Origin of the sequence: Corynebacterium fournieri, assembly GCF_030408775.1 — a bacterium.
Classification (GTDB): domain Bacteria; phylum Actinomycetota; class Actinomycetes; order Mycobacteriales; family Mycobacteriaceae; genus Corynebacterium; species Corynebacterium fournieri.
In genome coordinates this window covers 1,581,933-1,638,755 of sequence record NZ_CP047210.1, presented here as the reverse complement: position 1 = coordinate 1,638,755, position 56,823 = coordinate 1,581,933, and the positions used below count along the sequence as shown (strand labels likewise).

The window sequence follows — 56,823 nt, the reverse complement described above, 5'->3', positions numbered from 1 at the left end:
ATCGAGCCGCGCCACCCGGTGATGGACTACAACTCGGAGATCTCCCTGCTTACCGGCATGGTGGCGGGGCAGATGATGGTGGACGCCGGCGTGGGGTTCCTGCGCACCCTCGGCCCGGCGGACGCAGACGGGGAGGCGGAGTTTCGCCGGGAGGCGCGCAACTTGGGCTACGAGGTCGCTGGCGATATCGGCGAGTTTTTGGCCGGAGTGGACGCCGACACCCCGCGCGGCATGGCTGTTATGCGCGAGGCGCAGAAGCTGCTGCGCGGGTCCGGGTACGTGGACTTGTCGGACAAGCCGGCCGAGGTGCACGCCGGCATTGGCGGGTACTACTCCCACGTCACCGCGCCGCTGCGCCGGTTGATCGACCGCTACGCCACCGAAGTCTGTCTGGCTATCTGTGCTGGTACGGAAGTACCGGAGTGGGTGGAGCGCGACGCGCCGCGGGTGATCAAGACGATGGGGCGGTCGTCCCAGCTGGCCAACACCGTGGAAAAGGCGTGCCTGCACCTGACCGAGGCGACGGTGCTCGCGCCGTGGGTGGGCCACAACTTCGACGGGGTGACCCTGAACACCAGCGAGGATGCAGCGCGCGTGTTCATCGTGGACCCGCCGGTGCTCGCGCCGTCCGCGGGTGCGCCGGAGGAAGGCGCGGAAACGAAGTTCTCGCTCGTGCGGGCGGATCCGGCGGCGCGCGAGGTCGGCTTCGCCTGGCCCGCAGACTAGCGGGGCAGGCCAGTTACCCCTCGACGCGGGCGGGCTCGCCGGCGGTGACCTCCACGACCTCAAGCTCGCGCGCCATCGCGGCCGCGAACTCGTCGGCGTCTTGCACCGGCACGAACGCGATCACGGCGTTGGAGGTGCCGGTGGCCGCGGGGCGCGCGGAGACGGCACCGCGCTCGCGCGCCAGGGCCACCAGCGCGTCGGGGGTGGCGAGGTCGTGCGGCTCCGCAGGCGAGTTCAGCAGCGTGAACAGCTCGTTGGCGCGGCGCGAGCGCAGCGCCTTCGCGGCGGCCAGCGAGCGCAGCGTCTCCGACTCGCAGAACTGCACCCAACGCCGTGCAACCTCCGGCTCGGGCGCCATTTCGTCGCCGGCGCTGCGGCGTGCCTCGATCCACTGGACGACGCGGGCCGAGGCCTCCGGAAGCTGGCGCAGCGAGGCGACGCCGAAGTTGGTGCAGGCGGCGTCGATGAACGCGCGGCGCTCGGCGATCTCCTTGCGCGACTGCACGAACGGCTCGCCTAAGCCCTCTGCCAGGGAAAACACGCGCACGCCGTGGTGAGACGGGGGTGGCGCCTGGGTGAGCGAGCCGTCGGCGTAATCCACTACGGACACCCCGTCGGCGCCGCGCAGGGCAACGGAGTGGCGCGCACGTAGCACGATGAGCGACGAGTAGGACGTCACCGCATGCGAGCAGATCTCTGCAAGACGCGCCCGAAACGGCGCGGTGTCCACGTCGTCGTGGCCCGCAGCCAACGCGAGCGCGATGGCGGCGTCGGCGGCGTAGAGCGCACCAAGGCCCGCGCCCACCGGCACGTCGGACTCAACGGTGATGTCCAGCCCGGCCGTGTCGCGGGAGAGCACCTGGCGCTGCACGAGCGTGTGCACCAACCCCCACCAGCGGCGGGCGAGGCCGTCGGCGGGGGTGTCGTCGTAAGGCATCTGCACTGCGAATTCTTGCCCCAGCGGACCGCGCGCGGAGATGGAAATGAGGTTGTCTTCCCGCGGGCTCACGGCGGCGGCCGCGCGCAGTGCGACGGTGCCGGCCAGCGTCACGCCGCCGAAGTGGTCCACGTTTTCGCCCAGCAGCACCCACGTGCCGGGCGCCGAGGCCACCTGCACGTCGCCGCCGGAACTGGGGTGCGCCGCGCGAACGCGCTGCACAGGGGACTGCGAGGGGGTTTCAAACGGGGTTTTACACACTGCCATGTCACGCTCCTTCAACCGCACCCACACTACCAACCGTGCCGGTACAGTCGGACGGGTAACAACCCCCGATGAAAAGGAACGAATCAATGGCAGACGAGCAGTTTTACTTCAACCCCACCACCGGCGAGGTCTCCCAGGGTAAGGAGGCCGCGTGGGACAACCGCATGGGCCCCTACGCCACCCGCGAGGAGGCCGAGTCCGCCCTGCAGATCGCCGCGCAGCGCAACAAGAGCGCGGACAACCAGGACGAGGCCGATGACAACTGGGGCGAGGCCCCGTCCTGGGAGAAGTAGCCGCTTACGGCTTGATCTTCTTAAACGCCTTGCGCACCTCGCGCACGGCGTCGTCGTAGCCGGCGAGCGCCTGCTCCCCGCGGTCGAGTTCGCGTTGGTAGAGCATGCCGTAGGCGAAGGTGTCCTCGCCGCGCTCACGGGCCTCGTCCGCGAGCCGCTGGATGCGGTCGCGTGAGGTCACAGCGTCCTGGAAGTCGCCCAGCTTGGACTGCAGCGCCTTGCACGCCTTGGCCAGCCGCCCGGCCTTCAGCCCGGCATCCGTCGCGGCGTTAGCGGAGTAGCGCAGCTTCTTCGCGGCCTTGCGCACGTCGTGGACGTAATCTTCGCGCTCGTGCAGCGGCAGGTCGGTGTCGTGGTAGTGCTCGTCGACCTTGTCGTGGCGCTTCTTCAGCTTTTTGTAGCCGCGGGCGATGTGGTCGTAGAGCACCTCCTTCGACTCCTTCGACTCAGTCTTTTTCTTCTTAGCCTCGCCTTCTTCTTGCTTTGCGACGGGCGGTTCCGCCAACAACGCATCAATCGCGTCCAACAACTCGAGGAAGCGGTCCGAGTCGAGCATCTCCACGATCGCGGCGTGGGCCTCGTTGTAGTCTTTGCGCATGTCCCCGGCGATGTGCGCGTGGGCGGCCTCGTCGACGAGGCCGGACTCGTCGGAATCCAACAGCTCCAAGAAGCGCTCTTCCACCACCTCGGCGTCGCGGGCGACACCTAGGACGCCGGCGGCGTACTTCAGCTCGTCTTCAAGCGAGGCGAGCTGCTCGCCTTCGAGGATGCCCTCGAAGGTCTCCAGCAGCGAGCGCATCTCGCGGGTGGACACGCGCAGCTGGTGCACCGAGTCGAATTCGTCGGCGCGCACGCGCGGCTCCCACGCCACGATTGCGTCGCGCTGTTTGCGCAGGGATTCCACGACGGCAGCCGCCGGGGAGTCCTCCTCGAGCGCGGACTGCATGTGCGGGGGCAGGGGAGCGGTTGTGACCGAATCGCCCAGGGCGGTAGCGAGCTTGGACGGGGAGGAAGACTTCCGCGCGCCCGCGGAGATGAGATAGGACGTGCCCTGGTTGATCAGGGTGGTGCCTTCCTCGGTGCCGGCGAGGGTATCGGCGAGCTCGAGCTCCCATTCGCGCCAGCTGGTGCGCTCGCCGCCGGGCAGAAGGGACCAGGCGGTGACGTGGTCGTCGCAAAACTCCGCGACAGCGCCCGCTTCACCCGCCAGGGTGATCTCCACGCGACGGTTGTCCACCTGGGCGATCGGGGAGAGCTCCTCGTTGCGCACGATGGAGCGCACGCGGGCTTTCAGGGCGTCGGGCACGGCCGAAGGGTCGTCGAGAGGCATGCGCACCTCGTTGCGCCCGCCCTCCTTCGGCAACTTGAGGTGCCAGCCGTCGTCCGCCCCGCCGGTGCGGCGGCGCAGCGTGATCTTGGAGCGCGTCAGGCGTAAATCCTTGGTGTCGTAATAGACGGCGGAGAGGTTGTGCTCGCGCATCTGGGCGATCTCTTCGACGCCGGGCAGCTGGGTTAAATCCGGCAGGCCGGTGCCCTCATCCACGGCGAGTTTGATTTCCACCTCGAGGAACTGCTCGGGTGCGGGTGCAGCCATGATCGTTGTCCTCCTTCAATAGTTTGATACCCCCAAGCTTAGCTGTTCAGACACAAGGAATGGACCGCTACAGTAAACAGGCATGAGCGCACAAACGGACAACGTGCTGCGAATGGTGGAGCAGCAAGACATCGCCTTTATCCGCCTCTGGTTCACCGACATCTTCGGGTCCCTGAAAACGGTGATGATGTCGCCGGCGGAGCTGGAAAGCGCCTTCGAGGAGGGCGTGGGCTTCGACGGCTCGTCCATCGAAGGGTTCTCCCGCGTCTCCGAGTCGGACACCCTGCTGCGGCCCGACCCGTCCACCTACCAGCCGCTGCCCTTCGACGAAGACGCGGGCCTGCAGACCGCCCGCATGTTCTGCGACATCACCATGCCCGACGGCGACCCGCTCTACGCCGACCCGCGCCACGTGCTGCGCCGCCAGATCAACAACGCGCGCGACATGGGCTTCGAGTGCTTGGCCAGCCCGGAAATCGAGTTCTACGTGGTCAAACCCGGCCAAGGTGACCAGCCGCCCACACCTGCGGACAAGGGCGGCTACTTCGACCAGGCCAAACGCAACGAGGCGCCGAAGCTGCGCCGCCAGGCCGTGTCCGCCCTGGAGTACATGGGCATCGTCACCGAGTTCTCCCACCACGAGGGCTCTCCCGGCCAGCAGGAGATCGACCTGCGCCACACCGACGCGTTGACCATGGCGGACAACATTGTCACCTTCCGCTACATCGTCAAAACGGTCGCGGAGATGAACGGGGTGCACGCCACCTTCATGCCCAAGCCCTTCGGCGTGCTCGAGGGCTCGGCCATGCACACACACTTCTCCCTGTTCGAGGGCGACACCAACGCGTTCCACGACCCTGACGACGAGATCAGCCTGTCCGCCACCGGTCGCCAATTCATCGCCGGCATCATCGAGCACGCAGGCGAGATCTCTGCGGTGACCAACCAGTGGGTTAACTCCTACAAGCGCCTCCAGTTCGGCTCCGAGGCCCCCACCGCCGCCACCTGGGGCATTTCCAACCGGTCCGCCATGGTGCGCGTGCCCACCTACCGCCTGCACAAGGCGGAGTCGCGCCGGGCGGAGGTGCGCTCGCTGGATTCGGCGTGCAACCCCTACCTCGCGTTCGCGGCTGTGCTCGCCGCGGGGCTGAAAGGCATTGAGGAGGGCTACGAGCTAGACGAGCCCGCCCGCGACGACGTGTTCGCCCTAACCCGCCGCGAGCGCCGCGCCATGGGCTACCGGGACCTGCCCAACTCGCTGGACCAGGCGCTGCGCCAGATGGAGCGCTCCGAGTTCATGGCGGAGGTCCTCGGCGAGCAGGTCTTCGAGTTCTTCTTGCGCGCGAAGTGGGACGAGTGGCACGACTACACGGCCCAGATCACGCCGTGGGAGATCGACACCGGGATCGACCTGTGATTTCCCCAGCGAAGCTCGGCCTGACCAGTCCGCGCGCCGCCGAGGACATCGAGGAGCTCTCGCTTGACGACGATGCTTCGCTCTACACCCTCGCCGGCTCATCCGACCCTGATCTGGCGCTCAACAACGCCCACCGGCTGCACGAGGCCCTCGGCGACGGCTGGCCCGACCTTTTGGCCGCGCTGAAGGACGCCCCCGTCTTCCGCACGCGTCTGTTCGCCCTGCTGGGCGGCTCCACAGCGCTGTCCGACCACCTCATCGCCCACCCGCAGCAGTGGCGCCTGCTGCTTGCCGACCTGCCCGACGAGGCCGAGCTGTACCGCGAGATGCTCGCCGCGGTGGGCGTCGACGCGGACGGGCCGGGGCTGTACAAGGCGGACGCGGAACGGATGGACGCGGCCAAGGAGCAGCTGCGCACCGCGCACCGCAACTTGGTCATGCGCATCGCCGCCGCCGATCTTGCGGGCACGTTCGCCGCGGTCAAGGGCTACGGCGAGGGCGAATCCATGAGCTACAGCTACACCACCGAGCGGCTGACCTGGCTCGCAGACGCCGCACTGACCGCGGCGCTGGCGACGGCGGTGCGCTCGGTCTACGGTGACGACGAGGTCGACGCGGAGCTGGCGGTGATCGCGATGGGCAAATGCGGCGCCGGCGAGCTGAACTACATCTCGGACGTGGACGTCGTCTTCGTTGCCGAGCCAGCCAGCCCGAAAATCACGCGCGTGGCCGCGGAGATGATGCGCATCGGCTCGGCCTGCTTCTTCGACGTCGACGCGAACCTGCGGCCCGAAGGCACCTCCGGCGCGCTTGTGCGCACGCTTGACTCCCACCGGGCCTACTACCGCAAATGGGCCGAGACCTGGGAGTTCCAGGCGCTGCTCAAGGCCCGGCCCATGACCGGGACGATGGAGCTGGGACGCGCCTACTCCGAGGCGATCTCCCCGCTGGTGTGGGAGGCATCCCAACGCGACAGCTTCGTCGAGGACGTCCAGGCCATGCGCCGCCGGGTGCTGGAAAACGTGCCAGCGGAGGTGCGCCGCCGCGAGCTGAAACTCGGCCCCGGCGGACTGCGCGACGTCGAATTCGCCGTGCAGCTTCTGCAACTCGTGCACGGACGCATCGACGACACGCTGCGCGCCCGCAACACCCTCGACGCGCTCGACGCACTCGCCGCCGCCGGCTACGTCGGCCGCGAAGACGCCAAAGCGCTCACCGAGGCCTACGAGTACCTGCGCCTGTTGGAGCACCGCCTGCAGCTGCAACGCTTCAAGCGCACCCACCAGTTGCCGGAGGAAGACGACGAGCGGCGCAACCGCTGGCTCGCCCGCGCCGCCGGTTTTTCTGCCGACAACCGCGGCAGCGCACTCGACGCGATGTACCGCGAGCTCAAACGCGTCCGCCGCACTGTCTCCGACCTGCACGAGCGGCTGTTCTACCGCCCGCTGCTCGGCGCGGTGGCGGACATGTCCGTCGGCGAAGCCACCCTGTCCGCCGACGCCGTGAAGGCCCAGCTGGCGGCGTTAGGGTACCGCCACCCGGCGCGCGCGTTCGACCACCTATCCGCGCTGGTCAAGGGAACCTCCCGCAAGGCGAAACTGCAGGCGATCCTGCTGCCGTCGCTGATGCACTGGCTCTCCGACACCGCCGATCCCGGCCAGGGGCTGTTGAACTACCGCAAGCTTTCCGAAGCCGCGGTGGACCGCAGCTGGTTTTTGCGCATGCTGCGCGACGAAGGCGTGGCCTCGCAGCGCCTCATGCACATCCTGGGCACCTCGCCGTACGCGTCGGACCTGATCATCTCCGCGCCCGACGTGGTCAAGCTGCTCGGCGACGGCTCCAGCGGTCCGCGCCTGCTCGAAGCCGCACCAGACCAGGTGCACAAGGCGATCATCGCCTCCGCCAAGCGCCACCAAACCGATCCAGACAAAGCCGTCGCCGTGGCGCGTTCGCTGCGCCGCGCGGAGCTGGCCCGCATCGCCTCCGCTGACCTGCTCGGGCTGATGGAGCCGCGCCAGGTCTGCCAGGAGCTGACCTACGTGTGGGAGGCGGTGCTCGAGGCCGCGCTGCGCGCCGAGGTGCACGCGGATCTCGCTTCGTCGCCTCTCGACGAACCTCCGGCCCGCATCGCCGTCATCGGCATGGGCCGCCTCGGCGGCGCCGAACTCGGCTACGGCTCCGACGCCGACGTGATGGTGGTGGCGGAGCCCTCCGCCACCACCTCCTCCGCCGCCTCCTTCGTCGGCGGCGGAGAAAGAGACGGTGGTGGCGGAGAAGGAGATGTCGGCGGCGGAGAAGGGGATGACAGAAGCGGCGCCGAAGCGATGGCCTGGGCCGCGAAGATCGTGGACCAGATGCGCACCCGCCTGTCCAAACCCTCCGGCGACCCGCCGCTCGAAGTGGACCTCGGGCTGCGCCCGGAGGGCCGTTCCGGGGCGGTCGTGCGCACCATCGCCAGCTACGAGCGCTACTACCGCGAATGGGGCGAGGTGTGGGAGCGCCAAGCGCTGCTGCGCGCCACCGTCGTCGCCGGAGACAGGGGAGTCGGCGACGCCTTCCTCGACGCCATCGACTCCTTCCGCTACCCCGAAGGCGGCGCCAAACCTGCAGACATCCGCGAAATCCGCCGCATCAAAGCCCGCGTGGACAACGAGCGCTTGCCGCGCGGCGCCGACCGCGCCACCCACACCAAACTCGGCCGCGGCGCGCTCGCCGACGTGGAATGGACCGTGCAGCTTCTGACCATGCAGCACGCCGACACCCACGAGGAACTGCGCACCCCCTCCACCCTGGATGCGCTGGACTTCTTGGCGGAGCTCGACGACGCGTCCGTGATCCGCGGCGCCGACGCCCGGGTGCTTCGCACCGCGTGGCTCACCGCCACCCGCGCGCGCAACGCCATCGTGCTCGTCACCGGCAAGCGCACCGACCAGCTGCCCGCGCCGGGCCCGCAGCTGGCCCAGGTGGCCGGGTCCGCCGGCTACGACCCCGACGACCAGCAGGAGTTCTTGGAGGACTACTTGCGCATCACCCGCCACGCCCACCGGGTGGTGGAGCGGGCGTTCTGGGGCGAGGAGATCTCGCACGAGTTCGACTAACCCCAGCTGAATTTCGGGGCAGGTGGGCGGGACGACGTCGTTAAGCAATATGCTCGGACACATGGCAGTGAACATGACGATCGACCTGAACAACGCCACCTTCGCCGACCTGGTCGCGCTGGTGGACGCCGCGCGCGTGGCCGGCGTGGACCCGAAAACCGCGCTGCAGCTCGACGGCGACAACCTCCACCTCACCGTCGAGCCCGGCGCGCGCACCCCTGCCCGCGAGACTGCGCGCGACGCTGCGCCGGACAAGGAACGCCCGATGGCCCCGCTCGGCGACGCCGCGATTCGTTCCGTGGTGGACATTTTGACCGGCCGACAGGAACCGCCCCGCCGGTAGGTGCCCATGCCGTAGACTTCGCGGGGTGGATTACATCTCGACTCGCGACGGGGCGGCGAAGGCACGCTCCTTCACAGACATCCTGCTCACGGGCCTAAGCCCCGACGGTGGCCTGTTCATGCCGGCGGTGTACCCGTCGATCACGCCGGAGCTTCTCGACGGCTGGCGCACCCTCCTTGCCACCGACGGCTACGCCGCGCTAGCCGCCGAGGTGCTCAAGCTCTTCGTCGACGACATCCCGGAGCGCGACCTCGAGGCGATCGCGGCGCGGGCGTACCGCACCCCCGTCTTCGCTGACGAGGAGATCGTGCCGGTGACCCGATTGAGCGACAACCTGCACATCGCGCACCTGTCCGAGGGGCCCACCGCCGCGTTCAAGGACATGGCGATGCAGCTGTTGGGCGAGCTGTTCGAGTACGAGCTAGCCCGCCGCGGCGAGGAGATCAACATCTTGGGCGCAACCTCGGGCGATACCGGCTCCTCGGCGGAGTACGCCATGCGCGGGCGCGACGGCATCCGCGTGTTCATGCTCACCCCGGCAGGGCGCATGACCCCGTTCCAGCAGGCGCAGATGTTCGGCTTGGACGACCCGAACATCTTCAACATCGCCCTCGACGGCGTCTTCGATGACTGCCAGGACGTGGTCAAGGCCGTCAGCGCCGACGCCGCGTTCAAGTCGAAGTACTCCATCGGCGCGGTCAACTCCATCAACTTCGCGCGCCTGCTCGCCCAGGTGGTCTACTACATTGCCACGTACCTGAAGGTGACCTCGTCGAACGACGAGCGCATTACTTTCTGCGTGCCCACCGGCAACTTCGGCAACGTGTGCGCGGGGCACATCGCCAAGCAGATGGGCCTGCCCATCGACCGCCTGATCGTGGCCACGAACGAAAACGACGTGCTCCACGAGTTCTTCACCACCGGCGAGTACCGCCCGCGCTCCGCCGCGGAAACGCACGCGACGTCCTCGCCGTCGATGGACATCTCCAAGGCGTCCAACTTCGAGCGGATGCTTTTCGACGCCACGTCCCGCAACTGCGCCCTCACCGGCGACCTGTTCGGCGCGAAGGTGAAGTCCGGCGGATTCAGCGCCAGCGACCTCGGCGGGGAAGAGGTGATGGAGCGCATCCGCGGCGAGTTCGGTTTCACCTCCGGCACCTCGACCCACGCCGACCGGGTGGCCGCCATCAAGCGCGTCAACGACGAGTACGGTGTGCTGGTGGATCCGCACACGGCGGACGGCGTGCACGTGGCACAGCAGCTGGCGCAGCAGGTGGACACCCCGATCGTGGTGTTGGAGACCGCGCTGCCGGTGAAGTTCGCCGACACGATCACCGAGGCCATCGGCCGAGCACCCGAGGTACCGGAGCGTTTCGCGGACATCATGGACGCCGAGCGCCACGTCACCGACCTGCCCAACGACGCCGAGGCGGTCAAGGCGTTTATCGCCGACGCCATCGAGCGCACTAACGTCTAGGGCGACAGGAAGGAGCGCACCATGGCGCAGGAGCAATTCGCCGGCCCGGAGCACTACACGGACTTCGACCCGGAGAAGTTCATCCGGGACCTCAAGATCATGGCCGAGGAAAACGGGGACTCGGCGGTTGACCAACCCGAATAGCCAGCCCGAGCGGCCGAACCTGGCCGCGCGCTACCAGCCGGAGCAGGGCGAAAAGTGGCAGTTCCCGGAGATGCCGCCCCAGCCGCAGCGGTACCCGCAGCAGCCGCTGAAGTTCCCGGACATGCCGCCGCAGGCCGGATCGACCGTGCGCGCACGCCGCCGCGGCGTCAGCACGGCTGGTTGGATCACCATGATCCTCGCCGCCCTCATGCTGGTGGCCGCGGTGGTGTGGCTGGGGCTGAACGTGTCGCGGATTCCCACCGGGACCGTGGAGGAGCGCGAGGCGCTGTCGGAGGTGCAAACCCCGGACGACGCGCAACCCGTGCCAGCCGAGGACAACAACGTGCTCGTGCCCGCCTTCGCCCCGTGGGCTCCGGGCACGAAGATCCAGACCACGGACCACCACCCCGCGCCCGGCGAGCATTTCACGGCGCAGTCGTGCACGTCCGCGTTCTCCTTCACCGGCAAAGACGGCCGCGCCTACGCGGTGACGGCCGGCCACTGCGGCCGGGAGGGCGACCTGGTGTGGCCCACCGGCGCGGCCACCACGTTCGACTACGCCTCCGAGGTCGGCCACGTCATCTTCTCCGGGCTGTACAGCCAGCACACCCCGGAAACGCAGGGTGCGGACGTGGGCATCATCGAGATCACGGACCCGGAGCGCTACATGGATCTGGTGGGCAAGCCGATCCCGACCGGTATCGGCGCACACGTCGGCCCCGTGGACCGGGTGTGCAAGACCGGCGCGACCACCGGCTACACCTGCGGCGAGTTCGAGGACACCGAGCGCGTGCAGATCGTCAACCTCGACCCCGGCGTGGAAGACGAGACGTTCGGCGACATCGCCGCCGTGTGCGCCGCCTCGGGTGATTCTGGCGGGCCCGTGTTCGCGGACGTGGGCGGCCGGGCCACCGTCATCGGCGTGGTCTCCGGCACGGAAGCCGGCCGCGCGGACGAGGAGTGCTACGAGGGCATGGACAACCCTCACCTGATGAGCTACTCCAACATCGACCAGGTCATGGCCGTGATCCGCCACGTGGTGCCGGACGCGGACCTCATTCCTCGGCGCTGGTAGTAGGGCTGGTGAGCAGCGGCCAGCGCTTGAGCTGCTCGCCGGTTTCCTTGTCGTTGTCGACCACCACGACCTCGTCGTCGGTGTAGGCGTTGAAGGTCACGCGGTCGATCTCGTCGGGGCGCTCCACCTCAAGCCACCGCTTGGACAGCGCGTCGGCGTCGTCGACGTCGAGCCAGTTCAGCGTGATCACGTGGAAGTGGTCGTGGGAGGCGTAGTCGACAAACGACACCGAATCGGCGCCCTCTTCGACGGCGACATCGAGGAATTGGGAGATGGTCTCCGGAGGAAGCGTCGCAAAGCAAAAGCCCCAGAAGTTAAAGCGCACTCCGCTTTTCGACGTCAACGTCACCGTATCCAAGCAATTCTGCTCCAGCAGCCGCGACAGGTGGCCCGCGATGTCGGCGGTGTCGTCCAACGAGCCGTCCACAATGTCGCCGCGCATCATCGCGCCAGAGTTCGTCTCGCCCACGCGCACGTTGGTGATCAGATCCGGCCGGATGCTCGCCGCGACGTTCCCCGGATCCGCTGGCGCCGGGTTAAACGGCCGCTCCGGCTGGGGCAGCACCGCGTCCACGCGCGTGGTGTCCGCCGTGTGGCCCGCCGCCATCGCCGCCCCGAAAATCACCAGGATGACCAGCGCGCCGTACACCGCGACGAACAGGGGAGCGGGGACACGTTTGAGCAGGGGCTGCTTCTGCTCGGAATCACTGACGGCGGTGCTCATAATGCTGGGGATTGTACACTTGCGCCCATGCCTATCCCGGAGTTCATCGTGGAGACCCGCAAGAAAATCGGCACCGACCTGATGTGGGTGCCCGCCGTGTGCGCGGTGGTGCTGCGCGATTCCACCGTGGACTCGCCCTGGGCGGTGCCGGACGTGCTGCTGGTGCGCCGCGCCGACAACGGGCAGTGGACCCCGGTGACCGGCATCGCGGATCCGGGGGAGGACCCGCACGTCGCCGCGGTGCGCGAGGTGCTGGAAGAAACTGGGGTGCGCGTCACCGCCGCCGCGCTGCTGGGCGTGGGCGCGCACGGTCCAGTCACCCACGCCAACGGGGACCAGGCCAGCTATATGACGGTGCAGATCCGCTGCGAGGCGATCGATCCCAGTGCGGACCCTGCCGTCGGCGACGACGAAAACACCGAGGTGGGCTGGTTTCCCATCTCGCATATGCCGGTAACCGACCCGAAGTGGCGCCTAGCCATAGCCGACGCCGCCGCGCAGCGCCGCCACCCCGGCAGTTTCGCCCCGCGCATGGGGTTGGCTAAGCGGTGAAACTCGGCGTCGACGTCTCCGAGCACCAAGCAGGACTAGACGTCTCCGGCTTTGACTTCGTCATCGCGCGCACCACGGACGGCACCTACCACGACCCGTGCTTCGCCTCCTTCGCACCAAACGCCACGGCCGCCTACCACTTTTTGCGGGCGCCGTCCGAGGGGACGTCGATAGCCGAGCAGGTCTCCGCCTCCCTCGAGGTCCTCGGCGGCCACCGCCTGCCCATGTGGCTCGACGTGGAGTCTCCCGCGGGGCTTTCGCTTGACGACGTCTCCACCTGCGCCGCACTCTTTGCATCCGCCGGGGTGGAAGTGGCAGGTGTGTACACCAACGCCCGGTACTGGCGGCGGCACATGATGCTCGCGGACCCAGCACAGTTCGGTGCGGTGTGGCTGGCGCAGTGGGGGACAAACCCCGTCGTGGAGGCCGGCGGCGCGCTGCCGGAGTTGGGCGCCTGGCCGCGCCCGCTCGGCTTCCCGGAGCCAGCCGTGTGGCAGTTCACCTCCCGTGGGCGGGTCGGCGGCGGCGACGTGGATCTGAATCTGGCCCTGTGACCAGCGCATTGTGAAATTCTCAGGTTGAGTTATCCACATTTTGCCCGGGGGCTAGTTTTGGGGCTTGCGCGGCTTTAGGTTCTAAAGCCATGAACTTTATGTCTGTCATGAGTCGCGTCATGCTTGACGCATGAGTCGCGACATGCTGGACGGACCGGCATCCCAGTTGTTTTTGTTCTGGGGTGCCGGTTTTGTTCATTTGGGGTGCAGTGGTGGGTCGCCGTGTTTCCAGTAGGCCTTTTGGTAGTCGCAGGCGGTGTCGATGTAGTGCTCTGTGATGACTTCTCCGGTTTCGACCAGTGATGTGATGATGTGGTTGTCGGTGATGACCATGAGGATTTTCTTGTGTTTGTAGGCGCGTCCGATGCCGAGGTGGAAGAGTTTGCCGGCGTAGCGCACGGAGACTTTGCCGTTTTTGTCGACTGTGTCGTTTCGGGTGCGCCATTCTTCTTTGGGGTTGTCGTTGGGTGTGGCTTTGACTCCGGTGGTGTATGCCTGCTGCGGGGTGCGTCTGCCTAGGGCGCGGTGGGGTCGGGTGCAGTTGTAGTATTGGCGAAACTCGTTGAGGAGTTGTTGCAGCTCATCGATGGTTTGTGCTGGGGGTCGGGCGGTGATCCATTTTTTGATGGTTTGGTGGAATCGCTCAATTTTTCCTTGGGTTTGGGGGTGGCCTGGCCGGCCGTTTTTCTGTTGGATTTTGTGTGCGACGAGCACTTTTTCGAATGCGTTTCGCCCGCCTTTGCGCCCGGCTAGGCGGGCGGTGAACACCAGTCCGTTGTCCGTCAGCGTGGATGCTGGCGGGCCGTATGCGCCGATCAGGCGGGTGAGTTCGGCGGCGACGGCGGGGCCTGTAAATGCGGCGGCCGCGGTGATTGACAACAGGTATCGCGAGTGGTCGTCGAGGAAGTCGAGGACTTCTACCCGCGTGTTATCAGCGAGGAAGAGGTGGGTGATGTCGGCTTGCCAGCATTCGTTGGGCATCGCGGCTTCGAAGCGGATGTAGGAGCTTTTCGGCTTCTTTTGCGGCTGCGGGGTGATCAAGCCCTCGTTGGTGAGGATGCGGCGGATCGTTGAGGTTGAGGGGGCGCGTTTGCCGGCCTGTTCGAGGTGGTAGGCAATGGTTTCGGGCCCGGCGTCGAGTCCGTGTCGGGTGAGTTGTTTGCGGATGCTGATGATGTCGTTGCGTAGTGCTTCCGGGACGGCGTGCGGGTGGGTGTGCGGGGCGCGTGATTTCGGTGCGATTGCCTCGGCGCCGCCGGCGTCGTAGGCGTTGAGGATTTGGTGGACGCGTTGGCGCGAGATGCCGAATCGTTTGGCGACGTTGGTGGGTGTGCCGCCTTGGCCTCTGACGGCTCTGACGATGGCGATGTTGCGGTTAGGACTGTTCATAGTGTCAAACATGTCCCGACTCACCAGTCAAACGTCACCGACACGACTGAGGTAACCCTAAGTGTCAACTATGACGCGACTGACCTGTCAAGGATCACAACGCCTTCCGCAGGCACACCCCGTCAAATATGTCGTGACTTCAGACACCATGAACTTTATGTCCTTTGTTTCCGCAAGTGTGGCGGTGCTTGCCGACTTCGACCGCGACGTCGCAATGGCCGCCGGGCTCTCGCCGGGTCGGGTGCGCGACTTAGCCCGGGTGCACGAAGCGTTTTACGGCCCGACGCGCTACACCCGCAAACAAGCCGAAGCCCTCACGCTCGCTGAGGGCATGCCGATTGACCAGCTCATCCTGATTGAGAAGAAGCTGCGCGCCGTCGACGATATGGCAGAGCGCTGGCGCATCCGCCTTGATTTGGTGCGCCACCGCGGGGCCTTTCGCACCTTGAGCAAACGCATCGCACGGTTGATCAAACCACCGGTCAAGCCCCCAGCCGCCGCGTGCCGGTTCACCCGCTCACGGGCCGGGATGCGCACCATGATTTTCACCTACAACGAACGCGACCTCGCTGATGTCGAACACACGCTTCGCGTCATGATCGACAACACCGCCCCCGCCGCCGCCCAACTCGCCGACGCGCTGATGCAGCTTTTGCGCGACGGCGACACCATCCCGCAGACAACCTTCCGCCCGATCGTGTTGGTGCCGATCGCCAACTGGGCACGCATCCACGCCGGCACCGGCGACGAGGTCACACTCACCTGCACCGACGGCACCACCATGACCGGGGCGCAATACCTGCAGCACGAATTCGGCGACGTCCTCGAAGTCGCCGCGTTTCACCCCCAGCATGGCCCGGTCAACCTGTATAAAGCACAGCGCTTCGCCAACGCGAAACAGAAAACAATGTCGAAGCTGTGCTGCCCGGCGTGCGCGTTTCCCGACTGCAAACACTCCGCCGAGACCACCCAGACCCACCACATCAGAGCATGGCGCTACGGCGGGATGACCAACATGGACAACCTCGCCGAACTGTGCCCCTTCCACAACGGCGTCAACGCCGACAACCAAGCTGGCGCCTTCGGCTACATCAACAACCCGAACGGGCGCATCCGATGGATCGCCCCCAACGGCGCACACGTGCCCATGACCACCCCCGGCGCCATGGAACTGCTTTTCGACCCCACCTAACCCACCCAACACACAACACCCGCCCCCACACAGGGCGGGAAAAACAGCATGCCGTTTTACCGGGAAGGCACCACAGGCGTGTTGCGGGCGGCTTCGCGGCGGCCCTCCAGCACCCAGCTGATAAAGCGGCCGGAGCACAGCGACCAGTGCACGATCAAAAGGATCGGGATGGTCAGCGCCACCACGTCGAGCCAGTGCGAGCCGTTGACAAGCGCTACCTGGTGCCCGCCCATGCTCACCGTGCCGGGCGGGAAGGTACAGGCCCACCAAGCGGGGGAGTAGTCCACCCAGCGCGCCACGTTGGGGTAGAAGTTGACCATGGCCCAAATGCCCAGGGGGATGGCCAGCACAAGTGCGACATACCCGTAGTAGATGGAGAACTTCCCCGGGTAGAGAATCTGCATGGCGGTGGTGGACTGACCAATCACGCCGAGCGGCACCCACGCCGTCGCAGACAGTGGGCCGGACAGGTCCACCTTGCCGTGCCAGGCAGCCCAGTACACGCGGGCGAAAGTCGGCACTGCGGTTAACAGGGACATCAGGAAGAAGACGGTGCCCACCACGTGGTAGAACTGCCCGTAGTCGCGGGCGAGCCAGCCGGCCACGGACGCGGAAATCATCGGGCCGACCAGCGGCAAGCCCCAGGTGAACTTCGGTGCGCCCTCGAAGCGCGACAGCTGGATGGCCCAGGTGACGGCGGTGACTGGGGCGCCGATCCAGAAGCCGATGAGACGGTAGACGCCAGCCCCGGTCAAGCCGGACAGCGCCGCGCCGAGCGCGAGGATGCCGATGAAGAACATCGACCATTCCGCCATCGTGGTCCGCTGGAAGCTGGGGTGGCGGTAGCGGGCGAAGCCGTACACGAGCACGACGAGGATCACGCTCGCGATCGCGGCGAAGATGCCGGAGGCGAACTCGTGGTCCATCTCGACGAGCAATCGCGAGACGATGGAGGTGCCCATGAGGCTGCCGCCCCACGCGGGGCCGGGCGGTGGCAGTTGGCGGAACTTGTCAGTCACTCCGCGCATGGTAATCCCTTTTTGGGCACATCGCCCGCCCGGCCCAGCGCTGCGCGGGGGCAACGCGGTGCCCAGTACTCCGCCTGTGAGATGCGACCTGCGAGTTTGCTGCGAAAATACCGAGTTCTCGTTGGGCAGGTCACTGTGCGCGCGAGGTGTGTTTCTAACCCACCTGCGCGCCGAAGAGCGAGCCGATGGCAAACGTCGCCGCCAGCGCGAGGGAGCCGCCCACCACGATCCTTGTCACGGAGCGCGCCACCGGGGCCTCGCCGAGCTTCGCGGACAGCGCCCCGGTCAGCGCCAAGGCCAGCAGCGTCACCGCGAAAATGGCCGCGATGCGCCACGCCACCGGGGCCAGCAACGCCGTGGCGAACGGCAGGGCCGCGCCCAGAAGGAACGACAGGAACGAAGCGATACCCGCAGACCACGGGTTGACCTGCAAGTCCGCGGAGATGCCGAGGGCGCGCTCGGAGTCGCGCTGCGACGACACCGAGACGTACTCGCCCAACGCCATCGACACCGCGCCGCCGATCACCGCCGCGAGGCCGGACATCGCGATCGTGGTGTGGTCGGAGGTCGCACCCGCCACGCCGACGACCACCGCGGCGGTGGAGACGATGCCGTCGTTGGCGCCGAGCACCGCGGCGCGCAGGCGGTTGAGCCGCTCGCCGGTGCCGGGCTCGTGCGTGACCACGTCAGCGTCCGCAACTCCCGGGCAATCGGCGGGGCAGTCGGCGTTGGGGCGGTTGAGCAGTTCGGTCATGGGGCTCATCATTGCGGGTTACAACCACCCCCGCAAGCAAGTGTGTACTGCCTTACCGCAGGTCAGGTTATGCATACCTGTGCAAAAAGCCCCGCCCGCGTCCCTTGAAAACGGGGCGCGGGCGGGGCGAAGCGAGACGTCGAAAAGCGACTAGCAGTCGAAGTACATCTCGAATTCCTGCGGGGTCGGGCGCAGGCGGACTGGGGTGATCTCGTTGTCGTACTTGAGCTTGATGTAGGTCTCGATGAGGTCCTCGGTGAACACGTCGCCCTCGGTGAGGAAGTCGTGGTCGGCTTCGAGGGCCTGCAGCGCAGCCTCGAGCGAGGTCGGCGCCTGCGGGATGTCCTTAGCCTCTTCCGGCGGCAGCTCGTAGAGGTCCTTGTCCACCGGGGCGTGCGGCTCGATACGGTTCTTGATGCCGTCGATGCCGGCCATGAGCATTGCCGCGAAACCGAGGTAGGGGTTGCCCGACGGGTCCGGCGCGCGGAACTCGATGCGCTTGGCCTTCGGGTTCGCGCCCGTGATCGGGATGCGGATCGCCGCGGAGCGGTTGCGCTGGGAGTACACCAGGTTGATCGGCGCCTCAAAGCCCGGCACGAGGCGGTGGTAGGAGTTCAGCGTCGGGTTGGTAAAGGCCAGCACCGCGCCGGCGTGCTCGAGCAGGCCGCCGATGTACCAGCGGGCGATGTCGGACAGGCCGCCGTAGCCGGACTCGTCGTAGAACAGCGGCTCGCCGTCCTTCCACAGCGACTGGTGGGCGTGCATGCCGGAGCCGTTGTCGCCCGCGAGCGGCTTGGGCATGAAAGTGACCACCTTGTCGTACAGCGTGGCGGTGTTTTTCACGATGTACTTGAAGTCCTGCAGGTCGTCGGCCGCGTGCAGCAGGGTGTTGAAGCGGTAGTTGATCTCCTGCTGGCCGCCGTTGCCCACCTCGCGGTGGAAACGCTCGATGTCGAAGCCGGCTGCGGCGAGGTTGCGCACCATCGCGTCGCGCACCTCGACGGTCTTGTCGTGCGGCGGGACGGGGAAGTAGCCGCCCTTCCAGCGGTTCTTGTAACCCAGGTTCGGCGAGCCGTCGGCCTCGACCTCGTTGCCGCGGTTCCACCAGCCTTCTTCGGCGTCGATTTCGTAGAAGGCGGAGTGGCCCTCGACCTCGTAGCGGATGGAGTCGAACAGGTAGAACTCCGCCTCGGCGCCGATGGAGCAGGTATCGGCGATGCCGGTGGACTTGAGGTACTCCTCGGCCTTCTTAGCCACGTTGCGCGGATCGCGGGAGAACGGCTCGTGGGTGAACGGGTCGTTGACGCAGAACTTCACGTTCAGGGTCTTGGAGCCGCGGAACTGGTCCAGCTTTGCGGTGGCGAGGTCCGGCATGAGGATCATGTCGGATTCTTCAATGGTGGTGAAGCCGCGGATAGAGGACCCGTCGAATGCGAGGCCCTCTTCGATCGCATCTTCGTCGAACATCGACGCGGGGATGGAGAAGTGGTGTTCGATGCCCGGCACGTCGGTGAAGCGCACGTCAACGAATTCCACCTCCTTGTCGGTGATGAACTTTTTGACATCTTCGATGTTGTCGAAGGCCACGGGCGGTACTCCTCGTAGGTTGTCTGACATAAGCGGTTACAAGTCTACGCGCGTGTCCCGCTACGCTCGGTAAGCATGGCTGCTTCTCGACGACATGACTGGCGCAACGGCCCGGAAATCCCCAACCAATTCAGTGGTGAGGAGTCTCTTCCGGAGTACCCGGGGCAGTTTCTCGGCATGCCCAAGGAGGGGCCGGGCTCGCAGGCGTCGGTGCTGCGCCGCATGGGCGGGGTGTTGATCGATTGGGTGATCTGCGCCGTGGCGGCGTCTTTGATCACGCAGAACACCTCCGCGCTGGGCGACAGGTACACCCTGACTTACCTGCTGTGGATTGTGCTGGGCATCATCTGCGGGTGGCTGTTTTCGCGCACCCCAGGCATGGCGGCGCTCGGCATGGGGGTCGCGCGCGTGGACAAGGAGGCGCCGGTGGGGCTGTGGCGCGCCGCGGTGCGCACCATTTTGACGGGCTTCGTGCTGCCGGCGGCGCTGGTGGACGCGGACGGGCGCGGCATGCACGACCGCGCGACGACGACCACGGTGATCCGCACTTAGTTGTTGATCGGCCGTTCCTCGCCGACCAACTCGTGGTCGAAGTCGATGTAGCGGAAAAACGCCCAGGTCGGGTCGGTGATCATTCGCGCCACCGACAGCCCGCCAGCGATGAACAGCACGACGAAGGACACCTCTGTGAATTTCGACAGCGCGTTGACGATGTCGCCGACCGCGAAGTTGTGCACCGCGGCGTAGATCACCGGCCCGGGGATCATCACCACCGCCGCCGGGATGGTCACGGTGGTGCGCGGGACCTTGGCCACGCGGCCGAGGAGACCGCCAGCAACACCGATGAGCAGCGCCGCTGCGAACGCCGCCAGGTAGGAGACTGACCCGTAGGCCAGCAGCGTCAGGCGCACCGCGTTCGCCGCCATCCCGAGTGTGGCGGCGATCAGCGCCATGCGCTTGGAGGAGTTGAACAACAGCGCGAAGCAGCCGACACTGACAAAACTCGCCAGCGCGCTCGCAGCCAAGAACTCGGCGGATTTGGGCACCGGCTGCGGCTGCGCCTCGGGGGTGCCGGAGAGCATCGCCACCACTGAGACCGTCAGCATGATCACCACGATGATCTCCAAGGCGAAAAACAGCCGCGGGATGCCGGCGGTGAAGTCGAATCGGGCCAGGTCCACAAATGAGGTGAACAGGGGAAAGCCCGGGATGAGAAAGAGGACGGCGGCGACGAAACCGGGGGAGACCACCCCGTCGAGAGGCAGCACGCGCGCGAGCGCCAAAAACGCCGCGGAGGCGACAAACGCCGCCGCCATGGTGATGCCGATGAGGTTGAAGTGCGCCTTGTGCAGGAGGCTGCGCACGAGCTGCCCCAGCATCGCGGCCAGGCACACCATCGCGGCGGTGGCCCAGCCGAACTGGTTCAGGACGGCGAACCCGGCGCAGGCGAGGCCTGCGGCCAACGTCGAGAGGCGAGCGCCCCAGCGGGGAGAAGGGATGCGCTCAATTTCGTCCAGCGCGGCGCTGATCACCTCGGGCGTGCGGTAGCTCTGCAGCAGTGAGTGCGCCGCGGTCTCCAACGCCTCGATGCGCGAGGCGTTCACGCCCGGCAGTGGCACGTCCGACACGGCGGTGCGGAACTGCTCCCCGCGGTGAAACGTGCAGCTGATCGTGTTGAAGCCGACGATGACGTCAGCGTTGTCGAAGCCGACCGAGCGCGCGCAGCGCTTCACCGCGCGAATGACCCGGTAGCCGGATGCGCCCGCGGCCAACAACAAAACGCCGAAGCGAAGACAGGTGTTCGCTTCGGCGTCCATGCGCGGGTTGTGCTCGATCACTTTCCGCCCTTGCGCGCCTGCATGCGGCGCATCTTGCGGTTCATGCCAGCCATGTTCTGCGCCTGCTTCGGCAGCGGGCCGCCCGGCAGGCCGGCAGCCTGGGGTCCGCGGCCGCGGGCGTCCATGGCCTCCAGCTTCGCGGAGAGGTTGTACACCTCGTTCTTCTGGTAGTTCTTCGGCAGCTTGAGCAGGTGCTTCTGCAGGTCGCGGGTGCGCACCTGGCCCTCGCTCTCACCGGCGTAGACCTCGTAGACCGGCACGCCGGCCAGCAGGCGCTCCACGCGCTTGCGCTCCTTGCTCATCAGCGACTTCAGGCGGTTCGGGTCGCCCTCGCCGACGAGCACAACACCGGGGTTGCCCACCACGCGGTGCACGGTGTCCATGTGGGTGTTGGCCTGCACGCCGGTTTGGGTCAGCCACACGATGCCCATCGTGTTGCGCATGTTCTCCAGCGTCCAGCCGGCGGCGCCGGGGGTGTCGCCGACCTCGTCGTACATGGACTTTTCCAGGCGGCGGGAGAAGATGAACATCGCCAGCACTGCGCCGGCGATCAGGCCCATGATCAGCCAGAACCACTTCGCGCCGATGAGCAGGCCGAGGAGGAAGAAAAGCAGCCCGCCGCCGAGCACGCAGGCGAGCATGATGGGGATCAGCGCCTTGTCGCGCTTGCGCTGGATGTCAAACGCTTGCTTGAGCTGTGAGCGCGTCGCTTTGCCCTTGGCGCGTTTTGCGGCGCGCTGTTCTTTCTTGGCGGCTTTGGCCGCTGCCTTGTCCTGCGTCTGTGCCATGGACATAACTGTATGCCACAGCTAAGACGCGGGCCAAAGACCCTAGCGGGTTACCACCGGGTGGTCGGCGGAGGCGCCGTACTTCTTCAGCAGGGTGGAGGCTTCCTGGGCGGTGTCGCCTTGCGACGTCTCCGCAAGGTGCTTCAGGTTCTCCGGCAGTTCCAGGCCGCGGTGGGCCATCGCCTCGACGTAGAGCTTGCCGGCGCGGTAGGAGGAGCGCACCAGCGGGCCGGACATGACCGCGCCGAAGCCCATTTCGTAGGCGGCGTCGCGGTATTCGATGAACTCTTCCGGCTTCACCCAGCGGTCGATCGGGTGGTAGGTCGGGCCGGGGCGCAGGTACTGGGTGATGGTGATGATGTCGCAGCCTGCGTCGACCAGGTCGTTCAGCGCTTCGAGGACTTCCTCGCGCGTTTCGCCCATGCCCAGGATCAGGTTGGACTTGGTGATCAAGCCGAAGTCGCGTGCCTGGCGGATCACGTCGAGGGAGCGCTCGTAGCGGAACGCCGGGCGGATGCGCTTGAAGATGCGCGGGACGGTCTCGACGTTGTGCGCGAAGACCTCGGGGCGCGCCTCGAAGACTTCCTGCAGCAGGTCGGGCTTGCCGGAGAAGTCCGGGGTGAGGTTTTCTACGCCCGTGTGCGGGTTGAGCTCGTGGATCTTGCGCACGACCTCTGCGTAGAGCCAGGCGCCCTCGTCGTCCAGGTCGTCGCGGGTCACACCGGTGATGGTGGAGTAGTTCAGGTTGAGGCTTTGGACCTCTTCAGCCACGCGGCGCGGCTCGTCGCGGTCCAGCGGGTCGGGCTTGCCGGAGGCGATGTCGCAGAAGTCGCAGCGGCGCGAGCAGCGGGAACCGCCGATGAGGAAGGTCGCCTCGCGCGATTCCCAGCACTCGTGGATGTTGGGGCAGCCGGCCTCTTGGCACACGGTGTGCAGCCCGGCGCCCTTGACCTTTTGTTTCATGTCCTCGTATTCGGGACCGGTTTTGACCGAGTTGCGGATCCACCGCGGCTTCTTCTCGATCGGGGTTTCGGAGTTGCGCGCCTCAACGCGCAAAAGCTTGCGGCCTTCTGGTGCTACAGTCACGTCACTTACCGTACCTTCCGTGTCAAACCCTTCGAGGGGTCCGGTCGGGTGGCGAATGTGTGGTCCGCCACCACCAGCTCCCCGGCCAGGGCGCGTTGTAATTCGTGCACGACGGGCGCCGCCATGTCTGCAGGTGTGATGTCGCGGCCGAGCTCGAGCGACAGGGTGGTCACATCGGCGTCGTCGATGCCGCAGGCGACGATGTGGTCGTAGTGTTCGAGAGTGTTGTTGCAGTTCAGGCTGAGCCCGTGCATGGTCACTCCGCGGGTGATGCGGATGCCTAGGGCCGCGATTTTGCGTTCGCTTGTCGACGCCTTCGGGTCCGCCGCCTTCGTCTCTTGCGGCACCCAGACCCCGGAGCGGCCGTCGACCCGGCCCGCCGTGGTCACCCCGGCGTCTCGCACGACCTGGATGAGCGCCTCTTCTAAGCGGCGCACGTAGTCGACCACATCCACCGGCTCGGCGAGTTTGATGATCGGGTAGACCACCAGCTGGCCCTCGCCGTGCCAGGTGATGCGCCCGCCCCGGTCCACCGGCACCACGGGCACCGGGTAGGAAGGATCCGGCATGTCTTCCGGCTGGGTGCGCTTGCCGGCGGTGAAGGTGGAGGGGTGCTCGAGGACGAGCACCGTGTCGGGGGCTTCGCCTTTGGCTCGTCGAGAAGCGATGTCCGCCTGGAGGTCCCACGCCTCTTGATAGTCCACGAGCCCCAGCTCGCGCACCTCGATGGGCGCGGCTGAGGCTCGGATGGATCTGTCGGCGGGGAAAAACGGGTCGCGTGGCGCAGTCATGCGCCTTACCCTAGTCCCCGGGCTAGACGCCGTTGGCGGCGCCGTACTCGTTGGCGGTCATCAGCGGGCCGACCTGTTCAACCTCCACCTCGAAGAGCCAACCTTCGCCGTACGGGTCGTTGTTGATGGCCTCGTACGCGCCGTCGATGTCCTCGTTGACTGCGGTGACCGTGCCGGTGACCGGGGAGTACAGGTCGGAGACGGACTTGGTGGACTCGATCTCGCCGCAGGTCTCGCCCGCGGTGACGGTGTCGCCCACCTGCGGAAGCTCCGCGAAGACGACCTCGCCCAGGCGGTCAGCGGCGACGTGGGTGATGCCCACGCGCACGGTCTGGCCCTCGGCGTTATCCGGGGTGGCGTTGATCCACTCGTGGTCCTCGGAGTAGTAGAAGTCCGGCTTCAGCGCCATGGTTATGCGTCCTTTCGGGTGTAAAACGGGGTCGATGCAATAGTAAACGGGTAGCGGCGTCCGCGGATGTCGATTTCCACATCCGTGCCCACCTCCGCGTGGTCGGGGTCCAGGTGCGCCAGCGCAACTGGGTAACCCAGTGTCGGCGACGGCTGGCCGGAGGTGACCACGCCGATCTTGTCGTCCGAGCCTGCGAGGAAGACCTCGGCGCCCTCACGGGCGGCGCGGCGCTGCTCGGAGGTCAAACCGGCGATGACCACGCTTGGCTCGCGCCCGACAAGAGCGTCCTTGCCCACGAAGTCCGCCTCCTTCTTCGCAAACGCGCGGCCCATGCCAGCCTCCACCGGGGTGATCTCGGTGGTCAGCTCGTGGCCGTAGAGCGGCATGGAGGCCTCCAGGCGCAGCGAGTCGCGCGCCGCCAGGCCGCATGGGGTGCCGTGGTCGATCACTGCGTCCCACACCTTGTGGGCATCCTCCCGCGCGCAGAACAGCTCGAAGCCGTCCTCGCCGGTGTAGCCGGTGCGGGCGACGAAGGTTTCGACAGATTCGCCCGTCTGGTCGTTGTCTCCCGTCTGGTCCGAACGCAGTGAGGACCAGACGCCGGAGTAGTAGGACAGGGCGGACGCGTCGCCGTCGAGAAGCGGCTCGAGCACCTCGAGCGCACGCGGCCCCTGGACCGCAACCAGCGCGAACGCCTCGGAATTGTTGGTGAGCTGCACCTCGAAGTCGCCCTTGCGCGCCTCAAACGCCGCCCACACCGCGTTGGTGTTCGCGGCGTTGGGCACGACCATGAAGTGGTTCTCGTTGAAGCGGTAGGTGATCAGGTCGTCGATGATGCCGCCGTCCTCAGCGACGATCATGGAGTACTTCGCCTTTCCGTCTTTGAGCGCGGTGAAGTTGGAGATCAGCGTGTAGTCCAAAAACGCGGCGGCGTCGGGGCCCTGGACGGTGATTTCGCCCATGTGGGACAGGTCGAAGATGCCCACGTCGCCTCGCACGGCGCGGTGCTCCTCCAGCTCGTTGCCGTACTTCAGCGGCATCTCCCAGCCGCCGAAATCGGTGAAGCTCGCACCAAGCTTTTCGTGGGTGGCGTGCAGCGGGGTCTGTGGCATTGGGGTGCTCCTTTACTGGTTGTCGGGGGTGATGTCGAAAGCCTCCGGCGGCGGGCAGGCGCACTGGAGGTTGCGGTCGCCGAAGGCTTCGTCGATACGCCGCACCGGCGGGAAGTACTTGTGCTTGGCCAGCGAATCCACCGGGTAGGCGGCCTTCTCACGCGGGAAGTCGTACGGCCACTCGCTGCGGATGACGCTCTCGGCCGTAAACGGTGCGTTGTGGACGACGGACTTTTCGTACTCGATGCCACCGTCGATGATCTCCTGGATCTCGGCGCGGATGGAGCGCATCGCCTCGATGAAGCGGTCCAGCTCCGCCAAGTCCTCGGACTCGGTCGGCTCCACCATGAGGGTGCCGGCGACCGGGAAGGCGAGGGTGGGGGCGTGGAAGCCGTAGTCGATCAGGCGCTTGGCCACATCCGCCGCGGTCACGCCGGAGGCGTCGGTTAGCTCGCGCAGGTCCAGGATGCACTCGTGGCCGACCAGGCCGTCGTTGCCGGTGTAGAGCACCGGGAAGGAATCGTTGAGCGCACGCGCGATGTAGTTCGCGCCCAGCACGGCGTGCGCGGTGGCGCTGCGCAACCCGGCGGCGCCGGACATGGCGATGTAGGACCAGGAGATCGGCAGCACGCCAGCGGAGCCGTAGAGCGTGGCGCTGACCGGCACGCCGCCCTCAGGCTGCTCCGACGCGTCGGTCGGATCCCCCGGCAAGAACGGGATCAGGTGCGAGGCAACGCCGATCGGGCCCACACCCGGGCCGCCGCCGCCGTGGGGGATGGTGAAGGTCTTGTGCAGGTTCAGGTGGCTGACGTCGCCGCCGAAGTCGCCCGGGCGGGCGATGCCGGTCAGCGCGTTCATGTTCGCGCCGTCGATGTAGACCTGGCCGCCTGCGGCGTGCACCTTGTCGCAGACCACGCGCACATCTTCCTCGTACACGCCGTGCGTGGAGGGGTAGGTGAGCATGATCGCTGCCACAGCATCGCGGTGCTTGTCCAGCTTGGCGTCCAGGTCCGCCAGGTCGATGGAGCCGTCTTCGGCGGTGGCGACAACCACCACGCGCAGGTTGGCCAAAGTCGCGGACGCCGCGTTGGTGCCGTGGGCGGAGGCCGGGATGAGGCAGATGTCGCGCTCGGCGTCGCCGTTGGCCACGTGGTAGGCGCGGATGGCCAACAGGCCCGCCAGCTCGCCGGTCGCGCCGGAGTTCGGCTGCACGGACACCTCCGCGTAACCGGTGATTTCCACGAGCCAGGAGCGGATTTCGTCGATAAGCTCGCGCCAGCCCGCGGTGTACTCGTCGGGGGTGTAGGGGTGCACGTTGGCAAAGCCCGGCCATGTGATGGCCTCGAGGCCGGCGGTGGGGTTGAGCTTCATGGTGCACGAGCCCAGCGGGATCATCGTGCGGTCGAGTGCCAGGTCCTTGTCGCCGAGCTCGCGGATGTAGCGCATCATCTGCGTCTCGGAGTGGATGCGGTTGAACGTCTCGTGGGTGAGGAATTCGGTGGTGCGCGAAAGTGCTGCAGGGATGCGGGACTCGCCCTCGGCCGGGGCGGCGCCGAAACCGCGCAGCAGCGCTTCCACGTCGGCGTCGGTGGTGTCCTCGCCGAAGGAGACACCGACGGTTGCGTCGTCGATGGCCCGCACGAGGTAGCCGGCTTGCGCCAGCTTTGCGACGACCTCCGGTGCCCCCTCAACCTCAACCGCCACCGTGTCGAAGAACTCGGCGTGCTTGACCTTCACGCCCGCTGCCTCGAGGCCGGCGGCGAAGTCGGCGGCGCGCTGATGCACCGCGCGCGCGATCTCGGTCAGGCCGGCGGGGCCGTGGTAGACCGCGTACATGGAGGCGGTCACGGCCAAAAGGGCCTGGGCGGTGCAGATGTTGGAGGTGGCGCGCTCGCGGCGGATGTGCTGCTCGCGCGTCTGCAGGGCCAGGCGGTAGGCGGGGTAGCCCTCCGCGTCCTTGGACACACCGACGAGGCGACCCGGCATCTGGCGCTGCAGCTTTTGGCGCACGGCCATGTAAGCGGCGTGCGGGCCACCGTAGAACAGCGGCACACCGAAGCGCTGGGTGGTGCCGATGGCGATGTCAGCGCCGAACTCGCCGGGGGACTCCACAAGGGTCAGCGCCAGGATGTCCGCGTCGACGGCGACCAGGCCGCCGCGCTCGTGGATCGCCTCGATCACCGGGCGCGGATCGACGATGTCGCCCTCGGTGCCCGGGTAGGCGAACACTGCGCCGACCAGGTCCTCGCCGACGACGCCCTCGGCCAGGTTGACTACCTCGACTTCCAGGTCGATGGCGCGGGCGCGCTCGGAGGCCACCTTGATCACCTGCGGGTGCAGGCGCGAATCCAGCAGGACGCGGCGGCCCTTCTTCACCACGCGCGACATCAGGCCGACGGCCTCGGCGGCGGCGGACGCCTCGTCGAGCAGCGACGCGTTAGCGACGTCCAGCCCGGTGAGGTCTTGCACCATCGTCTGGAAGTTCAGCAGCGCCTCGAGGCGGCCCTGCGAGATCTCTGCCTGGTACGGGGTGTAGGCGGTGTACCAGCCAGCGTCCTCCACCACGCCACGGCGGATCACCGGCGGGGTCAGCGTGGAAGAAAAGCCCTGGCCGTAGAACGCGCGCAGCACCGTGTTCTTGTCGGCGAGCTCGCGCAGGCGGTCCTGAGCCTCATACTCCGTCAGTGCCTCCGGCAGATCGAGCGGCTTCTCGGCCAGGATGCCGGAGGGCACCGCGGCGGCGATCAGCGCGTCGATGGAATCGTAGCCCAGCGCTTGCAGCATTTCTTGCTGTTCTGCCTGGTCTGGGCCGATATGGCGGGAGATGTAATCCAACTCGAGCTCCTTGGTTTTAGGGGTCGTACAACCACGCGACAGCATAGCTGTTCGGCCCCTCCCAAAAAGCCAATTCTTAGAACTCGCTTACACCCGCTTCGCCGAACAGCCACGTCACCGCAATCGCACCTGGATCTGGCACGTCTTTCGCGCTCTCGCCGAGGTAGGACGCGCGGCCCTTCTTCGCCTGCATTCCGCGGGTGGATTTCGCGCCGTCGACCGCCGGTCCGAAGACCTGCTCGAGCACCTCTTCGACGGATCCGTTGGCGCTTGCGGCGGCCCTGGCGGCGGGAGCCAGCGCGTCGATGAGCGTGTTGTCGCCCTCCTTCGCGCCACCGAGCTCCGTGATGGCGTCTACGCCGCGGCGCATGCCCTGAGCAAGTGCTGTGGCAAAGGCTTCGCCGTCGCCCGCCCGGGAATCGACGCCTGCAAACGCGTCGGCCATCTGGCGGAAGAAGGTGCCCAGCACGGCCCCGGAGGTGCCGCCGGCGCGCACCAGCATGCGGTGAGCGAAGAAGTTCAGCACGTCCGCGTCCGCGCCGCGCACAGGTCTAGCGACGTCACCAAAGGCAGCTTCCATATTCTGGCCGAAGTCGCCATCGCCGGCCTCACGGTCCAAGGCGGTCAAATCGCCGTAGCCGGCCGCGAGACGCTCTACGAAGGCGCTGAGCCAGGTGTTTACGGCGCCATCGTCGGGCTGCGTTTCCTCGTCGACCATGCGGGCGTCGGCGTACTGCGGGTCGCGCACGGTGGAAGGCCAGGCGGGGGCGGACGTTTCGGCATCGATAAGCTCGATCAGCTCGTCGTCGACGACGGTGAGCGTCAGCGAAATGCCCGCCATGTTCAGGGAAGTCACCAGCGACCCGCGCATGCCGCGGCGCACCTTCAGCCCGCGCTCGGACAGCTGCTTGAGCGCCTCGCCGAAAACCAGATCCATCTCCAGCTCGCTCGTGCCGCCGAGGCCGTTGACGAAGAGCATGACGTCGCTGCCGTCGACGCCGGCGTCGCGCAGCGACTGCAGGATGCCGTCCAGCAGCTCTGAGACCAGTGCCGCAGCGGAGACAGTGGTCTGGGCAAGATCGCGGCGCTCCACGCCCGGCTCGCCGTGGATGCCCACGCCAACCTCGATCTGGCCGTCCTCCAAATCGAAAGTGTCGCGGTCCGAGGTCGGGGAGTGGCCTGCCTGCAGCGCCACCGCCATGCTGCGGGACTGATCCGCGGCGCGCCGCGCCACCTCCGCCACCGCCTTCAGATCATCGCCGCGCGCCGCCGCAGCGCCCGCGACCTTTTCCACGATCACGGTCGCGCCCGTGCCGCGCCGGCCAGGGGAGTCGTCGTTGTCGATCTCGGTGGCCACGTCGTCGGCCACCAGCACCTGCTCCACATCCGCCTCAGCGTGGTTGGCTGCCACGGTGAAATTCATGACGTCGCCGGTGTAGTTCTTCACCACATGCACCACGCCCGCGCCGCTGTCGGCCCACTCGGTGGCCGCGCCGATCTGCACCGCGTTCGGGGAGGTGAACAACAAGCCGGGGCAAGCCGCGTCCAGCATGCCGGGGCCCACAAACCCGGCGTGCATCGGCTCGTGGCCCGACCCGCCGCCGGAGATCACTGCGACGCGGTTGCGATCTTTAGAGCCGTCGTCAAGCGAAAGCCCCACGAAGCCCTCGCTGTGCCACCGGGCGAACGGGTGCGCTGCAACAAGGCCGCCGAGCGCCTCCCGCATGAAATGGTCAGTCTCGTTACGAAAAGATTTGAACGTGTCAGCCATAACACCACTGTAGGCACACACGACAAAACCCGGCACCATTGACGGTGCCGGGTTTTAAGGGAGAGGGTTAGACGTCGAGGTCAGCCTCGAAGTCGCCCTGCTCGATGCGGTCCTTGATGGTAGTGACGAAACGGCCCGCGTCCGCACCGTCGATCAGCTGGTGATCGTAGGTGAACGGCAGGTAGCACATCTGGCGGATAGCGATCGAGTCGATGCCGTCCTCGGTCACGATGACCGGGCGCTTCTCAATCGCGGCCGTGCCCAGAATGCCGGCCTGCGGCGGGGTGAGCACCGGGGTATCCAGCAGCGCGCCCTCGGAACCGATGTTGGTCACCGTGAAGGTTGCACCGGACAGGTCGTCCGGACGCAGCTTCTTGTCGCGTGCGCGGCCGGCCAGGTCGGTGATCGCCTTCGCGATGTCCGCCAGGTTCATGTCCTGCACCTTCTTGATCACCGGCACCAGCAGGCCCATCGGCGTATCGACGGCGATACCGATGTTGACGTCCTCGTGGTAGGTGATCTCCTTCGCGTCAGCGTCGTAGGAGGCGTTGACGTTCGGGTGGGACACCAGCGCCTCGGCCGTGGCCTTGATGAAGAAGGCGAGGTAGGTGATGTTCGCGCCGTGCTTCTCCACGAACGCCGGCTTGACCTTCTTGCGCAGCTCGGCGACGCGGGTGACGTCCACCTCCTGCACGTGGGTCAGCTGCGCGGTGGTCTGCAGGGACTCCACCATCTTCGCCGCGGTGATCTCGCGGATGCGGTTGACGCGCTGGGTGGTGCCGATCAGCTCCGCCTTCGCCGGGTCCACGGACTTGGTGGACCAGTTGGCGCGCTCGCCCTTCGGTGCCGCTGCGGCAGCAGACGCGGTGCTGTCAGTGCTCTCGGTGCTCTTCGCGCCGGCAGCCTTGCCACCCTCGGCAGCAGCCAGAACGTCCTGCTTGCGGATGCGGCCGCCCACACCGCTGCCCTCAATGGTGTTCAGGTCGACGCCGTGCTTGTCGGCCAGCTTGCGCACCAGCGGGGTGACGTACGGGACGTTGTCGCCGTTATTCACCTTGGCGGAAGCATTCTTGGAGTCGGCCTTGGCCTCTTCCTTCTTCGGCTCCGGCTTCTTCTCCTCGGCCTTCTTTTCAGCCTTGGGCTCTTCCTTCTTCGGCTCTTCCTTCGGCTCCGGCTTCTCCTCCTCGGCGGGCTCGTCAGCTTCAGCTGCGGCCTCAGCGTCGCCGATGACGACGATGACATCGCCGACCTCGACGGTGTCGTCCTCCTCAGCCAGGATCTCCAGGATGGTGCCAGCGACCGGGGACGGAATCTCGGTGTCGACCTTGTCGGTGGAGACCTCGAGCAGCGGCTCGTCGACCTCAACCATGTCGCCCACGGACTTCAGCCAGGTGGTGATGGTGCCCTCGGTGACGGACTCGCCCAGCTCCGGCATTTCAACCTTGGTGCCCTCGCCGGAGGACTTCTTCGCGGAGGCGGCGGGCTTGGACTCTTCCTTCTGCGGAGCATCCTCGGCGGGCTTCTCCTCGGACTCTTCTTCGGCCTCGTCCTTGTCGGCGGATTCGTCGGAGTCATCGGAGGATGTGGCGGCAGCAGCGTCGCCGATGCGCGCGATCACGTCGCCGACCTCGACGGTGTCGTCCTCTTCCGCCAGGATCTCGATCAGGGTGCCGGCGACCGGGGAGGGGATCTCTGTGTCGACCTTGTCGGTGGAGACCTCGAGCAGCGGCTCGTCGACCTCGACCTCGTCGCCGACCTCCTTGAGCCAGGTGGTGATGGTGCCCTCGGTGACGGACTCGCCAAGCTCCGGCATCTCAACGTCGGTGGCGTCGCCGGATGCCTGCGTGGAGGACTTCTCCTCCTTCTTCGGCTCCTCCTTCTTCTCTTCCTTCGGCTCCGGCTTTTCCTCAGCCTCGGCCTTGTCCTCCTTCTTCTCGGAGGAGGCTGCTTCCTCGCCTTCCTCGCCGATGATGGCGATGACATCGCCGATCTCGACGGTGTCGTCCTCGTCCGCCTTGATCTCCAGAATCACGCCGGCGACCGGGGAAGGAATTTCGGTGTCGACCTTGTCGGTGGAGACCTCGAGCAGCGGCTCGTCCACCTCGACCGTGTCGCCGACTTCCTTCAGCCACGTGGTGATCGTGCCTTCGGTGACCGATTCGCCCAGCTCGGGCATCTCAACAGAGTGCGCCATTTCTAATGTCTCCTCATCGAAACGTTGGAAGCTATACAGGCTCAAAGCGTACCTGTAACACGCCCCGCTCGTTGCCCAAGGGGTGACCTTGCCTGCCCCGGGTGCACCGTATGATGTGGAACGTGTTCAACCTGTTCGGCAAAGGCAAGAAGTCCACGGCGTTTAAGCCCCCGCGTGCGCCGGGGGAGACAATCCGCCCGGATGATGCAAAGTACCTGCGCGACTGGGTCGCGGGTCGCGCGTTTGTGGAGGGCTTTGTCGAGCCGGAAACGATGGTCAACGAGATGTCCGTGGTGCTCGTGGACGAGCAGGGCAACTACACCCGCCGCCGCATCGGCGGCCCGAAGGGCATCGACCACGTGGCCGACATGCTGGGCATCATGCTCTACGACGTGGAAGAGACCGGCTACCCCGACCGCATGCGCAAAAAGATCGAGCAGGAGCGCATTTTGCGCAAGCGTGAGGAGCAGAAGGAACGCCGCGCCAAGTTCGAGCGCGGCGAAAACCCTTACAGCTGAGCCGGCCGCGCACGATCTGACATTCGAGCCGAGCGGTCAGATCTGATGCTGCAGGTCAAGCTCATATTGCTGGTTGCGCATGTTAAATCGTGCGCAACTCAGCGCTACTGCTTGTCGACGAGGCGCGTCAACGCCTCCACAATCGTCCTCACAGGCGCGCCAGTTGCCCGCTTCGGGGTGTAGCCGTACGGGCTCGCGCCGTTCCAGGCGGGGCCGGCTACATCGATGTGCGCCCACTCGGTGTCCTCGGGCACGAAGCGCGACAGGTAGAGCCCGGCAAACAGCATGCCGCCGGTGCGCGCGTTGTGGGTGTTGCGGATGTCCGCGATGGGGGACTTCAGCTCATCTTCCTGCTCCTCGAGCAGCGGCATCGCCCACGCCTGCTCGCCGACGTTGCGGCCGGATTCGGCGATGAGGTCGCGCAGCTCGTCCGAGCCCATCACGCCGGCGGTGCGGTTGCCCAGCGCCACCAGCTGCGCGCCGGTGAGGGTGGCGGTTTCGATGAGGTAGGCGGGGTTGTCGTCGCAGGCGCGGGCGATGGCGTCGGCAAGCACCAAGCGGCCCTCGGCGTCGGTGTTGATCACCTCGCTGGTGATGCCGCCGTAGTGGGTGATCACGTCGCCCGGGCGGGTCGCGGTGCCAGAGGGCATGTTCTCCGCCAGGGGAAGCCACGCGTCGATGCGCACGGGCAGCTCCAGGCGCGCCGCCGCGGCGATGGCGGCGAGCTGGGCTGCGGAGCCGCCCATGTCGGAGATCATGTCCTCCATGCCGGAGCCGGGTTTGAGCGAGATGCCGCCGGTGTCGAACGTGATGCCCTTGCCCACCAGCGCCACATTCGTCGCAGTGTTGGCGGGAGCCCAGGTCAGGTGCACCAGGCGCGGCGGGCGGGAGGAGCCGCGGCCGACGGCGAGGATGCCGCCGAAGCCCTGCTGCTCCAGCTGGGACTCGTCCAGGACCTCGATGTCCAGGCCGGCGGTCTGCGCAACCTCGCCCATCACGGTGGCGTAGGTCTCCGGGTAGAGGAAGTTCGCAGGCGTGTTCACCAGGTCGCGGGCCAGGTTGACCGATTCGGCCACGACCACAGCGGCGTTGTACTCGGCCTCGTCGGCGCCGACGACGGTGACTTCGGTGGTCTGCGGGGTCTGCTCGTCGGTGTTCTCGTCGTCGACGACCTCTGCGCGGGACTTCAATCCGGTGTAGACGTAGCTGCCCAGTAGCACCCCCTGCACCACCGGGGCCACACCAAACTCGGTCGAAACCGCGGCGCGCTCCACACCGTTGAGGGTGCGGGCCGCAGCACCGGCGCCGCGGCGCACTGCTTCGTCATCGATTTCGGAGGCGTCGCCGAGGCCGAATGCGAGGACCAGGATGCCGTCGACAAGCACACGCGTGACCTCGCCCGCGGTGCCCTTGGCATCGACCGCAACCAACGCCTCCAGCAGCCCCTTCGGGGCGAGCGCGGTGACGGGCACCTCGATGCCGTCCTCGCCGCTGGCCACGGGGATGAGCAATGCGGCACCGTCGGGGGCGGAGCCGAGGGTCGTGCGCACCGTGGTGCCGCGGGCGGGGAGGCTGATATCGAACGCCATGGGGAGTCCTTTCATCGTGCGGGCAGTTGCTCTCCCCGAGGGTACTGAAGCGGGGAGTACCCTGGGCCGCATGGCTGAGATCGAATTCACAATCACACCGACCGATAACCCCACCCCGGACGCGGAGCGCGCGAAGATCCTTCAGGACCCGGCGTTCGGTCAGCAGTTCACGGACCACATGGTCTCCATCGACTGGACCGAAGAGGACGGCTGGCACAACGCCCAGGTTCGCGCCTACGAACCGATCTCTTTGGACCCGGCCTCCAACGTGTTCCATTACGGCCAGGCCATCTTCGAGGGCCTGAAGGCCTACCGCCACACCGACGGGAGCATCACTGCGTTCCGCCCGGAGCAAAACGCCAAGCGCCTGCAAAACTCCGCGAAGCGCATGGCCATGCCGGAGCTGCCGGAGGACATCTTCCTCGAGGCCGTGCGCCAGATCGTGGCGATTGACAAGGATTGGGTGCCCGAGGCTGGCGGCGAGGCGTCGCTGTACCTGCGCCCGTTCATGATCGGCACGGAAAAGACGCTGGGTGTCAAGCCCTCGACGAGCTACAGCTTCTACATCATCGCCTCGCCCGCAGGCGCGTACTTCTCCGGCGGCGTGAAGCCAGTGAGTGTGTGGATCAGTGAGGACTACGTCCGCGCGGCCCCCGGCGGCACCGGCGACGCGAAGTTCGCCGGCAACTACGCCGCGTCCCTGCTGGCGCAGCAGCAGGCGGCGGAAAAGGGCTGCGACCAGGTGGTGTGGTTGGACGCCTGCGAGCGCAAGTACATCGAGGAGATGGGCGGGATGAACCTCATGTTCGTCGAGGGCAGCGGCGACAACGCCAAGATCATCACCCCTGAACTGACCGGCTCGCTGCTGCCGGGCATCACCCGCAAGTCGCTGCTGCAGGTGGCGAAGGACTTAGGTTATGAGGCGGAGGAGCGCCGGATCACCGTCGAGCAGTGGCGCACCGGCGTCCAAGACGGCACGATCACCGAGACCATGGCGTGCGGCACCGCAGCCGTGATCACTCCGGTCGGCACCGTGAAATCCAAGGACGGCGAATTCACGGTGAACAACAACGAGGCTGGCGAGATCACCATGGCCATGCGCGAGCGTCTGCGCGGCATCCAGACCGGCGAGGTGGAGGACACCCACGGCTGGAACACTGTCCTCATCGAGGGCTAGTCGCTTGACGACGCTCCTCCGGCGAGCACCTCACCCGCAAGCTCCGCCGCGAGATTGAGCTGCGGCAGCGCGGCCAGGGCCCCGGCGCCCTGGCCCGTTTTCATGTCCAGGGCCAGCACCGGTTTCAGATCCAGCGCCTCAAGACAGCCGGTGTGCGCCGGCTCCGCGGTGGTCTGCCCGGCGAGGAGCCAGCCCTTGGTGCCGGGCGCGAGACGCTCGGCCACGTAGGCGGCCACGGTGGGGTAGACCTCGCCGACGAGCACAGGGGTGCGGCGCGTGGCGGCCTGGGCCGTCAGCCCGACCAGGAACGCGAAATCCGGCCCGGTCAGCTCCGCGCACACGCGCTCGGTGTCGTCGCGGAAGTCGCGCACCCGGAACATGGCGTCGCGCACCGCGGCGATCTTGACCTTCCACACCTTGTCGTTGATGCCGGATCCGCGGCCGATGGCCTTGACCGGCTCGGTGCGGGTAAACGTGCCGTACACGGCGGCGGCGATGGTGGTGTTGCCCACCCCGATGTCGCCGGGGACGAGGATGTCCGCCCCAGAGTCGATCTCGTTGTCCGCCACCTCGGCGCCAGCGGCGAGGGCGGCCTCCCACACCTGCGCGGACACCGCAGGCTCGATGTCGATGGCGCCGGTAGGGGTGTCCAGGTAGTCGCCGATGAAGCGCAGGCTCGACCCCGCCAGGCGCGCCGCGGCGTGGGCCGGCCCGGCGCCGGAGCGCAGCTGTTCAGCCTGGGCCGATCCCGCCTCCGCGGTCCACGCGGATAGCCCGCGCGCGGCGATGCCGTGGTTGCCCGCCACCACGATCGCGCGCGGGCGGGCAAACGGGGCGGGTACGTCCGCGCCCTGGACGGAGGCGATCCACGCGGCCAGCGAGCCGAGCCTGCCCAGCGCGAGCCCGCGGGTCGAACCCGCGAGCGCGTCTGCCACCGCGTGCCCGTGGGACTGCTTCGGTGCTTCAACCGGCGGGAACTGCATGGCCTATACCTCTGCGCCGACGGCCACGCGAGGCTTCGGGGTGCGCCAGTTGCGCGGCTGGGTGGCACGCGAGAAGGCGTACATGCCCAAACCGAAGCCGGTGTCCGCCTCCGGGAATTTCGCCTTCACGGCGCGGTTGGCGCGGATGCCGATGATGAAGCCTTCGATAAAGATGGTCAGCATGAACAGCATGCTCAGCAGCGACAGCACGGCGGAGACGCGCGGCAGCCAAGTGCCGATGAGCATGATCAGCACGAGCACCAACGCAGCCGGCATGACGTAGTTGTTGAAGAAGCGCTTGGAATCCACCCAGTCGCGCACGTACCCGCGGACCTCGCCGCGGTCGCGCTCAGTGAGGTAGCGCTCGTCGCCGGCGTCCATGCGCGCCTGGATCTCGCGGTTGCGGGCGCGGTTTTCCTCCCGCACCTTCTTCTTGTGTGCCTTCCACTCCTCCTTGGACATGGTCTTCTTCAGCTCTTTTTCGCGCTGACGCAGCTGCGCCGGGGTGGCGGCGTTCGGGTCGCGCACGACACCGCGCTTGATCTCTTGGTCGATGCGCTTCGGCGTCGGTCGGCCCTTCGGCGGGGTGTAGCCCTTGGGGAGCTTCTTTTCCGCCTGCTGCTCTGCTTCAGGCTTCGCGTCGGGCAATTCAACCTTCGTGGAGCCCGCCGCGCTCGTTGCGTCGGCGTTGTGCTCGGATTTCTGCCAGGGAAGTTTCACGCACCTAAGGCTACAAGGCATGCGAGCCCAAGTGGAATAGACCGGCGGGGCGGGCGGTTGCACAGTTCGTGGCGAGTGGCGCGTAGCATGGGCGCACACTCCAAATCGAAGCTTGAAGTCGACGCACGAAGGAGACTGCAATGACTGCCCCCACCTCTACTACTGGTGTGATTTTGACCGAGGCCGCCGCGGCGAAGGCGAAGGCGCTGCTGGACCAGGAAGGCCGCAACGACCTGTCCCTGCGCATCGCTGTCCAGCCCGGCGGCTGCGCAGGTCTGCGCTACCAGCTCTACTTCGACGACCGTGAGCTCGACGGCGACAAGGCCGACGTCGTCGGCGGCGTGCGCCTGGTGGTGGACAAGATGAGCGTTCCGTACCTCACGGGCGCGACCATCGATTTCGCGGACACCATCGAGCAGCAGGGCTTCACCATCGACAACCCGAACGCGGGCTCCGCTTGCGCCTGCGGCGACAGCTTCAACTAAGCGCCCGGCCGCAAAAAGCTCCGCACCGACGTCGGTGCGGAGCTTTTTCGCTCTTGAGGGCCGTCTAGAGCTGGACCGGGTAGTCCTTGTGCTCGATCTGCGGGTCGATGCGGTGCTCGACGAAGATGCCGTGCCAGACCATGAACGCCAGCACCGTCCACAGGCGGCGGGAGTGGTCGGAAACACCGTCGCGGTGCTCCTTGAGCATCTCCAGCACCTGGTCCTTGGCAAAGATGTCGTCGGTCTGGGACTCGCGGATGGTGTCCTGCGCCCAGCCGAAGAGCTCGTCGCCGGCCAGCCAGTGGCGCATCGGCACCGGGAAGCCAAGCTTCTTGCGGTGCAGCACGTGCGCAGGCACGATCTGCTCCATCGCCTTGCGCAGCGCGTACTTCGTGGTGCCGTGCGCGATCTTCTGATCAAAGGGGATGGTCTCGGCGACTTCGAAGACTTCCTTGTCCAGGAAGGGCACGCGCAGCTCGAGCGAGTTGGCCATGTTCATCTTGTCCGCCTTGACCAGGATGTCGCCCCGCATCCAGGTGAACAGGTCGAGGTTTTGCATGCGAGCCACCGGATCCATCTCCGTAGACGCCGCGTAAATCGGCGCGGTGACTTCGCGGTGGTCCCACTCGCGCTTCGCCCACGGCAGCACGCGGTTGAGCTGCTCGAAGTTGAAGGAGCGCGCGTTGCCGTAGTAGCGGTCCTCGATCGGGGTGGTGCCGCGCTCGAGCAGGCTCTTGCCCTTCACACCCTCCGGCAGGACGCGGCTGAGGCGGTTCAGACCCTTGTTCAGCGCGCCGGGCAGCTTCTCAAACGGGGCGAGCGACAGTGGCTCCTTGTAAATGGTGTAGCCGCCGAACAGCTCGTCGGCGCCCTCGCCGGAGAGGACAACCTTGACGTGCTTGCGGGCCTCTTGTGCGACAAAGAACAGGGGAACCAGCGACGGGTCTGCAACCGGGTCGTCCAGGTACCACATGATCTTCGGGATGGCCTCGGCGTACTCCTCGGGAGAGACGATCTTGACAATGTGCTCCACACCGATGGCCTCCGCGGACTCCGCGGCGACGTCCACCTCGGAGTAGCCCTCGCGCTCGAAGCCGGTGGTGAAGGTGAGCAGGTTCGGGTTGTGCCGCTTGGCCAGGGTGGCAATTGCGGTGGAGTCGATGCCGCCGGAGAGGAAGGAGCCGACGGTGACGTCGGCGCGCATGTGCTTCTCCACGGAATTCTCCAGCGCCTGTGCGATGCGGTCGTAGAGGTCTTGCTCTTTGCCCTTGACCACCGGCTGGGACTTGAAGTGCGGCTTGAAGTAGCGGTCGGAGTGCACCTCTCCACCCGGCTTGAGGGTGACGGTGCAGCCGGATTCAACGCGACGAATCTGGCGGTGCAGGCTCTCCGGCTCCGGCACGTACTGCAGGTCCACGTAGTGCTCGATAGCGCGTCGGTCAAGATCCAGGCCTAGACCCAGCTCCGGCGCCATCTCCAGGATGGACTTCTTCTCGGAGGCGAAGACCGTGCCAGCCTCCGTGGTGGCGTAAAACAGCGGCTTGATGCCGAACTGATCGCGCGCGGCGAACATCGTCTTCGTCTCGGTGTCCCAGATGACGAAAGCGAACATGCCGCGCAGGTGCTCGACCACGTTGGCGCCCCAGTGGTGGAACCCGACCACGATCGGCTCGCCGTCGCCGCTGGTGTTGAAGGTGTAGCCCGCCTCAATCAGCTCTTCGCGCAGCTCGATGTAGTTGTAGATCTCGCCGTTGAAAGTCAACGCGTAGCGCTGCGGATTGTCGGCCGGGCCCCAGCGCAGCGGCTGGTGGGAGTGCTCGATGTCGATGATGGCCAGGCGGTTGAAACCGAAGACTGTGTCCTCGTCGTTCCAGGTGCCCGCGGCGTCGGGGCCGCGGTGATACATGCACTGCAGGGAGCGCTCGACCGGGTCAACGAACTTGGCTGCGTTTGCGTCCGCGGAAAGCAGGGCAAGAAGGCCACACATACTCAAACCTCTCCGTATATATAAGGTGCGCCGCGACAAGCGGCGGGGGAGTCCCCTCAACAATAAGGTTTGGGGCCCGATTTTCGTGAACCGGAACCGCCCAACTTTCGCCGTGCCCCATAAGGGGGCCAACTTATGGATGAACTTTTTGGGGCTTATTCCAACTGGGTGTGGCTTTAGCGTCGCTAAGCAGTTGCTTATCGACGAGCCTCCGGTCGCCGCCGTCCCGCACATCCGCGGAATTCCGACGGGTTAGGCCGGATGAACTATTCTGGCCACGTAGGAATGTTCTGCCATAAGCATGAACATTCAATGTTTTTAGTGTGGACAGGAAGGCAGACACACGTGGATAAGGAAGTAAACCGCGGTTTCGCCAAGAAGGCTGGCGTCGCGGGCGCGCTCCTGCTCGGCAGCCTTGCGCTGACCGGCTGTGACGTCGCCGCGCCGGAGGCGATGGCAAACATCCTCGACATGGGCTGGCCGGACCCGGTCACCCCCGAGGGCGCCCAGATGTACAACTTCTGGGTCTGGACCTGGCTCGCCGCCTGGATTATCGGCATCATTATGTGGGGCCTGTTCATCATGTCCATCGTGCGGTGGAACCACAAGGCCCGCACGAAGCAGGGTGCAGGCGAATTCCCCCGTCAGACGCAGTACAACGTCGGCCTCGAGCTGGGCCTGACCATCGTGCCGATCGTCATCGTGATGGTGCTGTTCTTCTTCACCGTCCAGGCGCAGACCCGCACCACGGCGCTGGACAAGGACCCGAAGGTCACCGTCGACGTCACCGGCTACCAGTGGAACTGGAAGTTCGGCTACGCCGAGGTTGCCGGCGATCTGACCGCCGACGGTCAGGACTACGACGGTCTGGACTCCGAGCGTCAGGCGCTGGCCGAGGAGACCAAGTTCGACCCGGAGGACATGCACAACGCCAACCCGATTCACGGCACCTCCATGGGCGACCAGTCCTACTTGAACTTCAACCAGATTGAGACCATCGGCTCCACCGAGGAAGTTCCGGTGCTGGTGCTGCCGACCGACACCGCGATCGAGTTCCGCCTCGCCTCCGGCGACGTGAACCACGCGTTCTGGGTTCCGGAGTTCCTGTTCAAGCGCGACGTGTACGCGCACCCGGAGGCCAACCAGCAGCAGCGCGCCTTCCAGATCGAGCGCATTGAGGAAGAGGGCGCCTTCGTCGGCCGCTGTGCCGAGATGTGCGGTACCTACCACTCCATGATGAACTTCGAGGTCCGCGCCGTGACCCCGGAGAAGTTCGAGGAGTACATCCAGTTCCGCCGCGACAACCCGGACGCGCCGAACTCGGAGGCGCTGCGCTCCATCGGTGAGGACCCGTACGCAACCTCCACCCGTCCGTTCGTCTCGGGCCGCACCGATTCGCGCGACGGCAACAACACTGTCGACCCGAACGCGAACGTTTAAGAAAGAGAGAGCGAAGCCATGGGAACTGGATCAAAGGTTTTCTACGCCATCGGCACCTTCCTTGCCTTGATGGCTGTGTTCTACATCCTCGCAACCACCTGGATTGGTGAGGACGCTTACCTCTTCGGCATCGAGTGGATCGGCTCGGTCGGCCTCGTGCTCGCCGCTGTGTTCTCCTTCATGCTCGGCGGCTACCTCAACATCACCGAGCGCCGCATGGACATCGTCCCCGAGGACTGGGAAGAGGCGGAGATTGAAGACGGCGCCGGCGTGCTCGGCTTCTTCTCGCCGAGCTCCATCTGGCCGTTCGCGATGTCGATGGCGATCTGCATCCTCGGTCTCGGCATTGCCTTCTGGCAGCTGTGGCTGCTGGCCATCGGTGCGGTCTGTCTCATCGGCACCACCACCATGCTGAGCTTGCAGTACGGCATCCCGCGCGAAAAGCACTAAGCGCAAAAGGGGAGTCCCCGCCACGGTCTTTCGTGGCGGGGACTTTTCTATTTCGGGGGCAATCAAACGAAAGTATGTCCCCCGTTTAAGGCCCGGGCCTAGAGGGGGAAGCCTGTGAGATATGGCACATCAGGGAACCGTTTTACAGGTGCGAAATTTCAGCCAAAGAACGGGTCGGTTTTTCGGGGCGGGGGAGTGTTTTGCCGACCCGACGCGATGACCAGCACTGACTTAGTCGGATATGGGTTAAAAAAGTTCCCGGGATTGCGGAAAAATTTTTTCGTGGCATAGGTGTGGTGCAAAAAGTGCTGGTTGTGCACCCGTTCACAGGAAAATTTCGGGGGTGAGTGAGATGAATATCAGGGCGCGATGGGGGATAATCGCATCCGTGACGACCGCAATGACAAACCAAGATATGGCGACGCCGCAGAATCGCGTCCCAGCGCTGAACCGTCCGAACATGGTCAGCGTGGGCACGATTGCGTTCCTCGCCCAAGAGCTCATGTTCTTCGCCGGTTTGTTCGCGATGTACTTCACTTCGCGCGCAAACGGCCTTGCAAACGGTGACTGGAGCACTCAGACGGAGCACCTGAACGTCGTGTTCGGTGCAATCATCACCGTCGTGCTGATTGCTTCCTCGTTCACCTCCCAGTTCGGCGTATTCGCCGCCGAGAGGGGTGACGTGTTCGGCCTGCGCAAGTGGTTCACTGTGACCATTGTGCTGGGCGTCATCTTCCTCGGCCTGGTGGCCTTCGAGTGGAGCGAAATGGTCATGGCCGGTGTGACTCCGCAGTCCTCCGTCTTTGGCTCCGTGGTGTACATCATCACCGGTTTCCACATGGCCCACGTGACTGCCGGCATCGTCGCGTTCATCGTGGTGCTGCTGCGCGTGGCCAAGTCGAAGTTCACCCCGGCTCAGGCGACTGCCGCGATGGCAGTGTCCTACTACTGGCACTTCGTCGATGCCATCTGGATCGGCGTGTTCATCACCATCTACATCGTTCAGTAGCCCTTTCCCGGGCAGTTGCCCGGGAAAGGGGAGAAGTTCTGAAAAGTCGATAAAGGGAACACAATGGAAAACACACCCAAGAAGAAGCGCCAGGGACGCAAGACGCAGCGCACGCTCGCTGGCGCCGCCGCTCTGACGCTGGGGTTGACCGGCGCGGGTCTGCTCGCGTCCGCGCTCACCCCGAACGCGCAGGTGGCTACGGCGGCCCGCGACGATCAGGCACTCGTCCAGGAGGGCAAGGACCTCTACGACGTCGCTTGTATCACCTGCCACGGCGCCAACCTGCAGGGCGTCGAGGACCGCGGTCCGTCGCTCATCGGTACCGGCGAAGGTGCCGTCTACTTCCAGGTCAACTCTGGCCGCATGCCGATGATGTCCAACGACGCACAGGCTGAGCGCAAGCGTCCGCGCTACACCGAGGAGCAGGCTCTCGCCCTCGCCGCTTACGTCGCGGCGAACGGCGGCGGCCCCGAGCTGGTGTACAACGAGGACGGCTCTGTTGCGAAGGAAGAGCTGCGCGGCAAGGACTACGACGGCGACATTCAGGCGGATGACGTCGCCCGCGGCGGCGAGCTGTTCCGTTTGAACTGCGCGTCCTGCCACAACTTCACCGGCCGCGGCGGCTCGCTGTCGTCCGGTAAGTACGCACCTGCGCTGGATCCGGCGAACGAGCAAGAGATCTACCAGGCCATGCTCACCGGTCCGCAGAACATGCCGAAGTTCTCCGACCGTCAGCTCTCCGCTGACGAGAAGAAGGACATCATCGCCTTCATCAAGTCCACCAAGGAAACCCCGGCACCGGGCGGCTACGCGCTTGGCGGCCTCGGCCCGGTTTCTGAAGGTATGGCGATGTGGATCATCGGCGTGACCCTGGTCGCTGCCGCTGCTATGTGGATTGGATCCCGTTCATGAGTGATGTGAAGAAGAATTACACGAACGAAGAGCTGGACCGCATGAGCAATGCGGAACTGGCGGCTCTGGGCACCGAGCTCGACGACGTTACTGTCGCCTACCGCAAGGAGCGCTTCCCGGTTGAAGGTGACCCGCGCGAGAAGTCCGCTGCTACCGGCATCGGCATCTGGCTGACCATCTCCGTGATCAGCGCGCTGGCCTTCCTCGGCGTCTACCTGTTCTGGCCGTGGCACCCGAAGTTCCACGGTGAGGAAGGTCTGTGGACCTACACCCTGTACACGCCGCTGCTCGGCTTGACCGCGGCGCTGGCTTTCTGCGCACTCGGTGTCTCCATCATCCAGTACGTGAAGAAGTTCGTGCCGGAGGAGATCGCGGTACAGCGCCGCCACGACGGCCGTTCCAGCGAACTGGACCGCCGCACCACCACCGCGCTGCTGAATGACGCGTGGGAGACTTCGACCCTCGGTCGTCGTAAGGCACTGCAGGGCCTCCTCGGCACTGCCGGTGTGCTTGCCGGCCTGATGGTCATCGCCCCGCTCGGCGGCATGATCAAGAACCCGTGGAAGGTCCGCCACGAGCTGGACTACCACGGCGACGGCACCCTGTGGACCCACGGCTGGACCATCCAGGACCAGGGCGTGAAGGTCTACCTCGGTCGCGACACCGGCGCCATCGCCGAGCTGCACGAGGGCGAGACTGGCTCGCACTACAGCACCGCCGGCGTTTCCCGCCTGGTGCGTATGCGTCCGGAGGATCTCGCCGCGGCAGCAATGGAGACGGTGTTCCCGCTCTACGCGGAGGATGTCAACGACGGGAAGGATTACGATCCGACCCGCGACGTCTACGAGCACCACATGCACTCCATCCACGGTCCGCGTAACCCGGTCATGCTCATCCGCCTGCGTTCTGAGGACGCGAATAAGGCGATTGAGCGCGAAGGCCAGGAGGACTTCCACTACGGCGATTACTACGCCTACTCCAAGATCTGCACGCACATCGGTTGCCCGACCTCGCTGTACGAGGCTCAGACCAACCGCATCCTGTGCCCGTGCCACCAGTCGCAGTTCGACGCTCTGCAGTACGGCAAGCCGGTCTTCGGCCCGGCCGCGCGTGCACTGCCGCAGCTGCCTGTGACTGTTGACGAAGACGGTTACCTCATCGCCAACGGGAACTTCATTGAGCCCGTCGGCCCGGCATTCTGGGAGCGTCAGTCCTAATGAGCACTAAACTTGAGCAAGTCGCGGATAACGTTGATTCGCGCTACACCATTTCGGGCGTTCTGCGCCCGCAGCTGAACAAGGTCTTTCCGACTCACTGGTCGTTCATGCTCGGCGAGATGGCGCTGTACAGCTTCATCATCCTGCTGCTGACCGGTATCTACCTGGCCCTGTTCTTCGACCCGTCCATTACCAAGGTCATCTACGACGGTGCCTACCTCCCGCTCAACGGCGTGGAGATGTCCCGTGCGTACGCAACTGCCCTGGACCTCTCTTTCGATGTCCGCGGTGGCCTGTTTGTCCGCCAGATGCACCACTGGGCCGCGCTGATGTTCATGATGGCGATGTTCGCCCACATGATGCGCGTGTTCTTCACCGGTGCGTTCCGTCGCCCGCGTGAGGCCAACTGGCTCATCGGCGTGACCCTCGTGCTGCTTGGCATGATCGAGGGCTTCATGGGCTACTCCCTGCCGGACGATCTGCTCTCCGGCGTGGGCCTGCGAATCATGTCCGCCATCATCCTCGGCCTGCCGATCATCGGCACCTGGATCCACTGGACCATCTTCGGCGGCGACTTCCCGTCCGACCTGATGCTGGACCGCTTCTACATCCTGCACGTGCTGATCCTGCCGGGCATCATCCTCGCCCTGGTTGCAGCTCACCTGGCACTTGTCTGGTTCCAGAAGCACACCCAGTTCCCGGGGCCGGGCCGCACCGAGAACAACGTCGTCGGTGTCCGTATTCTCCCGGTGTTCGCCACCGAGGCAATCGGCTACATGATGGTTGTCTTCGCGGTGCTGGCGGCGATGGCAGGTCTGACCTCCATCAACTCCATCTGGAACCTCGGCCCGTACAACCCGTCGCAGGTCTCCGCTGGTTCCCAGCCGGATATCTACATGCTGTGGACTGACGGTGCTGCCCGTGTCATGCCGGCGTGGGAGCTCTACCTGGGCAACTACACCATCCCGGGCGCATTCTGGGTGGCTCTGCTGTGTGGCCTGATGGTCGTGCTGCTGATCACCTATCCGTTCATCGAGCAGAAGGTCACCGGCGACACCGCCCACCACAACCTGCTGCAGCGCCCGCGCGACGTTCCTGTACGCACCGGCGTCGGTGTGATGGGTCTGACCTTCTTCCTGCTGCTGACCATCTCCGGTGGTAACGACCACGTGGCGCACTTCTTCCAGATCTCGCTGAACGCGATGACCTGGTTCGGCCGCATCGGTCTGATCATCCTGCCGCCGCTGGCGTTCTTCATCACCTACCGTCTGTGCATCGGCCTGCAGCGCTCCGACCGCGAGGTCTTGGAGCACGGCATCGAGACCGGCGTGATCAAGCGTCTGCCCAACGGTGCGTTCGTGGAGATCCACCAGCCGCTCGGCCCGGTGGACGAGCACGGCCACCCGGTGCCGCTGGAATACGCAGGTGCACGAGTGCCGAAGCAGATGAACCAGCTTGGTTTCGCAGATTCGGACACCATCGGCAAATTCTCCCCGGCAGAGCTCGGCGTCACCGAGCGTGTGCGCGACGCGGAAGAGCAGAACCACCACGAGGCCATCGAGACTATGCGTGCGCTCGAGGCCACGAAGGACCGCACCGACCGCGACGCGACCCACTTCAACGCTGAGTAGTACTTCGAGCATGACGCTCTAGCGGTCGCAACAAGCCCCCTTTCCCGGCTACGGGAAGGGGGCTTTTGCTTTGTTACAAGTACGTAAACAAGGGCGTGTGACGAAGCACACACTAGATTTAAAAATGTGAATGTATATAAACCTTCGGGGGTAGCGTCGTTGGTTGCGGGCGTGTGTAAAACCCCAGCGTAGAGAGGGTAATGGCGGAGTTTTGGCAGTTGTTTACGACTGGTGTGCAAACCTGAGAGATGGTCGTGTCACTGGCTTTTGTGGTTGATAACGGAACTGTAACGGCGCGACGGCTGGACAGCGTTGTTGCCGTTTCGTAACCTGTTCGAGACATTGCGACAACAGCCGTTGGCAGCATGTACCGAAAACAACATATGAGCCGTCACCCGAAGCGGCGGTCCGCACCCGCGGTCCGCTCGCTATGGGGGCCGGGGAACCACAGTGGGGCAGAACCGCTCCCGTGGGGCGCGGGGACTTTTCTCAACACCCCGCCCGACAGCTAACCCGGTTGGCGAAGAGAAGATATGGAGAAAACAATCGTGGCAAAGCACCGTCGCCAGGAAAACACCGCAGCACGCGCTGCAGCAGCAACCGCCGCTATCGCAGCTGGCGCTGCACTGGTCGCACCGGCCGCCGCCTCCGCAGCTGAGGTGCGTGTTCCCAACTCTCCGGTTTCCGTCCAGGTTCCGGGTATCGAGAACGTCCCGGGCATTGCAGCCATCCCGGGCATTGACGCTTGGATTCCGTCGCTCGCCGGCGTCACCGCGACCGGCGACGTCCAGAACGCCATCGCTTCCGTGAAGGCGATGCCGGGCGTCAACAACGTCCCGGGCTTCACCCAGTTCCTCGCGAACGTCGAGCAGCAGGTCCGCCCGGCAGCTCCGGCTCCGGTCCAGCAGACCTACTCCGCGCCGGTGGCCGCCCCGGCCCCGGCTCCGGAGCCGTCCGTCGGCGAGCGCATCGTTTCCATCGCGCAGTCGAAGATCGGTTCCCCGTACGTCTACGGCGCATCTGGCCCGAACGCGTTCGACTGCTCCGGCTTTACCTCCTGGGTCTACTCCCAGGTTGGCAAGTCCATCCCGCGCACCTCCCAGGCTCAGGCCTCCGCGGGCCAGCAGGTGGCGCTCAGCGACATCCAGCCTGGCGACATCGTCGTGTACTACGGCGGTGCTTCCCACGTCGCTATCTACGCCGGCAACGGCCAGATCATCGACGCGCTGAACTCCGGTATTCCGGTCGGCTACCGCGACCTGAACCTGATGCCGATCCACTCTGTGGTTCGCTTCTAACAGCGTCAAAGCTAGCTAGGCTCAGCCCCGCCGCGCTCAGCGCGAGCGGGGCGTTTTTCATCTTTGACCTCACTGTTAACAAAAATCACACGTTGGGTATTTTGCTTGGCAGTGTCTGCGGGAAGGGTTATAGTTTGTTCGTTCTCGCCATAACTTGAAGAGGTGTCCTTTCGTGGGTAAGCACTCCCTCCACACCAACCGGTCCCGCTCTGCCGCTGCGGTGGTGGCCGGAAGTATTGTCGCAACCTCAACTTTGGTTGCCCCGCCCGCGCAGGCGGATGACGTTGATGCGCTCATCGAGGAGTTGGAGTCCGTCTCCCAAGACGCCACGGCCAAGTCCGAGGAAATCAAGGAGCTGGAAGACCAGATCGCTGATTCTGAGGTGAAGCTTCGGTCAGCCAACTCCCGCGCGGCTGATGCCAAGGCGGAAATGGACACGCTGCGCGGCGTGAGCGACCTGCAGCGCAAAAATGTTGGCGACATTGCCCAGTCGCGCTACCGCATGCCGCAGTCTGACGCGCTTTTGACCACGCTCGACTCCGGGAACCCCCAGGAAGCAATCGACCGCTCCGCGTACCTTGCCACCCTCGGACGTAATTCCCAGCGTGCGCTGACCGAGCTGGAGGAGGTGAACCGTGCCGCGGCGGACCGCGCCAGTGCTGCCAACATTGCTGTGGCTGAGGCGCAGCACGCGCGCAACGAGCTCGACAGCAAACGCAAGAAGCTGGAGCAGGAGCGCGACGAGCTGGATTTGCAGGTCGCAGACATCGAGCGCCGCGTGGACAGCTTGAACGAGGAGGACCGTCAGCGCTGGATCACGAAGGACAACCCGGTCAGCGCCGTTGACCTGCCGGGCGTGGACTCCGGGATCGTCGCCGCCGCTATGGCGCAGCTTGGCAAGCCGTACGGCTGGGGCGCTACGGGCCCGGACGCGTTTGACTGCTCCGGCCTGATGGTGTGGGCGTACGCGCAAAACGGCATCGGCATTCCGCGCACCTCCCAGGCGCAGCTCGCCGGCGGCACGCCGGTGTCTCTGGATGCGCTGCAGCCGGGCGACATCATCGGCTACTACCCGGGTGTGACCCACGTTGGCATGTACATCGGCGACGGCATGGTGGTGCACGCCTCGGATTACGGCATCCCGGTCCAGGTTGTGCCCGTGAACTCGATGCCGGTTCAGGGTGCCGTGCGCTATTAAGACTCTGCTGGTCACCAACGACTTCCCGCCCACCGTGGGCGGGATTCAGTCGTATCTGCGCGATTTCGCCGCCGAGCTTGTGCGGCGCGACGGCCCGGATTCGTTGGTGGTTTTCGCATCTACCCAAGACTCCAAGGCGGCGGGTGCGTGGGATTCGTCGGTGCCGTACACCGTGGTGCGCTGGCCGCGCCGCGTCATGCTGCCCACCCCTGCCACGGTGCGCGAGATGCAGCGGTTAATCCGCGCGCACAACATCGACACGGTCTGGTTCGGCGCTGCCGCCCCGCTTGGGATCATGGGGGCGGCCGCCAAGCGCGCGGGCGCGAAGCACGTCGTTGCCACCACGCACGGCCACGAGGTGGGGTGGGCGAAACTGCCCGTCGCGCGCCGCGTGTTGCGCATGATCGGCCGCAGCGCTGACAAGGTCACCTATATCTCCTGGTTCACGCTCGCTCGCCTGCGTGGCGCATTCGGCCCCCGCCCCGGCTTCGTCGCTTTGCCTTCGGGCGTGGACACCTCTTTCTTCCGGCCTGCTACCGCGCAACAGCGTGCGCAGACGCGTGCGCAGCTCGGCGTCGGCGAGGCCCCGCTCGTGGTGTGCTCCTCGCGCCTGGTCGCGCGGAAGGGGCAGGACCAGTTGATTCGGGTGATGCCGGAGGTGCGTCGCAAAGCAAAAGATGCGCGGCTGGTCATCGTGGGTTCGGGGCCGTACGGCAAGCGGCTGCGCGCTCTCGCAGGGGACGGGGTGCTGTTTACCGGGCCAGTGTCAGGGCAGCGGTTGCGCGACATTGTCGCGGCGGCAGACGTGTTCGCCATGCCCGCACGCACGCGCTTCGGCGGCCTCGACGTGGAGGGCTTGGGCATCGTGTACCTGGAAGCGCAGGCGTGCGGTGTACCCGTGATCGCAGGCAGCTCCGGCGGCGCGCCGGAGACCGTCACGCCGGACACTGGGGTGGTGGTGGACGGGCGCGACACGAGCGCCATCGCGGATGCGATTGTGCAATTGCTTGACGACGACCAAAGGCGCGCCCGCATGGGCAACGCCGGGCGCGCGCACGTGGCCGAACATTTCTCCTGGGACGTGCTCGGGGACCGGCTAGCTGCGATATGCGGTGCAAGCGGACAGCGGGACTAGACTGCCTTTCCATGGCTGCTCAAACACCGATGACCGTCGGATTCGACATCGGCGGCACGAACGCTCGCGCCGCCGTGGTGGACGCGGACGGCGTGATCGTCGACTCGCTCGGCACCGAAACCCCGCACGACGCCGACGGGCTGACCCGCACCATCGTGGACATGGTGGGGCAGCTGCGCTCCACCCACGACATCGGGGCGGTCGGCGTGGCAGTCGCCGGATTTCTGGACCCCTCCTGCGAGGTGGTCCGCTTCGCGCCCCACTTGGCGTGGCGCGACGACCAGCCAGTGCGCCGGGACCTGGAGCAGGCGATTGGGCTGCCCGTACGACTCGAGCACGACGCGAACTCCGCGGCGTGGGGCGAGTACCGCTACGGCGCCGGCCGCGACCTGGATACCTGGGTGTTTTTCGCAGTCGGCACCGGCATCGGCGCAACACTGATGCACCACGGCGAGATCTACCGCGGGGCGTTCGGCACCGCGCCCGAGTTCGGCCACATCACCGTAGTGCCCGGCGGGCGCGTGTGCTCCTGCGGCAAACAGGGGTGCCTGGAGCGGTACGCGTCGGGCACTTCGCTGGTTGATTGCGCGATCGACATTGCCACGCAGGGCAGCTTTAAGGACTCGGGTGTGTACCGGGCGGTCGTCGAAAAGCGCGCAAGCGGCCACGACATCATGGCCGCCGCACGCGCAGGCGACGAGCTGGGGCTTGCTGCGCTGGACAGCTTCTCCACGTGGCTCGGGCGCGGTCTCGCCATCGTCGCCGACGTGCTGGACCCCGCGCAGATCGTGCTCGGCGGCGGCGTGAGCGAAGACTCCGACCTGTACTTGGACGACGCCCGCGCCTCGATGGAAGCCAACATCGTCGGCGCCGGCTACCGCCCGCAGCCGGAGATCCTGTGCGCTGAGCTGGGATCCCGGGCGGGTATGATCGGGGTCGCTGATCTGGCCCGTGAACTGCTGTAGAAGGCGAGTAAACGATGAACAACAAGTGGTATTCCCTGTTCAAGGTCATTTTCGGGCCGCCGCTGCTGGTGTGGAACCGACCCACCATCGAGGGTGCGGAGAACATCCCCAGTGAAGGCGCCGCGATTTTGGCGTCCAACCACCAGTCCGTGCTGGACTCGTTCTACCTGCCGCTGATGGTGCGGCGCCAAATCGCCTTCCCCGCGAAGAAGGAGTACTTCACCGGTACGGGTCTGTCCGGGCGCATCCAGAAGTTCTTCTTTTCCTCGGTCGGCCAAATTCCCGTGGACCGCGGGGCCAAGGACGCCGGCGCCGCGATGCAGACCGCGGCGGAAAGCGTGCTGGACAAAGGCGACCTGTTCGGCATCTACCCGGAGGGCACCCGCTCCCCGGACGGGCGCGTGTACAAGGGCCGCACCGGCATGGCGCGCGTGGCCATGGCCACCGGCGCACCGATCGTGCTCATCGGCATGATCGGCTCCGGTAAAGCGAACCCGATTGGCACGACAGTCCCGCGGCCGGTGAAGGTGCGTATCAAGGTTTCCGAGCAGATCCACCCGCACGCCTGGGCCGCCGAGCACGGTTTCGACCCCGATTCGCGCGAGGTCATGCGCCCGTTCACGGACTACTGCATGCGCCGCCTGGCGGACATGGTGGGGGAGGACTACGTGGATGTCTACGCCTCGGACGTGAAGAAGTCGCTGGCGGAGACGGGGGAGTACCCGGTGGAGGCACGCCCGTGAACAAACCGCTGATTATCCGTTTCGTGCTCGTCGCTGTCGTCGTGGCGATCTATCTCGTCGCCTCGCAGGCAGGGTGGTACCCCAAACTTGCCGGGCCGCTTGCTGTGCTCGCGGTCGCGGCCGTGATGTTTTGGCCTCGTCGCCAGCGCGGCCCGAAGGGGCCGTCGCGGCGCGAGCTGCTCGACGACATCCGGGCGGAGCAACGCAAGTAAATGCGGTACTTCTACGACACGGAGTTTATCGAGGACGGCTCCACCATCGAGCTGGTTTCCATCGGCATCGTCGCGGAGGACGGGCGCGAATATTACGCAGTGAGCACCGAGTTCGACGCCTCCAACGCGAACGAATGGGTGCGGGAGAACGTGCTGAGCAAGCTGCCGCGCGCTTCTCACCCGGCGTGGAAGCCGCTGCAGCAGATCCGGGACGAAGCGCATGAGTTTCTCACTGCCGGGCGCGGAAAGCCGGAACTGTGGGCGTGGGTGGGCGCATACGACCATGTTGTGTTCGCACAGCTCTGGGGCGACATGGCGGGCCTGCCCAAGGACCTGCCGCGCTACACCCGCGAGCTGAAGCAGTACTGGCAGATGGCGGGTCGTCCTCGTTTGCCCAAGGTGCCGGACGGCAACCATGACGCGCTCGTGGACGCGCGTCACAACCTGCGTAAATTCCGCGTGTGTATGGATGCGTTGCCTATCGACGCCTCCGGTTCCGTTTCCAAATAGTGGGATATTGACTTCACGGTTTGGGAATGTGCAGGTGAAAATGGTTGTAGCGCGGTGTGAATCGTGCTACAACTAAACGGGTGAGCTGGACAATCGACATCCCCAAAGACGTACTGCCGGACCTGCCCCCGCTGCCGGGCGACCTGAACGAGCAGTTCCAGGACGCAATCTCCCGCGATGCGAAGCAGCAACCCTCCTGGGACCCCACCCAGGCGCAGTATGTGCGCAAGATCCTCGAGTCTGTGCCACCGGTTGTGCTCGGCCCCGAGGTGGAGGAGCTCAAGACCCAGCTGGCGGATGTCGCTAACGGCAAGGCATTCATGCTGCAGGGAGGCGATTGTGCAGAGACTTTCGAGTCCAACACCGAGCCGCACATCCGCGCCAATGTGCGCACGCTGTTGCAGATGGCTGCGGTGCTGACCTACGGCGCATCTACGCCAGTGGTGAAGCTGGCCCGCATTGCCGGCCAGTACGCCAAGCCACGTTCGTCCGACTTGGACGCTAACGGTCTGCCCAACTACCGCGGCGACATTGTCAACGGCGTGGAGCCGACCGAGGAGGCCCGCCGCCACGACCCGGCCCGTATGGTCCGTGCCTACGCCAACTCGTCCGCGGCGATGAACCTGGTACGCGCGCTGACTACCTCTGGCACGGCCGATCTGCACAACATCAACGACTGGAACCGCGAATTCGTCTCCAATTCCCCGGCAGGTGCGCGCTACGAGGCGCTCGGCCGCGAGATCTCCCGCTCGCTCGCTTTCATGGATGCCTGCGGTGTGCGCGACGATAACCTGCGGACCTCCGAGGTCTACGCCTCCCACGAGGCGCTGCTGGTGGACTACGAACGCGCCATGTTGCGCTTGGCCACCGACTCCAACGGTGACACCAGGCTCTACGACCTGTCCGCCCACCAGCTCTGGATCGGTGAGCGCACCCGCGGCATCGACGACTTCCACGTTAACTTTGCCGCCCTGATCTCTAATCCGATTGGCATCAAGCTCGGCCCGACCACCACGCCCGAGGAGGCCGTCGCCTACGCCGATAAGCTCGATCCGGAGCGCGTGCCGGGCCGGTTGACGATGGTCATCCGCATGGGCCAGGACAAGGTCCGCGAAGTCCTGCCGGGCATCGTCAAAGCCGTCGAGGCCTCCGGCCACAAGGTGGTCTGGCAGTCTGACCCGATGCACGGCAACACCTTCACCTCCTCGAACGGCTACAAGACCCGCCACTTCGACAAAATCCTCGACGAGGTACAGGGGTTCTTCGAAGTCCACCGCGAACTGGGCACCCACCCGGGTGGCATCCACATCGAGCTCACCGGCGAGAACGTCACCGAATGCCTCGGTGGCGCCCAGGACATCACCGATGTCGACTTGCCGGGGCGCTACGAGTCCGCCTGCGACCCCCGCCTCAACACCGAGCAGGCCCTAGAGCTGTCCTTCCTAGTCGCGGAGATGCTGCGCTACTAGTTGTTGCCGGCGCCGCTGGCATCGTCTGCCATTCGTGCAACGGCGGGGTCGCTTGCGGGCTCTGCAGTGCGGACAATTCGGCCGGTGCCAATAATTGGTCTGCTCCCAGTAACACTATGCAGCTGCATAGTGGTTGGCGGTGGCGACTTTCGTAAAAGTGGACATTTTGCGCTTTGTGTCAAGTGGTTGTGAACAGTTTCTGGTTTAGGCGACGGTCAGGGTGGGGGGCTGTGGGCGGGTTTGGTGGTTGTGCGGATGATGGTGACCTCCTTTGGCAGTCCGGTAGGGGTTTTGATAATGCGGTGATCAGTCCGGCCTCGAGTGCGGTGCGTGTGGCGTTGATGCGGTTGGTTTCGTATTGCCGCCAGGTGCCGTCGAGGACGCTTAGCGGGGTGTAGCCGTTAATCCCGCTGATCCGGGTTAACGCAGATTTTGCACAAAAAATCGGCGATGCCCACGAAACAGACCATTCTGGTTCTCCTGAAGCTGGGCACATGGATCAAACAAACAATGCCATTGGTCGAGACATTGGATTGCGACACGAAGGAGATGAAGCGGGCGCCATCAATGAATGTCATGCGCAGGCTATAAACGGTGGTCTGATCAAGATAAACTGATTGGTAAGAAATTTGTTGTGAAAGAAAGAACGATCATTCCGGGAATACTTTTTGGAATTGTCTTGGGCGTCGCAACCCTTTATGGCGGAGTACTCCTGTCCACATGGCTTCCAATACCTTTCGTCTTCTATGGGCTACCTCTACCTACATTGGTGGCGTTGGGTGTATTAGCCATGTCTGTCTACAAGTTGAAAAAGGATCGGCTTAGCGACCGATCATGGCGTGCTTTTGCCTTCACATTCGCCGCGGCTTTCGTCGTATCAGCGTTCTTATGGGTGAGCACCATTTCTGGCTATGGAAACTTCGCATAGCCTATAGATATGGAACCGCTGTAAGGCCAATTACAGTTAGCCTCTCTAGATTGAAGTTTAGAGGGGCTAACTGTAACCGCAGATGAGAGAGCGTCCGATTGTTTGTGTGCGGGGGCTTGGTTTACGAGTAGTCCGCGAATCGGTCGGAGTATGCCACGGCTAGTTGGTTGATGGCTTGTTTCCACCCGTTGGCCCAGTAACGCTATGCAGCTGCATAGCGGACGTCGCCTGGCTAGGGCTGGGACACGATGACTTCGGGGATTTCGCCGTACATGCCGGAGCCAAACCACCAAGCCCCCAGCGCCACGGCGACAATCGCGATTACCACGAACACGGTATAAAGAGCCACGCTGAATGGGGAACGGTTCGACACTGGTTTAACGGAGGGACGCTGCGAAGCAGGCTCGCGGGTAGCACGAACATCCGGGGCGTTGGGGGAGATCTGACTCGGAGCAGGTCTCTGAACAGGTGCGGGGCTTGCGGCCGGACCTGGCACGGGCCATTGGCCGCGTGCTGGTCCGGGTGCTGGCTGGGCGGGCCTGGCGGGAGAAGGGGAGACGCGGGTAGGAGCGTCGTCGCCGGGGAAAAGGCGCTGGTGGGCGGCGCTCTGAGCGCTCGGAGCAGCACTGCCAGAACCCCCAACCCCGGCGGCCAACCCAAAATTGGTCGGGTGTTCGGCGGCTCGGTGCGCGGCGGAGTTGTGCGGGGCGGGCACGGTGTAGGCGGGCAGCCGCAGCTCGCCAGCCACGTCGTCCAACGCCGCTAAAAACTCTGCGGCGTCGCGGAACCGGTCGTGCGGGTTGCGGGCGGTGGCGGTGGCCACGAGCTCGTCGAAAAGCTTGGGCACCCCGGCGATCAACGATGACGGGGCGGGCACGTCGTTGTGCAGGCGCGCGTAGGCGTGGGCGAGCGGGGTTTCGCCGCTGAAAGGGGTGCGGCCGGTGAGGAGTTCGAAGAGCACGATGCCGGCGGAGTAGACGTCGGACGCCGCGGTCAGCGGGCTGCCGTCGACTTGCTCGGGCGACAGGTAGGCCACTGTGCCCACGATCTGGTCGGTGGATTGTGTGGTTTCGGCGGTGGCGCGCACGAGGCCGAAATCGGAAAGTTTGACGCGGCTGGAGGCGTCGATGAGCACGTTGTCGGGCTTGATGTCGCGGTGCACCATGCCCTTCGCGTGGGCGACAGACAGTCCGGTGAGCATGCCGCGCATCACGGCTGCGGCGGCGTGCGGTGGCATCGGGCCGCGCTCGGCAAGCAGCTCGCGCAGGGTGCCGCCGGTGATCAGCTCCATGATCAGGAACACCTCTCCACCGGAGGCGGAAAAGTCGTACACGTTGACCAGGTTGGGGTGGCTCAGCTGGGCCATTGCGCGTGCTTCGCGCCGGAAGCGGTCCAGGAACACGTTGTCGTGGACGTACTGCTCGTGCATGACTTTCGCCGCAACCTCGCGGCCGAGTCGTGCGTCCACGCAGCGGTAGACGGTGGCCATTCCGCCGCGGGCGATTGGGCGGTCGACGACGTAGCGTCCGTCCAGGGCCGTGCCTGCGCTCAAGGTTGCCATGTGCACAAGGGTAGAATCGCCGACCGTGAGCGCACAAACGAATCTTGAGCAATTGCTTAGCGACGAAACACTGTTGCCCTTCCCGGATGTCGCCGAAATTCTGGGCGTGCCGGTGACCAAGGTGCACGACTACATCGGCGCGAAGAAGCTGGTGCACTACGTCAAGGACGGCAAGAAGGTCATCCCGGAGAGGCTGCTCGGTGAGGACGGGCTGAGCAAGTTCGTCTCCGGCGCAATCACCGTGCTTTACGACGGCGGATACGACGCCGAAGAGATCCTTGCCTTTTTGTTTACTCCGGACGAGTCGTTGCCGGGGCGTCCTGTCGACGCGCTGCACGGCCAAAAGGCGCGCGAAGTAATCCGCCGCGCCCAAGCAATGGCGTTTTAGTTTCCTCGCGGAACACCCATTCCACGGCCACCACGGCGACGATCGCGGCGAGGGTGAGGAACCACATGTCGTAGAGCCGGTGGTTGCCGCTGCCCTTGAACGCAAGCGCGATGACGATCGACGCGCCGGTGGTCACCTTCACCACCCAGGCTGGCGGCCGGAAGCTGCCCGCTAGGGAGACCACGGAGGCGTAGTACCAGGGCAGTGTCACCGCGTTGGTCGCGAAGGCAACCGTGTAGGCGGCGGTCGTGCCCGCGACGGCGCGCCGCTCGTACGCCTCGCCCCGGCGGGGACGGAACACCCACCACACCGCGGCCAGGCCC

General features: G+C 65.7%; 53 protein-coding genes and 1 riboswitch (2 of these 54 running past the window's edge). Of the genes, 31 read left to right on the top strand and 22 right to left on the bottom strand.

Going from position 1 to position 56,823, the window contains the following annotated elements:
- On the top strand, nt 1–726 hold the 3' portion of the coding sequence (locus CFOUR_RS07885; protein WP_290179087.1) for an RNB domain-containing ribonuclease. The gene continues 660 nt to the left of window position 1, outside the view; 726 of the gene's 1,386 nt are visible here — the last part of the coding sequence; the start codon falls outside the window, past its left edge; the stop codon is at nt 724–726.
- A 13-nt stretch (nt 727–739) separates the two neighbouring features.
- Here CFOUR_RS07885 and CFOUR_RS07880 read toward each other — a convergent pair whose 3' ends face one another.
- The gene (locus CFOUR_RS07880; RefSeq protein ID WP_290179086.1) at nt 740–1,930 is read right to left on the bottom strand and encodes a galactokinase family protein; all 1,191 of its coding nucleotides are present in this window, start codon (nt 1,928–1,930) and stop codon (nt 740–742) included.
- An 86-nt stretch (nt 1,931–2,016) separates the two neighbouring features.
- Between CFOUR_RS07880 and CFOUR_RS07875 the strand changes: the two genes are divergently transcribed.
- The gene (locus CFOUR_RS07875) at nt 2,017–2,223 is read left to right on the top strand and encodes a hypothetical protein (protein WP_085957840.1); all 207 of its coding nucleotides are present in this window, start codon (nt 2,017–2,019) and stop codon (nt 2,221–2,223) included.
- 4 nt (nt 2,224–2,227) lie between these two features.
- On the opposite strand, the gene CFOUR_RS07870 is transcribed toward CFOUR_RS07875, so the two are convergent.
- Entirely contained in the window at nt 2,228–3,817 is a 1,590-nt protein-coding gene (locus tag CFOUR_RS07870; protein WP_085957841.1) for a CYTH and CHAD domain-containing protein, read from the bottom strand.
- A gap of 82 nt (nt 3,818–3,899) precedes the next feature.
- On the opposite strand from CFOUR_RS07870, the gene CFOUR_RS07865 reads away from it, so the two are divergent.
- The 6 genes from CFOUR_RS07865 (at nt 3,900) to CFOUR_RS07840 (ending at nt 11,371) form a co-directional block, all read left to right on the top strand.
- Nucleotides 3,900–5,234 (top strand): glutamine synthetase family protein, encoded by a 1,335-nt coding sequence (locus tag CFOUR_RS07865; RefSeq protein ID WP_085957842.1) that lies wholly within the window; start codon nt 3,900–3,902, stop codon nt 5,232–5,234.
- The gene (locus CFOUR_RS07860; protein WP_290179085.1) at nt 5,231–8,332 is read left to right on the top strand and encodes a bifunctional [glutamine synthetase] adenylyltransferase/[glutamine synthetase]-adenylyl-L-tyrosine phosphorylase; all 3,102 of its coding nucleotides are present in this window, start codon (nt 5,231–5,233) and stop codon (nt 8,330–8,332) included. The genes CFOUR_RS07865 and CFOUR_RS07860 overlap by 4 nt, the downstream gene beginning before the upstream one ends.
- Before the next feature lie 61 nt (nt 8,333–8,393).
- Nucleotides 8,394–8,675, top strand: coding sequence for a hypothetical protein (locus CFOUR_RS07855; RefSeq protein ID WP_290179084.1), 282 nt, complete (start codon nt 8,394–8,396; stop codon nt 8,673–8,675).
- 25 nt (nt 8,676–8,700) lie between these two features.
- Entirely contained in the window at nt 8,701–10,152 is a 1,452-nt protein-coding gene (gene thrC / locus CFOUR_RS07850) for a threonine synthase (protein WP_101706447.1), read from the top strand.
- A gap of 21 nt (nt 10,153–10,173) precedes the next feature.
- Nucleotides 10,174–10,296: a hypothetical protein gene (locus CFOUR_RS07845; protein ID WP_268989756.1), complete on the top strand. Its 123-nt coding sequence runs from the start codon at nt 10,174–10,176 to the stop codon at nt 10,294–10,296.
- The gene (locus CFOUR_RS07840; RefSeq protein WP_290179083.1) at nt 10,280–11,371 is read left to right on the top strand and encodes a S1 family peptidase; all 1,092 of its coding nucleotides are present in this window, start codon (nt 10,280–10,282) and stop codon (nt 11,369–11,371) included. The genes CFOUR_RS07845 and CFOUR_RS07840 overlap by 17 nt, the downstream gene beginning before the upstream one ends.
- Here CFOUR_RS07840 and CFOUR_RS07835 read toward each other — a convergent pair.
- Nucleotides 11,352–12,095 carry a hypothetical protein gene (locus tag CFOUR_RS07835; protein WP_085957844.1) on the bottom strand — a complete coding sequence of 248 codons (744 nt, stop codon included), beginning with the start codon at nt 12,093–12,095 and terminating at the stop codon, nt 11,352–11,354. The two genes, CFOUR_RS07840 and CFOUR_RS07835, sit on opposite strands and share 20 nt — an antisense overlap.
- Before the next feature lie 27 nt (nt 12,096–12,122).
- Between CFOUR_RS07835 and CFOUR_RS07830 the strand changes: the two genes are divergently transcribed.
- Both CFOUR_RS07830 and CFOUR_RS07825 read left to right on the top strand, forming a co-directional pair.
- Complete coding sequence (locus CFOUR_RS07830; RefSeq protein ID WP_085957845.1) at nt 12,123–12,647, top strand: NUDIX hydrolase; 525 nt, start codon at nt 12,123–12,125, stop codon at nt 12,645–12,647.
- On the top strand, nt 12,644–13,201 hold the full coding sequence (locus tag CFOUR_RS07825; protein WP_290179082.1) for a glycoside hydrolase family 25 protein: 558 nt from the start codon (nt 12,644–12,646) through the stop codon (nt 13,199–13,201). The genes CFOUR_RS07830 and CFOUR_RS07825 overlap by 4 nt, the downstream gene beginning before the upstream one ends.
- Before the next feature lie 195 nt (nt 13,202–13,396).
- Here CFOUR_RS07825 and CFOUR_RS07820 read toward each other — a convergent pair whose 3' ends face one another.
- Nucleotides 13,397–14,590, bottom strand: coding sequence for an IS481 family transposase (locus tag CFOUR_RS07820; protein ID WP_085958330.1), 1,194 nt, complete (start codon nt 14,588–14,590; stop codon nt 13,397–13,399).
- 157 nt (nt 14,591–14,747) lie between these two features.
- Between CFOUR_RS07820 and CFOUR_RS07815 the strand changes: the two genes are divergently transcribed.
- Nucleotides 14,748–15,782 carry an HNH endonuclease signature motif containing protein gene (locus tag CFOUR_RS07815; RefSeq protein ID WP_143339035.1) on the top strand — a complete coding sequence of 345 codons (1,035 nt, stop codon included), beginning with the start codon at nt 14,748–14,750 and terminating at the stop codon, nt 15,780–15,782.
- Between the two features lie 56 nt (nt 15,783–15,838).
- Here the strand turns inward: CFOUR_RS07815 and CFOUR_RS07810 are convergent, their stop codons facing one another.
- The 3 genes from CFOUR_RS07810 to glnA form a co-directional block, all read right to left on the bottom strand.
- Complete coding sequence (locus CFOUR_RS07810; RefSeq protein WP_085958299.1) at nt 15,839–16,810, bottom strand: TDT family transporter; 972 nt, start codon at nt 16,808–16,810, stop codon at nt 15,839–15,841.
- A gap of 154 nt (nt 16,811–16,964) precedes the next feature.
- Nucleotides 16,965–17,564, bottom strand: coding sequence for a VIT1/CCC1 transporter family protein (locus CFOUR_RS07805; protein WP_085958298.1), 600 nt, complete (start codon nt 17,562–17,564; stop codon nt 16,965–16,967).
- Between the two features lie 150 nt (nt 17,565–17,714).
- Nucleotides 17,715–19,181, bottom strand: coding sequence for a type I glutamate--ammonia ligase (gene glnA / locus CFOUR_RS07800; RefSeq protein ID WP_413540793.1), 1,467 nt, complete (start codon nt 19,179–19,181; stop codon nt 17,715–17,717).
- 45 nt (nt 19,182–19,226) lie between these two features.
- Between glnA and CFOUR_RS07795 the strand changes: the two genes are divergently transcribed.
- Entirely contained in the window at nt 19,227–19,703 is a 477-nt protein-coding gene (locus tag CFOUR_RS07795; RefSeq protein ID WP_085958296.1) for an RDD family protein, read from the top strand.
- On the opposite strand, the gene CFOUR_RS07790 is transcribed toward CFOUR_RS07795, so the two are convergent.
- From CFOUR_RS07790 to sucB, 9 genes are all read right to left on the bottom strand, one after another.
- Nucleotides 19,700–20,989 carry a threonine/serine exporter family protein gene (locus CFOUR_RS07790; RefSeq protein WP_085958295.1) on the bottom strand — a complete coding sequence of 430 codons (1,290 nt, stop codon included), beginning with the start codon at nt 20,987–20,989 and terminating at the stop codon, nt 19,700–19,702. The genes CFOUR_RS07795 and CFOUR_RS07790 overlap by 4 nt on opposite strands.
- Nucleotides 20,986–21,777 carry a DUF4191 domain-containing protein gene (locus CFOUR_RS07785; RefSeq protein WP_085958294.1) on the bottom strand — a complete coding sequence of 264 codons (792 nt, stop codon included), beginning with the start codon at nt 21,775–21,777 and terminating at the stop codon, nt 20,986–20,988. Before CFOUR_RS07785 ends, CFOUR_RS07790 begins: the two co-directional genes overlap by 4 nt.
- Before the next feature lie 42 nt (nt 21,778–21,819).
- Entirely contained in the window at nt 21,820–22,863 is a 1,044-nt protein-coding gene (gene lipA / locus CFOUR_RS07780; RefSeq protein WP_085958293.1) for a lipoyl synthase, read from the bottom strand.
- Nucleotides 22,864–22,868: 5 nt separating this feature from the next.
- Nucleotides 22,869–23,654: a lipoyl(octanoyl) transferase LipB gene (gene lipB, locus CFOUR_RS07775; RefSeq protein WP_085958292.1), complete on the bottom strand. Its 786-nt coding sequence runs from the start codon at nt 23,652–23,654 to the stop codon at nt 22,869–22,871.
- A gap of 22 nt (nt 23,655–23,676) precedes the next feature.
- On the bottom strand, nt 23,677–24,063 hold the full coding sequence (gene gcvH / locus CFOUR_RS07770; RefSeq protein WP_085958291.1) for a glycine cleavage system protein GcvH: 387 nt from the start codon (nt 24,061–24,063) through the stop codon (nt 23,677–23,679).
- Between the two features lie 2 nt (nt 24,064–24,065).
- Complete coding sequence (gene gcvT, locus CFOUR_RS07765) at nt 24,066–25,175, bottom strand: glycine cleavage system aminomethyltransferase GcvT (RefSeq protein WP_085958290.1); 1,110 nt, start codon at nt 25,173–25,175, stop codon at nt 24,066–24,068.
- Between the two features lie 12 nt (nt 25,176–25,187).
- Nucleotides 25,188–28,010 (bottom strand): aminomethyl-transferring glycine dehydrogenase, encoded by a 2,823-nt coding sequence (gcvP, locus tag CFOUR_RS07760; RefSeq protein WP_290179081.1) that lies wholly within the window; start codon nt 28,008–28,010, stop codon nt 25,188–25,190.
- Between the two features lie 76 nt (nt 28,011–28,086).
- The gene (locus CFOUR_RS07755; protein WP_085958289.1) at nt 28,087–29,781 is read right to left on the bottom strand and encodes a dihydroxyacetone kinase family protein; all 1,695 of its coding nucleotides are present in this window, start codon (nt 29,779–29,781) and stop codon (nt 28,087–28,089) included.
- A gap of 67 nt (nt 29,782–29,848) precedes the next feature.
- A complete protein-coding gene (sucB, locus tag CFOUR_RS07750) occupies nt 29,849–31,975 on the bottom strand; it encodes a 2-oxoglutarate dehydrogenase, E2 component, dihydrolipoamide succinyltransferase (RefSeq protein ID WP_085958288.1) in 2,127 nt (708 codons plus the stop codon).
- 122 nt (nt 31,976–32,097) lie between these two features.
- Here sucB and CFOUR_RS07745 point away from each other — a divergent pair, with 122 nt between their 5' ends.
- Nucleotides 32,098–32,493 carry an oxidoreductase gene (locus CFOUR_RS07745; protein ID WP_085958530.1) on the top strand — a complete coding sequence of 132 codons (396 nt, stop codon included), beginning with the start codon at nt 32,098–32,100 and terminating at the stop codon, nt 32,491–32,493.
- A gap of 104 nt (nt 32,494–32,597) precedes the next feature.
- Here CFOUR_RS07745 and CFOUR_RS07740 read toward each other — a convergent pair whose 3' ends face one another.
- Complete coding sequence (locus tag CFOUR_RS07740; RefSeq protein WP_085958287.1) at nt 32,598–34,082, bottom strand: leucyl aminopeptidase; 1,485 nt, start codon at nt 34,080–34,082, stop codon at nt 32,598–32,600.
- A gap of 70 nt (nt 34,083–34,152) precedes the next feature.
- Here CFOUR_RS07740 and CFOUR_RS07735 point away from each other — a divergent pair, with 70 nt between their 5' ends.
- On the top strand, nt 34,153–35,259 hold the full coding sequence (locus tag CFOUR_RS07735) for a branched-chain amino acid aminotransferase (RefSeq protein ID WP_085958286.1): 1,107 nt from the start codon (nt 34,153–34,155) through the stop codon (nt 35,257–35,259).
- Here CFOUR_RS07735 and CFOUR_RS07730 read toward each other — a convergent pair.
- Together CFOUR_RS07730 and CFOUR_RS07725 are read right to left on the bottom strand one after the other, a co-directional pair.
- Entirely contained in the window at nt 35,256–36,242 is a 987-nt protein-coding gene (locus tag CFOUR_RS07730; protein WP_290179080.1) for a nicotinate-nucleotide--dimethylbenzimidazole phosphoribosyltransferase, read from the bottom strand. The two genes, CFOUR_RS07735 and CFOUR_RS07730, sit on opposite strands and share 4 nt — an antisense overlap.
- A 3-nt stretch (nt 36,243–36,245) precedes the next feature.
- Nucleotides 36,246–36,962, bottom strand: coding sequence for a DUF3043 domain-containing protein (locus tag CFOUR_RS07725; protein ID WP_085958285.1), 717 nt, complete (start codon nt 36,960–36,962; stop codon nt 36,246–36,248).
- 140 nt (nt 36,963–37,102) lie between these two features.
- On the opposite strand from CFOUR_RS07725, the gene CFOUR_RS07720 reads away from it, so the two are divergent.
- Nucleotides 37,103–37,447: a HesB/IscA family protein gene (locus CFOUR_RS07720; RefSeq protein ID WP_085958284.1), complete on the top strand. Its 345-nt coding sequence runs from the start codon at nt 37,103–37,105 to the stop codon at nt 37,445–37,447.
- Between the two features lie 64 nt (nt 37,448–37,511).
- Here CFOUR_RS07720 and asnB read toward each other — a convergent pair whose 3' ends face one another.
- The gene (asnB, locus tag CFOUR_RS07715) at nt 37,512–39,434 is read right to left on the bottom strand and encodes an asparagine synthase (glutamine-hydrolyzing) (RefSeq protein ID WP_085958283.1); all 1,923 of its coding nucleotides are present in this window, start codon (nt 39,432–39,434) and stop codon (nt 37,512–37,514) included.
- A 345-nt stretch (nt 39,435–39,779) separates the two neighbouring features.
- On the opposite strand from asnB, the gene ctaC reads away from it, so the two are divergent.
- From ctaC to CFOUR_RS11395, 15 genes are all read left to right on the top strand, one after another.
- Nucleotides 39,780–40,874, top strand: coding sequence for an aa3-type cytochrome oxidase subunit II (ctaC, locus tag CFOUR_RS07710; RefSeq protein ID WP_085958282.1), 1,095 nt, complete (start codon nt 39,780–39,782; stop codon nt 40,872–40,874).
- Nucleotides 40,875–40,892: 18 nt separating this feature from the next.
- Nucleotides 40,893–41,324, top strand: a complete 432-nt coding sequence (ctaF, locus tag CFOUR_RS07705; protein ID WP_085958281.1) for an aa3-type cytochrome oxidase subunit IV — start codon at nt 40,893–40,895, stop codon at nt 41,322–41,324.
- Nucleotides 41,325–41,712: 388 nt separating this feature from the next.
- Nucleotides 41,713–42,333 carry an aa3-type cytochrome oxidase subunit III gene (ctaE, locus tag CFOUR_RS07700; RefSeq protein WP_179154863.1) on the top strand — a complete coding sequence of 207 codons (621 nt, stop codon included), beginning with the start codon at nt 41,713–41,715 and terminating at the stop codon, nt 42,331–42,333.
- A 63-nt stretch (nt 42,334–42,396) separates the two neighbouring features.
- Entirely contained in the window at nt 42,397–43,245 is an 849-nt protein-coding gene (qcrC, locus tag CFOUR_RS07695) for a cytochrome bc1 complex diheme cytochrome c subunit (protein ID WP_085958279.1), read from the top strand.
- Nucleotides 43,242–44,462, top strand: coding sequence for a cytochrome bc1 complex Rieske iron-sulfur subunit (gene qcrA / locus CFOUR_RS07690; protein WP_085958278.1), 1,221 nt, complete (start codon nt 43,242–43,244; stop codon nt 44,460–44,462). The genes qcrC and qcrA overlap by 4 nt, the downstream gene beginning before the upstream one ends.
- Nucleotides 44,462–46,093: a cytochrome bc1 complex cytochrome b subunit gene (gene qcrB / locus CFOUR_RS07685; protein ID WP_085958277.1), complete on the top strand. Its 1,632-nt coding sequence runs from the start codon at nt 44,462–44,464 to the stop codon at nt 46,091–46,093. Before qcrA ends, qcrB begins: the two co-directional genes overlap by 1 nt.
- Nucleotides 46,094–46,498: 405 nt before the next feature.
- Nucleotides 46,499–46,628, top strand: a riboswitch (cyclic di-AMP (ydaO/yuaA leader).
- Nucleotides 46,627–47,391, top strand: coding sequence for a C40 family peptidase (locus tag CFOUR_RS07680; protein ID WP_230471865.1), 765 nt, complete (start codon nt 46,627–46,629; stop codon nt 47,389–47,391). (Overlaps the previous riboswitch by 2 nt.)
- 172 nt (nt 47,392–47,563) lie before the next feature.
- Nucleotides 47,564–48,589: a C40 family peptidase gene (locus tag CFOUR_RS07675; RefSeq protein WP_085958276.1), complete on the top strand. Its 1,026-nt coding sequence runs from the start codon at nt 47,564–47,566 to the stop codon at nt 48,587–48,589.
- On the top strand, nt 48,573–49,724 hold the full coding sequence (locus CFOUR_RS07670; protein WP_179154862.1) for a glycosyltransferase family 4 protein: 1,152 nt from the start codon (nt 48,573–48,575) through the stop codon (nt 49,722–49,724). The genes CFOUR_RS07675 and CFOUR_RS07670 overlap by 17 nt, the downstream gene beginning before the upstream one ends.
- A gap of 11 nt (nt 49,725–49,735) precedes the next feature.
- Nucleotides 49,736–50,689, top strand: a complete 954-nt coding sequence (locus CFOUR_RS07665; RefSeq protein ID WP_085958275.1) for an ROK family protein — start codon at nt 49,736–49,738, stop codon at nt 50,687–50,689.
- Between the two features lie 14 nt (nt 50,690–50,703).
- The gene (locus CFOUR_RS07660; protein WP_085958274.1) at nt 50,704–51,432 is read left to right on the top strand and encodes a lysophospholipid acyltransferase family protein; all 729 of its coding nucleotides are present in this window, start codon (nt 50,704–50,706) and stop codon (nt 51,430–51,432) included.
- The gene (locus CFOUR_RS07655; protein WP_085958273.1) at nt 51,429–51,644 is read left to right on the top strand and encodes a hypothetical protein; all 216 of its coding nucleotides are present in this window, start codon (nt 51,429–51,431) and stop codon (nt 51,642–51,644) included. The genes CFOUR_RS07660 and CFOUR_RS07655 overlap by 4 nt, the downstream gene beginning before the upstream one ends.
- Nucleotides 51,645–52,154, top strand: a complete 510-nt coding sequence (locus tag CFOUR_RS07650) for a polyadenylate-specific 3'-exoribonuclease AS (protein ID WP_085958272.1) — start codon at nt 51,645–51,647, stop codon at nt 52,152–52,154.
- 80 nt (nt 52,155–52,234) lie between these two features.
- The gene (locus tag CFOUR_RS07645) at nt 52,235–53,623 is read left to right on the top strand and encodes a class II 3-deoxy-7-phosphoheptulonate synthase (RefSeq protein ID WP_290179079.1); all 1,389 of its coding nucleotides are present in this window, start codon (nt 52,235–52,237) and stop codon (nt 53,621–53,623) included.
- Nucleotides 53,624–54,027: 404 nt separating this feature from the next.
- Nucleotides 54,028–54,240, top strand: a complete 213-nt coding sequence (locus CFOUR_RS11395) for a DUF6973 domain-containing protein (RefSeq protein ID WP_413540801.1) — start codon at nt 54,028–54,030, stop codon at nt 54,238–54,240.
- Between the two features lie 543 nt (nt 54,241–54,783).
- Here the strand turns inward: CFOUR_RS11395 and CFOUR_RS07640 are convergent.
- Nucleotides 54,784–56,112, bottom strand: a complete 1,329-nt coding sequence (locus tag CFOUR_RS07640) for a protein kinase domain-containing protein (RefSeq protein ID WP_085958526.1) — start codon at nt 56,110–56,112, stop codon at nt 54,784–54,786.
- A gap of 25 nt (nt 56,113–56,137) precedes the next feature.
- On the opposite strand from CFOUR_RS07640, the gene CFOUR_RS07635 reads away from it, so the two are divergent.
- Complete coding sequence (locus tag CFOUR_RS07635; RefSeq protein WP_413540792.1) at nt 56,138–56,500, top strand: Rv2175c family DNA-binding protein; 363 nt, start codon at nt 56,138–56,140, stop codon at nt 56,498–56,500.
- Here CFOUR_RS07635 and CFOUR_RS07630 read toward each other — a convergent pair.
- On the bottom strand, nt 56,403–56,823 hold the end of the coding sequence (locus CFOUR_RS07630; protein ID WP_085958269.1) for an alpha-(1->6)-mannopyranosyltransferase A. 1,085 nt of this gene lie beyond the right edge of the window; the window shows 421 of its 1,506 coding nt (coding positions 1,086–1,506); the start codon falls outside the window, past its right edge; its stop codon occupies nt 56,403–56,405. The two genes, CFOUR_RS07635 and CFOUR_RS07630, sit on opposite strands and share 98 nt — an antisense overlap.

Coding starts and splice junctions, on each gene's coding strand:
- CFOUR_RS07880 (WP_290179086.1), bottom strand. CDS start 1,930: ATGGCAGTGTGTAAAACCCCGTTTGAAACCCCCTCGCAGTCCCCTGTG.
- CFOUR_RS07875 (WP_085957840.1), top strand. CDS start 2,017: ATGGCAGACGAGCAGTTTTACTTCAACCCCACCACCGGCGAGGTCTCC.
- CFOUR_RS07870 (WP_085957841.1), bottom strand. CDS start 3,817: ATGGCTGCACCCGCACCCGAGCAGTTCCTCGAGGTGGAAATCAAACTC.
- CFOUR_RS07865 (WP_085957842.1), top strand. CDS start 3,900: ATGAGCGCACAAACGGACAACGTGCTGCGAATGGTGGAGCAGCAAGAC.
- CFOUR_RS07855 (WP_290179084.1), top strand. CDS start 8,394: ATGGCAGTGAACATGACGATCGACCTGAACAACGCCACCTTCGCCGAC.
- CFOUR_RS07845 (WP_268989756.1), top strand. CDS start 10,174: ATGGCGCAGGAGCAATTCGCCGGCCCGGAGCACTACACGGACTTCGAC.
- CFOUR_RS07835 (WP_085957844.1), bottom strand. CDS start 12,095: ATGAGCACCGCCGTCAGTGATTCCGAGCAGAAGCAGCCCCTGCTCAAA.
- CFOUR_RS07830 (WP_085957845.1), top strand. CDS start 12,123: ATGCCTATCCCGGAGTTCATCGTGGAGACCCGCAAGAAAATCGGCACC.
- CFOUR_RS07820 (WP_085958330.1), bottom strand. CDS start 14,590: ATGAACAGTCCTAACCGCAACATCGCCATCGTCAGAGCCGTCAGAGGC.
- CFOUR_RS07815 (WP_143339035.1), top strand. CDS start 14,748: ATGTCCTTTGTTTCCGCAAGTGTGGCGGTGCTTGCCGACTTCGACCGC.
- CFOUR_RS07810 (WP_085958299.1), bottom strand. CDS start 16,810: ATGCGCGGAGTGACTGACAAGTTCCGCCAACTGCCACCGCCCGGCCCC.
- CFOUR_RS07805 (WP_085958298.1), bottom strand. CDS start 17,564: ATGACCGAACTGCTCAACCGCCCCAACGCCGACTGCCCCGCCGATTGC.
- glnA (WP_413540793.1), bottom strand. CDS start 19,181: ATGTCAGACAACCTACGAGGAGTACCGCCCGTGGCCTTCGACAACATC.
- CFOUR_RS07795 (WP_085958296.1), top strand. CDS start 19,227: ATGGCTGCTTCTCGACGACATGACTGGCGCAACGGCCCGGAAATCCCC.
- CFOUR_RS07785 (WP_085958294.1), bottom strand. CDS start 21,777: ATGGCACAGACGCAGGACAAGGCAGCGGCCAAAGCCGCCAAGAAAGAA.
- lipB (WP_085958292.1), bottom strand. CDS start 23,654: ATGACTGCGCCACGCGACCCGTTTTTCCCCGCCGACAGATCCATCCGA.
- gcvH (WP_085958291.1), bottom strand. CDS start 24,063: ATGGCGCTGAAGCCGGACTTCTACTACTCCGAGGACCACGAGTGGATC.
- gcvT (WP_085958290.1), bottom strand. CDS start 25,175: ATGCCACAGACCCCGCTGCACGCCACCCACGAAAAGCTTGGTGCGAGC.
- CFOUR_RS07755 (WP_085958289.1), bottom strand. CDS start 29,781: ATGGCTGACACGTTCAAATCTTTTCGTAACGAGACTGACCATTTCATG.
- sucB (WP_085958288.1), bottom strand. CDS start 31,975: ATGGCGCACTCTGTTGAGATGCCCGAGCTGGGCGAATCGGTCACCGAA.
- CFOUR_RS07740 (WP_085958287.1), bottom strand. CDS start 34,082: ATGGCGTTCGATATCAGCCTCCCCGCCCGCGGCACCACGGTGCGCACG.
- CFOUR_RS07735 (WP_085958286.1), top strand. CDS start 34,153: ATGGCTGAGATCGAATTCACAATCACACCGACCGATAACCCCACCCCG.
- CFOUR_RS07730 (WP_290179080.1), bottom strand. CDS start 36,242: ATGCAGTTCCCGCCGGTTGAAGCACCGAAGCAGTCCCACGGGCACGCG.
- CFOUR_RS07720 (WP_085958284.1), top strand. CDS start 37,103: ATGACTGCCCCCACCTCTACTACTGGTGTGATTTTGACCGAGGCCGCC.
- asnB (WP_085958283.1), bottom strand. CDS start 39,434: ATGTGTGGCCTTCTTGCCCTGCTTTCCGCGGACGCAAACGCAGCCAAG.
- ctaF (WP_085958281.1), top strand. CDS start 40,893: ATGGGAACTGGATCAAAGGTTTTCTACGCCATCGGCACCTTCCTTGCC.
- qcrC (WP_085958279.1), top strand. CDS start 42,397: ATGGAAAACACACCCAAGAAGAAGCGCCAGGGACGCAAGACGCAGCGC.
- qcrA (WP_085958278.1), top strand. CDS start 43,242: ATGAGTGATGTGAAGAAGAATTACACGAACGAAGAGCTGGACCGCATG.
- qcrB (WP_085958277.1), top strand. CDS start 44,462: ATGAGCACTAAACTTGAGCAAGTCGCGGATAACGTTGATTCGCGCTAC.
- CFOUR_RS07680 (WP_230471865.1), top strand. CDS start 46,627: ATGGAGAAAACAATCGTGGCAAAGCACCGTCGCCAGGAAAACACCGCA.
- CFOUR_RS07665 (WP_085958275.1), top strand. CDS start 49,736: ATGGCTGCTCAAACACCGATGACCGTCGGATTCGACATCGGCGGCACG.
- CFOUR_RS07660 (WP_085958274.1), top strand. CDS start 50,704: ATGAACAACAAGTGGTATTCCCTGTTCAAGGTCATTTTCGGGCCGCCG.
- CFOUR_RS07650 (WP_085958272.1), top strand. CDS start 51,645: ATGCGGTACTTCTACGACACGGAGTTTATCGAGGACGGCTCCACCATC.
- CFOUR_RS07640 (WP_085958526.1), bottom strand. CDS start 56,112: ATGGCAACCTTGAGCGCAGGCACGGCCCTGGACGGACGCTACGTCGTC.